General features: G+C 41.5%; 54 protein-coding genes and 6 tRNA genes (2 of these 60 cut by a window edge). 27 read left to right on the forward strand and 33 right to left on the reverse strand.

Features of this window, described 5'->3' with window-relative positions; genetic code table 11:
• Positions 1 to 368, forward strand: the 3' portion of a protein-coding gene (locus KVY11_RS11140; protein WP_218288972.1) for an ABC transporter permease. 721 nt of this gene lie to the left of the window's left edge; 368 of the gene's 1,089 nt are visible here — the last part of the coding sequence; its start codon lies beyond the left edge, outside the window; it ends in the stop codon at positions 366 to 368.
• Between the two features lie 33 nt (positions 369 to 401).
• Here KVY11_RS11140 and KVY11_RS11145 read toward each other — a convergent pair whose 3' ends face one another.
• The 6 genes from KVY11_RS11145 to KVY11_RS11170 all read right to left on the reverse strand — a co-directional run bounded on the left by KVY11_RS11145 (position 402) and on the right by KVY11_RS11170 (position 7,904).
• Positions 402 to 845 (reverse strand): DUF3887 domain-containing protein, encoded by a 444-nt coding sequence (locus KVY11_RS11145; RefSeq protein ID WP_218288973.1) that lies wholly within the window; start codon positions 843 to 845, stop codon positions 402 to 404.
• 73 nt (positions 846 to 918) lie between these two features.
• Positions 919 to 3,900, reverse strand: coding sequence for a DNA gyrase subunit A (gene gyrA, locus KVY11_RS11150; protein ID WP_218288974.1), 2,982 nt, complete (start codon positions 3,898 to 3,900; stop codon positions 919 to 921).
• 306 nt (positions 3,901 to 4,206) lie between these two features.
• Complete coding sequence (locus KVY11_RS11155) at positions 4,207 to 4,815, reverse strand: hypothetical protein (RefSeq protein ID WP_218288975.1); 609 nt, start codon at positions 4,813 to 4,815, stop codon at positions 4,207 to 4,209.
• Positions 4,816 to 5,111: 296 nt separating this feature from the next.
• Entirely contained in the window at positions 5,112 to 6,047 is a 936-nt protein-coding gene (locus tag KVY11_RS11160) for an FAD-binding protein (RefSeq protein ID WP_218288976.1), read from the reverse strand.
• Positions 6,048 to 6,064: 17 nt separating this feature from the next.
• Positions 6,065 to 6,817 (reverse strand): electron transfer flavoprotein subunit beta/FixA family protein, encoded by a 753-nt coding sequence (locus KVY11_RS11165; protein ID WP_005400499.1) that lies wholly within the window; start codon positions 6,815 to 6,817, stop codon positions 6,065 to 6,067.
• A 481-nt stretch (positions 6,818 to 7,298) separates the two neighbouring features.
• Positions 7,299 to 7,904, reverse strand: a complete 606-nt coding sequence (locus KVY11_RS11170) for a LysE family translocator (protein WP_078425376.1) — start codon at positions 7,902 to 7,904, stop codon at positions 7,299 to 7,301.
• 114 nt (positions 7,905 to 8,018) lie between these two features.
• Between KVY11_RS11170 and KVY11_RS11175 the strand changes: the two genes are divergently transcribed.
• The gene (locus KVY11_RS11175) at positions 8,019 to 8,513 is read left to right on the forward strand and encodes an Lrp/AsnC family transcriptional regulator (RefSeq protein ID WP_004695793.1); all 495 of its coding nucleotides are present in this window, start codon (positions 8,019 to 8,021) and stop codon (positions 8,511 to 8,513) included.
• A complete protein-coding gene (locus KVY11_RS11180; RefSeq protein WP_218288977.1) occupies positions 8,513 to 9,118 on the forward strand; it encodes a GNAT family N-acetyltransferase in 606 nt (201 codons plus the stop codon). The genes KVY11_RS11175 and KVY11_RS11180 overlap by 1 nt, the downstream gene beginning before the upstream one ends.
• On the opposite strand, the gene KVY11_RS11185 is transcribed toward KVY11_RS11180, so the two are convergent.
• From KVY11_RS11185 to KVY11_RS11210, 6 genes are all read right to left on the reverse strand, one after another.
• The gene (locus KVY11_RS11185; protein ID WP_218288978.1) at positions 9,045 to 9,443 is read right to left on the reverse strand and encodes a hypothetical protein; all 399 of its coding nucleotides are present in this window, start codon (positions 9,441 to 9,443) and stop codon (positions 9,045 to 9,047) included. The two genes, KVY11_RS11180 and KVY11_RS11185, sit on opposite strands and share 74 nt — an antisense overlap.
• Positions 9,444 to 9,776: 333 nt before the next feature.
• On the reverse strand, positions 9,777 to 10,688 hold the full coding sequence (locus KVY11_RS11190; RefSeq protein WP_218289027.1) for a tyrosine recombinase XerC: 912 nt from the start codon (positions 10,686 to 10,688) through the stop codon (positions 9,777 to 9,779).
• Between the two features lie 154 nt (positions 10,689 to 10,842).
• Entirely contained in the window at positions 10,843 to 11,688 is an 846-nt protein-coding gene (dapF, locus tag KVY11_RS11195) for a diaminopimelate epimerase (protein ID WP_218288979.1), read from the reverse strand.
• A 6-nt stretch (positions 11,689 to 11,694) separates the two neighbouring features.
• Entirely contained in the window at positions 11,695 to 12,945 is a 1,251-nt protein-coding gene (lysA, locus tag KVY11_RS11200) for a diaminopimelate decarboxylase (RefSeq protein WP_004982575.1), read from the reverse strand.
• Positions 12,946 to 12,977: 32 nt separating this feature from the next.
• The gene (locus tag KVY11_RS11205; protein WP_004982578.1) at positions 12,978 to 13,202 is read right to left on the reverse strand and encodes a hypothetical protein; all 225 of its coding nucleotides are present in this window, start codon (positions 13,200 to 13,202) and stop codon (positions 12,978 to 12,980) included.
• Positions 13,203 to 13,336: 134 nt separating this feature from the next.
• Positions 13,337 to 14,740 (reverse strand): amino acid permease, encoded by a 1,404-nt coding sequence (locus KVY11_RS11210; protein ID WP_004695775.1) that lies wholly within the window; start codon positions 14,738 to 14,740, stop codon positions 13,337 to 13,339.
• 332 nt (positions 14,741 to 15,072) lie between these two features.
• On the opposite strand from KVY11_RS11210, the gene KVY11_RS11215 reads away from it, so the two are divergent.
• The 3 genes from KVY11_RS11215 (at position 15,073) to KVY11_RS11225 (ending at position 19,050) form a co-directional block, all read left to right on the forward strand.
• The gene (locus KVY11_RS11215; RefSeq protein WP_005400491.1) at positions 15,073 to 16,434 is read left to right on the forward strand and encodes a sodium:alanine symporter family protein; all 1,362 of its coding nucleotides are present in this window, start codon (positions 15,073 to 15,075) and stop codon (positions 16,432 to 16,434) included.
• A gap of 143 nt (positions 16,435 to 16,577) precedes the next feature.
• Positions 16,578 to 17,969: a DNA repair protein RadA gene (gene radA / locus KVY11_RS11220; protein WP_218288980.1), complete on the forward strand. Its 1,392-nt coding sequence runs from the start codon at positions 16,578 to 16,580 to the stop codon at positions 17,967 to 17,969.
• A 118-nt stretch (positions 17,970 to 18,087) separates the two neighbouring features.
• Positions 18,088 to 19,050 (forward strand): Tim44 domain-containing protein, encoded by a 963-nt coding sequence (locus KVY11_RS11225; RefSeq protein WP_218288981.1) that lies wholly within the window; start codon positions 18,088 to 18,090, stop codon positions 19,048 to 19,050.
• Between the two features lie 499 nt (positions 19,051 to 19,549).
• Here the strand turns inward: KVY11_RS11225 and KVY11_RS11230 are convergent, their stop codons facing one another.
• Complete coding sequence (locus KVY11_RS11230; RefSeq protein WP_218288982.1) at positions 19,550 to 20,728, reverse strand: trypsin-like peptidase domain-containing protein; 1,179 nt, start codon at positions 20,726 to 20,728, stop codon at positions 19,550 to 19,552.
• A gap of 168 nt (positions 20,729 to 20,896) precedes the next feature.
• On the opposite strand from KVY11_RS11230, the gene KVY11_RS11235 reads away from it, so the two are divergent.
• The 8 genes from KVY11_RS11235 to KVY11_RS11270 all read left to right on the forward strand — a co-directional run bounded on the left by KVY11_RS11235 (position 20,897) and on the right by KVY11_RS11270 (position 24,913).
• The gene (locus tag KVY11_RS11235; RefSeq protein WP_218288983.1) at positions 20,897 to 21,655 is read left to right on the forward strand and encodes a Nif3-like dinuclear metal center hexameric protein; all 759 of its coding nucleotides are present in this window, start codon (positions 20,897 to 20,899) and stop codon (positions 21,653 to 21,655) included.
• Between the two features lie 345 nt (positions 21,656 to 22,000).
• On the forward strand, positions 22,001 to 22,621 hold the full coding sequence (locus KVY11_RS11240) for a superoxide dismutase (RefSeq protein WP_218288984.1): 621 nt from the start codon (positions 22,001 to 22,003) through the stop codon (positions 22,619 to 22,621).
• A gap of 209 nt (positions 22,622 to 22,830) precedes the next feature.
• The gene (locus tag KVY11_RS11245) at positions 22,831 to 23,457 is read left to right on the forward strand and encodes a superoxide dismutase (RefSeq protein WP_010327236.1); all 627 of its coding nucleotides are present in this window, start codon (positions 22,831 to 22,833) and stop codon (positions 23,455 to 23,457) included.
• Between the two features lie 144 nt (positions 23,458 to 23,601).
• Positions 23,602 to 23,677: transfer RNA gene (locus tag KVY11_RS11250), tRNA-Asn, on the forward strand.
• 4 nt (positions 23,678 to 23,681) lie between these two features.
• Positions 23,682 to 23,757 (forward strand) — tRNA-Asn (locus KVY11_RS11255).
• Positions 23,758 to 23,952: 195 nt separating this feature from the next.
• Positions 23,953 to 24,028, forward strand: a tRNA-Asn gene (locus KVY11_RS11260).
• Between the two features lie 288 nt (positions 24,029 to 24,316).
• Positions 24,317 to 24,392, forward strand: a tRNA-Asn gene (locus KVY11_RS11265).
• Positions 24,393 to 24,448: 56 nt separating this feature from the next.
• Positions 24,449 to 24,913, forward strand: a complete 465-nt coding sequence (locus tag KVY11_RS11270) for a DUF2726 domain-containing protein (RefSeq protein ID WP_171304215.1) — start codon at positions 24,449 to 24,451, stop codon at positions 24,911 to 24,913.
• Between the two features lies 1 nt (position 24,914).
• Here KVY11_RS11270 and KVY11_RS11275 read toward each other — a convergent pair whose 3' ends face one another.
• The 6 genes from KVY11_RS11275 to glnA form a co-directional block, all read right to left on the reverse strand.
• Positions 24,915 to 25,145, reverse strand: coding sequence for a hypothetical protein (locus tag KVY11_RS11275; protein ID WP_004982602.1), 231 nt, complete (start codon positions 25,143 to 25,145; stop codon positions 24,915 to 24,917).
• A gap of 99 nt (positions 25,146 to 25,244) precedes the next feature.
• Positions 25,245 to 26,693: a S9 family peptidase gene (locus KVY11_RS11280; RefSeq protein ID WP_218288985.1), complete on the reverse strand. Its 1,449-nt coding sequence runs from the start codon at positions 26,691 to 26,693 to the stop codon at positions 25,245 to 25,247.
• A gap of 107 nt (positions 26,694 to 26,800) precedes the next feature.
• Complete coding sequence (ubiA, locus tag KVY11_RS11285; RefSeq protein ID WP_168158104.1) at positions 26,801 to 27,682, reverse strand: 4-hydroxybenzoate octaprenyltransferase; 882 nt, start codon at positions 27,680 to 27,682, stop codon at positions 26,801 to 26,803.
• On the reverse strand, positions 27,679 to 28,164 hold the full coding sequence (locus KVY11_RS11290; RefSeq protein WP_168158105.1) for a chorismate lyase: 486 nt from the start codon (positions 28,162 to 28,164) through the stop codon (positions 27,679 to 27,681). The genes ubiA and KVY11_RS11290 overlap by 4 nt, the downstream gene beginning before the upstream one ends.
• An 82-nt stretch (positions 28,165 to 28,246) precedes the next feature.
• The gene (locus tag KVY11_RS11295; RefSeq protein WP_218288986.1) at positions 28,247 to 28,522 is read right to left on the reverse strand and encodes a hypothetical protein; all 276 of its coding nucleotides are present in this window, start codon (positions 28,520 to 28,522) and stop codon (positions 28,247 to 28,249) included.
• Positions 28,523 to 28,611: 89 nt separating this feature from the next.
• Positions 28,612 to 30,027, reverse strand: coding sequence for a type I glutamate--ammonia ligase (gene glnA / locus KVY11_RS11300; protein ID WP_005400480.1), 1,416 nt, complete (start codon positions 30,025 to 30,027; stop codon positions 28,612 to 28,614).
• An 842-nt stretch (positions 30,028 to 30,869) separates the two neighbouring features.
• Between glnA and KVY11_RS11305 the strand changes: the two genes are divergently transcribed.
• The 3 genes from KVY11_RS11305 to trpC are packed head-to-tail and all read left to right on the forward strand — an operon-like array spanning position 30,870 to position 33,340.
• The gene (locus KVY11_RS11305; protein ID WP_004695699.1) at positions 30,870 to 31,454 is read left to right on the forward strand and encodes an aminodeoxychorismate/anthranilate synthase component II; all 585 of its coding nucleotides are present in this window, start codon (positions 30,870 to 30,872) and stop codon (positions 31,452 to 31,454) included.
• 16 nt (positions 31,455 to 31,470) lie between these two features.
• The gene (trpD, locus tag KVY11_RS11310; RefSeq protein WP_005400478.1) at positions 31,471 to 32,517 is read left to right on the forward strand and encodes an anthranilate phosphoribosyltransferase; all 1,047 of its coding nucleotides are present in this window, start codon (positions 31,471 to 31,473) and stop codon (positions 32,515 to 32,517) included.
• A gap of 16 nt (positions 32,518 to 32,533) precedes the next feature.
• Positions 32,534 to 33,340: an indole-3-glycerol phosphate synthase TrpC gene (gene trpC, locus KVY11_RS11315; protein WP_218288987.1), complete on the forward strand. Its 807-nt coding sequence runs from the start codon at positions 32,534 to 32,536 to the stop codon at positions 33,338 to 33,340.
• Positions 33,341 to 33,456: 116 nt separating this feature from the next.
• On the opposite strand, the gene KVY11_RS16625 is transcribed toward trpC, so the two are convergent.
• A complete protein-coding gene (locus tag KVY11_RS16625; RefSeq protein ID WP_256350750.1) occupies positions 33,457 to 36,138 on the reverse strand; it encodes a LuxR C-terminal-related transcriptional regulator in 2,682 nt (893 codons plus the stop codon).
• A 347-nt stretch (positions 36,139 to 36,485) separates the two neighbouring features.
• Between KVY11_RS16625 and KVY11_RS11325 the strand changes: the two genes are divergently transcribed.
• The 6 genes from KVY11_RS11325 (at position 36,486) to KVY11_RS11350 (ending at position 41,593) form a co-directional block, all read left to right on the forward strand.
• On the forward strand, positions 36,486 to 36,980 hold the full coding sequence (locus KVY11_RS11325; protein WP_168158110.1) for a 2,4'-dihydroxyacetophenone dioxygenase family protein: 495 nt from the start codon (positions 36,486 to 36,488) through the stop codon (positions 36,978 to 36,980).
• Between the two features lie 76 nt (positions 36,981 to 37,056).
• Positions 37,057 to 38,700, forward strand: coding sequence for a long-chain fatty acid--CoA ligase (locus tag KVY11_RS11330; protein WP_218288988.1), 1,644 nt, complete (start codon positions 37,057 to 37,059; stop codon positions 38,698 to 38,700).
• A gap of 30 nt (positions 38,701 to 38,730) precedes the next feature.
• Complete coding sequence (locus KVY11_RS11335; protein ID WP_234964691.1) at positions 38,731 to 39,552, forward strand: SDR family NAD(P)-dependent oxidoreductase; 822 nt, start codon at positions 38,731 to 38,733, stop codon at positions 39,550 to 39,552.
• Positions 39,553 to 39,818: 266 nt separating this feature from the next.
• Positions 39,819 to 40,505: a Smr/MutS family protein gene (locus KVY11_RS11340; RefSeq protein ID WP_004695682.1), complete on the forward strand. Its 687-nt coding sequence runs from the start codon at positions 39,819 to 39,821 to the stop codon at positions 40,503 to 40,505.
• 93 nt (positions 40,506 to 40,598) lie between these two features.
• Entirely contained in the window at positions 40,599 to 41,147 is a 549-nt protein-coding gene (gene folE / locus KVY11_RS11345) for a GTP cyclohydrolase I FolE (RefSeq protein WP_171054237.1), read from the forward strand.
• 86 nt (positions 41,148 to 41,233) lie between these two features.
• Complete coding sequence (locus KVY11_RS11350) at positions 41,234 to 41,593, forward strand: cupin domain-containing protein (RefSeq protein WP_218288989.1); 360 nt, start codon at positions 41,234 to 41,236, stop codon at positions 41,591 to 41,593.
• A gap of 56 nt (positions 41,594 to 41,649) precedes the next feature.
• Here KVY11_RS11350 and KVY11_RS11355 read toward each other — a convergent pair whose 3' ends face one another.
• The 5 genes from KVY11_RS11355 to hemE form a co-directional block, all read right to left on the reverse strand.
• The gene (locus KVY11_RS11355) at positions 41,650 to 43,026 is read right to left on the reverse strand and encodes a diguanylate cyclase (protein ID WP_218288990.1); all 1,377 of its coding nucleotides are present in this window, start codon (positions 43,024 to 43,026) and stop codon (positions 41,650 to 41,652) included.
• A gap of 196 nt (positions 43,027 to 43,222) precedes the next feature.
• Entirely contained in the window at positions 43,223 to 45,109 is a 1,887-nt protein-coding gene (locus KVY11_RS11360) for a DUF4105 domain-containing protein (protein WP_218288991.1), read from the reverse strand.
• Between the two features lie 68 nt (positions 45,110 to 45,177).
• The gene (locus KVY11_RS11365; protein WP_218288992.1) at positions 45,178 to 45,648 is read right to left on the reverse strand and encodes a DUF3015 family protein; all 471 of its coding nucleotides are present in this window, start codon (positions 45,646 to 45,648) and stop codon (positions 45,178 to 45,180) included.
• Positions 45,649 to 45,794: 146 nt separating this feature from the next.
• Entirely contained in the window at positions 45,795 to 46,595 is an 801-nt protein-coding gene (locus tag KVY11_RS11370) for a DUF817 family protein (RefSeq protein ID WP_218289029.1), read from the reverse strand.
• Positions 46,596 to 46,631: 36 nt separating this feature from the next.
• The gene (hemE, locus tag KVY11_RS11375; protein WP_218288993.1) at positions 46,632 to 47,702 is read right to left on the reverse strand and encodes a uroporphyrinogen decarboxylase; all 1,071 of its coding nucleotides are present in this window, start codon (positions 47,700 to 47,702) and stop codon (positions 46,632 to 46,634) included.
• Positions 47,703 to 47,904: 202 nt separating this feature from the next.
• Between hemE and KVY11_RS11380 the strand changes: the two genes are divergently transcribed.
• The 3 genes from KVY11_RS11380 to KVY11_RS11390 all read left to right on the forward strand — a co-directional run bounded on the left by KVY11_RS11380 (position 47,905) and on the right by KVY11_RS11390 (position 51,107).
• Positions 47,905 to 49,146 (forward strand): L,D-transpeptidase, encoded by a 1,242-nt coding sequence (locus KVY11_RS11380; RefSeq protein ID WP_218288994.1) that lies wholly within the window; start codon positions 47,905 to 47,907, stop codon positions 49,144 to 49,146.
• 81 nt (positions 49,147 to 49,227) lie between these two features.
• Positions 49,228 to 50,289 (forward strand): hypothetical protein, encoded by a 1,062-nt coding sequence (locus tag KVY11_RS11385; protein ID WP_256350752.1) that lies wholly within the window; start codon positions 49,228 to 49,230, stop codon positions 50,287 to 50,289.
• Positions 50,290 to 50,411: 122 nt separating this feature from the next.
• Positions 50,412 to 51,107 (forward strand): pirin-like bicupin family protein, encoded by a 696-nt coding sequence (locus KVY11_RS11390; protein ID WP_218288996.1) that lies wholly within the window; start codon positions 50,412 to 50,414, stop codon positions 51,105 to 51,107.
• Between the two features lie 77 nt (positions 51,108 to 51,184).
• On the opposite strand, the gene KVY11_RS11395 is transcribed toward KVY11_RS11390, so the two are convergent.
• The 3 genes from KVY11_RS11395 to KVY11_RS11405 form a co-directional block, all read right to left on the reverse strand.
• On the reverse strand, positions 51,185 to 51,538 hold the full coding sequence (locus tag KVY11_RS11395; RefSeq protein WP_218288997.1) for a DUF1304 domain-containing protein: 354 nt from the start codon (positions 51,536 to 51,538) through the stop codon (positions 51,185 to 51,187).
• Between the two features lie 67 nt (positions 51,539 to 51,605).
• Positions 51,606 to 52,583, reverse strand: coding sequence for a zinc-binding dehydrogenase (locus tag KVY11_RS11400; RefSeq protein WP_218288998.1), 978 nt, complete (start codon positions 52,581 to 52,583; stop codon positions 51,606 to 51,608).
• Between the two features lie 3 nt (positions 52,584 to 52,586).
• Positions 52,587 to 53,219, reverse strand: coding sequence for a TetR/AcrR family transcriptional regulator (locus KVY11_RS11405; RefSeq protein ID WP_218288999.1), 633 nt, complete (start codon positions 53,217 to 53,219; stop codon positions 52,587 to 52,589).
• A gap of 171 nt (positions 53,220 to 53,390) precedes the next feature.
• Between KVY11_RS11405 and KVY11_RS11410 the strand changes: the two genes are divergently transcribed.
• Positions 53,391 to 54,539, forward strand: coding sequence for a DUF1624 domain-containing protein (locus KVY11_RS11410; RefSeq protein ID WP_218289000.1), 1,149 nt, complete (start codon positions 53,391 to 53,393; stop codon positions 54,537 to 54,539).
• Positions 54,540 to 54,661: 122 nt separating this feature from the next.
• On the opposite strand, the gene KVY11_RS11415 is transcribed toward KVY11_RS11410, so the two are convergent.
• The 5 genes from KVY11_RS11415 to greB all read right to left on the reverse strand — a co-directional run.
• A complete protein-coding gene (locus KVY11_RS11415) occupies positions 54,662 to 55,567 on the reverse strand; it encodes an EamA family transporter (protein WP_218289001.1) in 906 nt (301 codons plus the stop codon).
• Positions 55,564 to 56,142 (reverse strand): TetR/AcrR family transcriptional regulator, encoded by a 579-nt coding sequence (locus tag KVY11_RS11420; RefSeq protein WP_148825668.1) that lies wholly within the window; start codon positions 56,140 to 56,142, stop codon positions 55,564 to 55,566. The genes KVY11_RS11415 and KVY11_RS11420 overlap by 4 nt, the downstream gene beginning before the upstream one ends.
• 570 nt (positions 56,143 to 56,712) lie before the next feature.
• Positions 56,713 to 56,802, reverse strand: a tRNA-Ser gene (locus tag KVY11_RS11425).
• A 219-nt stretch (positions 56,803 to 57,021) separates the two neighbouring features.
• Positions 57,022 to 57,111 (reverse strand) — tRNA-Ser (locus tag KVY11_RS11430).
• Between the two features lie 89 nt (positions 57,112 to 57,200).
• A protein-coding gene (gene greB, locus KVY11_RS11435; protein WP_004695648.1) for a transcription elongation factor GreB crosses the window boundary here: on the reverse strand, positions 57,201 to 57,671 show its 3' portion. The gene runs 24 nt beyond the window's last position; only the last 471 of its 495 coding nucleotides appear in the window; the start codon falls outside the window, past its right edge; the stop codon is at positions 57,201 to 57,203.

The raw sequence follows: 57,671 nt of genomic DNA on the forward strand, positions 1-57,671 counted from the left end.
ATGACTACCCACATGGGGGAAATTTTAGTGGCATGTTACTGGCCGTGCCGATTTTTATAGGCTGTATCGTGGCTTTAGGCATGTTGATTTCAACATTTTTCGATATGCCTGAGCGTGCAGGACATGTCATTGTATTTACCTCAATTCCGCTATTTCTACTTTCAGGAACAGCATGGCCACACGCCGCAATGCCCGCTTGGATGCAATACTTGGGCAATGTTTTGCCATCGACCCAAGGAATTCAAATGTTTATTCAACTAAACCAAATGGGCGTACCAACTGTACTTATTCTGCCTAAACTACTCTATCTCTTTGTGTTTGGTATAGTTTGCGCAGCATTTGCTTATTGGCGTCTCAAGCATCGCTAAATTTTAGAACGTATTGATAGCAATCCTACCCATTTAATCCGTTGAAGCCCCATAAAGTTTGACATCAAAGCTGCGAATTTTTGTGCTTCCGCCGGCTTTGTCAAAACCAATATCGTATTGAACTAGGTTTTTATTGCTATAAGCATACTCATAGGTAACTGCATACAAACTTGGTTTTTCCGTCGATTTTTCAATGTGTTTCGATACAATTTTTTGAGTCGTTATGGCTTGTTTAGGAATCGATTTTGCAAATTTTCGCATGTCTTTTTCATGAGTTTTAAATTCACGCTGTAACTCTGGCTCAAAATAAGTATAGAGCTGTGGAAAATCCCCCTGAGTAAAGGCTTGATAAGCTTGCTGAGCCACTTTCTCTTGAGCAGGGCTCGGATTTGGGATCGAATCCAATGCCTGTTGTCCCAATTTATCACACGCTGTTAAAGCCAACGTACAACTCAAAACCAGTAATTTTGCTTTCATAAAATCTTATCCACCACTAGGTCATCGCCAATATGAAAAAGGACGCCGAAGCGCCCTTTTCTTTTTCATTCAGTTAGTCTTCGTTCGATGTATTGGTATCTGTTGTATTTTCAGATGCATCTACATTTACTTCGTCAACCACAGTTTCTTCAGTTGTTTCAATAGAAGCATCAAAAATATCATCTTCGACTTCAACGGCTTCAACAGCAACGACACCGACCAAGATTTCTTCATTACCTAAACGAATCAGACGTACACCTTGTGCATTACGACCCGTTCTAGCAACTTCAGAGGCACGAGTACGAACTAAAGTACCACCATCAGAAATCAACATCAGCTCTTTAGATTCATCAATGGCAACCGCACCGACCAACTCACCGTTACGTTCAGATGTTTTGATTGCAATGACGCCTTTACCACCACGTTTCTTGGTTGGGAAGTCATCCACTGGCGTACGTTTCCCATAACCATTTGCAGAAGCACACAGTACTTCGCCAGTTTCAGGTACAACAACTAATGAAACAATACGGCTCGCCACATTTAAATCAGAAGATTCTTCATCATCTGAATCTGTGTCAGTTTCAACATCATCTTCGGCCTGGGCTGCAGCTAAAGTTACACGCATACCACGCACCCCTTTTGCAGTACGTCCCATCACACGTGCATCAGTTTCAGAGAAGCGGATTGCTTTACCTTCATTTGAGAACAACATAATTTGCTGCTCGCCATCGGTGATTGCAACACCAATCAAGGTATCTTCTTCTTTCAGCTCAATTGCACGTAAACCATTTGAACGAACATTACTAAATTGCTCTAATTCAACACGCTTGACTGTACCAGACGCTGTTGCCATAAATACAAAGAAGTTCTTACGCATTTTCTCTGCAAGATCAGCAAATTCAACAACTGTTTCATTGTCCAAATCTGTTGTTGAAAGCTCAACACCCAACTCTTTCAATTGCTTACGTAATGCGTCAGAAAGTTCATCAGCATCTTCAGCCAACTCATCGAATGAAGCTTTTAATGCTTCATAATGCGCGTCGATAATACTATTTTCACGTAATGTCGCGACATTGCTACGCACAAAGTTTTTGAACTCAGCTAAGCGTTCTTTAAATTTCTTCGGCGCATCAATCACAGGAAGAATTGCTGTGATTGTCTCATCGGCATCCAGTGGCAATAAGTTCACCATTGGGCGACCTTTTGAACCACGCGATGCTTGAGGCACTTCAAACACTCTCAGGCGATAGACTTTACCGACATTGGTAAAGCACAACACTGTGGCATGGTTAGATGTCACAATCAGATGCTGGATGTAGTCATCTTCTTTCATCGAGGTTGCAGATTTACCACGTCCACCACGACGCTGCGCAGCATAGTCTGAAAGCGGTTGTGTTTTCGCATAACCTGTTTTTGAAACAGTCAGTACCACTTGCTCTTCAGGAATTAAATCTTCACGAGAGAAGTCAATACGAGACTCAACAATTGCGGTACGACGAGCATCACCATATTGTTGCAAAATTAAAGCTAACTCTTCTTTAATCACGCCCATCAATAAATTGAAGTCATTTAAAATCGCTGTGAGTTCAGTAATTTGACCTAAAATTTCAGTATATTCAGCTTGTAACTTGTCTTGTTCAAGACCCGTTAAACGGTGCAAACGAAGTTCAAGAATCGCACCGACTTGCGCAGGCGATAAACGATATATCTGACCATCTAGACCAAACGGACGGCTTGGATCTTCACCTTCAATTTCATCTGGACGTACAGAAACAGAACCTGCTTTTTCGAGCAGCGCAATTACATTGCCTGCTGCCCACTCACCTGCTTGTAAACGTTCACGCGCCTCAGCCGGGTTTGCAGAAGTTTTAATGGTTTCAATGATCGCATCAATATTTGCTAATGCTACCGTCAAACCTTCTAAAATATGGCCACGTTCACGTGCTTTACGCAACTCAAACATGGTACGACGCGTTACCACTTCTTGGCGGTGACGAATAAATGCCGCAACAATGTCTTTCAAGTTCATTAACTTTGGCTGGCCGTTGTCTAAGCACACCATATTAATGCTGAAAGAGTTTTCCAACTGCGTGTTTTGGAATAAGTTATTCACCACAACTTCAGCGTTTTCACCACGCTTTAAGTCAATGGCAATACGCATCCCATCTTTGTCAGATTCGTCACGTAGCTCAGAAATACCTTCCAATTTTTTCTCTTTCACCAACTCAGCGATACGTTCAATGGTTTTCGCTTTGTTGACTTGATATGGAATTTCTGTGAAAACGATCGTGGTACGACCTGTTTTTTGGTCTTCTTCAAAGTGGTATTTACCACGAATATGCAAACGACCTTTACCCGTACGGTAAGCATCAACAATGCCCGCTTTACCGTAAATAATACCACCTGTAGGGAAATCCGGACCCGAAATATATTCCATCAATCCTTCAATTGAAATATTTGGGTTTTCAGCATAGGCCAAACAAGCGTTCACGACTTCAGTCATGTTGTGCGGCGCCATATTGGTCGCCATACCCACAGCAATACCTGTAGTACCGTTAATCAGTAAGTTAGGAATACGCGTTGGCATCACTTGCGGAATACGTTCAGAACCGTCGTAGTTATCTTCCCAATCCACCGTATCTTTTTCAAGATCGGCAAGAATTTCATGAGTCAACTTACGCATACGAACTTCGGTATAACGCATTGCAGCTGCGCTATCGCCATCGACCGAACCAAAGTTTCCCTGACCATCAACCAATTGATAACGCAAGCTAAAGTCTTGAGCCATACGAACAATGGTTTCATAAACAGCAGAATCACCGTGTGGGTGATATTTACCGATCACATCACCAACCACGCGGGCAGACTTTTTATAAGCTTTGTTGTAGTCATTACCCAATTCGTGCATTGCATAAAGCACACGACGATGAACAGGTTTTAGACCATCTCGAACATCTGGCAAAGCACGAGAAACAATCACGCTCATTGCATAGTCAAGATACGAGTTCTTGAGTTCATCCTCAATCGCAATCGGTCTGATTTCCGATACGCTCATGCATACTCCTTATTCTACAAACGTAAAACCGCTTGCATTTATATGTCGTAAAACTTGCAAAATTATTAGTTCAAAATACTGAACTAAAAACTGAAATATAGCCGCAAATTATAGCATAAACACTCTGATTTTTGTGTCACGTCTCCACAGTTAATCTCGTTAATTTTCTTTAATTTAGGGGTTATTTTTTACACATGTATAGGATGTACATTTACAGCTCCATCACATTCCCTATCAGCGTTGCGTAAAATGCAAAAAAGCCCTCATTTTTGAGAGCTTTAAGCCATGTCTTGCCTATCTTTGGACTTACTGATCGATCTCTTGCTTATCGCGCCGCATAATATGAAATGCCACCATAAACAAGCCCAATATTAAAGGAAACTCATATAGCTCCTCCATAAGGTCTTTATATGCAATCTGATGTAAGAAAATTCCACCATAAATGCGACTGTGTTCAATGCCGTCAGAAATAATCAAACCCAACACCGTGAGCAGCATTGCCCAAGCAGGAATCGTCATACTCTTCATTTTTATCGCAATCTCATCGCGCAGTGGTTTAACCAATAACATAAATACGACTGAACCAATCAAAACCACCGAGATGCCACGAAAATATACTTTTGGGACTTCAGGGAAATAGTCTCTACCCCAACTGGTGCTACGCCCAAATAAAAGCAACCACCACAGTACAGCCCAGATCCAAAAATACTTTTTACTCTCAGGCAGACGCATTGGTTGCATGTAAAAATAGCTAAATACAGCAAATATCAATAAAAGTAACGCTTGAATATTTTCCACGCCGCGAACAACAGCACCACCTAAAAGTGGAAACTGTAGATCAGCTAAAAATGGAAAAATTAAACACAGAACAGCAAGGATCAGAACAGACCAAGATACGCGAGTATCAATCAGCAAGATTACAACTCCCAACTTAACAAAAAAAGTTTTATGTAAGTTAAGCTTAAAAATGGATGGCAAATAGTATCATAAATCTGAATATTCAGATGCACACTCAACTTAAGAAATGCTTAAATTTTTATTATTATTTGCAGAATACAAGGACTTAAAATAACAAAATAAATATCAAGTGATTTTGATTTTTTATAATATTGAGATTGATTTACGCACATAAAAAAACGCTCCTGCACATCACAGCTAAGCATTGCTTAAACTGCTTGCACAAAAGCGTTTTTTTGAAACGTTGTCAGGAATTAGATTTTAGCTACTAACTCTGGAACAACGGTATTCAAATCACCTACTAACCAGTAATCTGCTACTGCATTGATCGGTGCTTCTTCGTCTTTGTTGATCGCAACGATCACTTTAGAGTCTTTCATACCTGCTAAGTGCTGGATCGCACCAGAGATACCTACAGCGATATACAGATCAGGCGCAACAATTTTACCTGTTTGACCGACTTGCATGTCGTTTGGAACGAAACCAGCGTCAACCGCAGCACGTGATGCACCTTGAGCAGCGCCCAATTTATCAGCCAATGGATCAAGAACAGTATGATAGTTATCACCTGAACCCACACCACGACCACCTGAAACCACGATACGCGCAGCAGTTAATTCTGGGCGTTCAGATTTTACGATCTCTTCAGCAATAAACTTAGAGATACCAGCATCTTTTGCTTCGCTTACAGCTTCAACCGCAGCAGAACCACCTTCAGCAGCGACAGGGTCAAATGCTGTACCACGTACAGTACCAACAATGATTGCTTCATCAGACTGAACTGTTGCAATCGCGTTACCTGCATAGATTGGACGCTTGAACGTATTTGCAGATTCAACAGCAATGATGTCTGTAATCATGCTGACATCAAGAAGAGCAGCCACACGTGGAAGAATATTCTTACCCGTTGTAGTTGATGCAGCCAATACGTGTTTGAAACCACCTTTAGCAATATCTGCAACCAAAGCTGCAACGTTTTCAGCCAATTGGTTTGCATAAACTGCGTTGTCAGCAAGTAATACTTTGCTTACACCCGCAACTTTTGCAGCAGCATCAGCAACAGCTTGAGCGCCAGAACCAGCAACTAATACAGTGATATCACCACCGATTTTTTGAGCTGCAGCAACAACGTTTAAAGTTGCACCATTTAGTGCTTTGTTGTCGTGCTCAGCGATAACTAAAATACTCATGATTTTATCCTTCTGTATTAGATCACTTTCGCTTCATTTTTTAGTTTTTCTACAAGTTCGTCTACAGACTTCACTTGTACGCCAGCTTTACGTTCAGCAGGCGCTTCAACTTTAACTGTTTTAAGTTTAGTTGTTGTAGAAACACCAAAATCAGCAGGAGACTTCGTATCCAGCGGTTTTTTACGCGCTTTCATGATGTTTGGAAGAGCAGCATAACGTGGCTCGTTCAAACGTAAGTCAGTGGTGATGATCGCTGGAAGTGCAAGTTCAACAGTTTGTAAACCACCGTCGATTTCACGAGTTACTTGTACTTTGTCGCCATCAACTTTAACTTCAGAAGCAAAAGTACCTTGACCTGCACCTAGAAGCGCACCAAGCATTTGGCCAACTTGGTTAGAGTCATCATCAATTGCTTGCTTACCAAGTAGAATCAACTGAGGTTGTTCAGCGTCAACAACGCCTTTCAACACTTTCGCAATTTCTAAAGCACCCAGTTGGCTGTCATCAGCTTCAACCAAGATACCGCGGTCAGCACCAAGCGCCATTGCAGAACGGATTTGCTCTTGCGCTTCTTTAGGACCAATAGAAACAACGATGATTTCTGAAACAGTTCCTTTTTCTTTTAAGCGAACCGCTTCTTCCACTGCGATTTCACAGAATGGGTTAATTGACATTTTAACGTTGGTTAAGTCAACACCACTGTTGTCCGGCTTAACGCGAACTTTAACGTTGGCATCAACCACACGTTTTACAGCAACAAGAGCCTTCATGTAATCCTCGGCTGTTTTAGCAAATGTAAATGTTGAGAAAAGTTAGTTTAACTCTTCACTTAAATTTTTTTAGGTGCCCTATCTTGCAATGTGTACGGCATTTCGGTCAAGTCACAATTCACCAAAGAGCTGTAAAAATGCGTAAATTTAGCTGAACGACGCGTTCATACTTTTTTGTACGCACTATATTTGCACAAAATCGCACTCAGATTAAGTTATGATTTTTATTATATTTTTATCTGATTTACATTATTCAAAGATTTGATTTCTTTTCTCTAATATTCACCATGAAATAGATGATTGACTGTCTGTTCACATCTTTATCAGGCTTCACAAATCTGTCATTTAAGATAGATCACGCAGCCTTAGATTCAAATACTCATTATTCTAGACATACGATGACACAATATTGCTGCTTTATTAGGCGATCTGAAAAACTTCCTCAAAAAAAAGCATGTCATTCTGACATGCTTCTCTCAGTTTAATTCGCAATCAGCCATGTCGCGGCCAATGCCAGCAGACCACCTGAAGTACCATCAATCCATTTTTGCTTACGTTCATCTATTGGGGACTTCTGTGTCAGTTTTGCAAAAACCAGACTCAAACTACAGTAGACCACAAAAATCATCGCGATAAAGAGTAAAGATAAAATCAAACCTTGACTGACAGTGTTGGCAGATTTATCGATAAATTGCGGCAAGATTGCAAAATAGATAAGCATACCTTTAGGATTTAATAGTGCGGTAAAAAAGCCTTTTTTGATCGGGTTATTTTCCGTTTTTCGGTCTAGTTGCAATTTTTTAGTGCTAAAAACCGACTTTAATAAACCAAAGGCCAAATACAACAAATAGGCAATACCCAGCCAGCGGATGGTTTCAAACAAAAGCGGGAAAGACACAATAATGGCAGCAATACCCAAAGCCACTAAAATTGAATGTAGTAAATAGCCTGTACATACGCCGATAGTCGCCATCATGCCTGCTTTTGCATCTTTGCCCATAACTTGAGACAGAATAAATAACATATCTGGCCCAGGTGTAAAAATTAGTGGCAGCACGGTCAGTGCAAAGAGTACATATACAGACATTTCCTTTCCCCTTTCATCCATTAGAAAGTGAAAATTAGTATGTGCGAAATAATACAAAATTGGCTTTCAATTTATTCTATAATAAAACGTATTTTTCAAATTATATTCTAAGATATGAAACAATCACCAAAGTCTGTGCGCATAAAACTTGACCGTATTGATAAAAATATCATTCGCCACTTACAAGACAATGGCCGCATTCAAAATAATGACTTAGCACGAGAAATCGGTCTATCACCGTCTTCATGCCTAAGACGCGTCAAACTATTAGAAGAAGCGGGTGTTATTCAAAATTATACTACAGTGGTCGATCCACAAAAAATTGGCCTTCAACTGATTCTGTTCTCGCGTATTTGGCTAGTCGGTCAAGATGCCGAAACCATCGACACCTTTATTGAAGCCATGAAAGAGCTCCCTCAAGTCATGGAATGCTACATTATTTTAGGGGAATGCGATGCAATGCTGAAAGTTGTAGTACCTGATTTAGAAAGTTATCGCGAGTTCCAATCCACACATTTGACCAAAAAGAATGGCATTACCAGTGTCAAAACAGACTTGCCAAGTCAAATCATTAAACAAAGTTTCCAACTCCCGCTTGATGAAATCTAATGTCAGCGCATTTAAATTTTGCGATAGAAACGGCGCGTTTACGTCTAAGAGCTTGGCGCGCAGATGACTTTCCTGCATTTGCGCAGTTAAATGCCGATGCTCAAGTGATGCGTTATTTTCCTAGTCCACTCACGCAAACACAAAGCGATGCCCTTGTGCAAACGTTTCAGCAATTCATCAATCAAAATGGTTGGGGCTTTTGGGCAGTCCAACTGAAGCATAGTCAGGAGTTCATTGGATTTACAGGCTTACATGCTCAACCTGAGTGCTTTGATTTTTCACCCTGTGTCGAAATTGGTTGGCGATTGGACTCGAAGTTTTGGCATCAGGGTTATGCCACAGAAGCTGCACAGGCTTGCCTATATTTTGCTTTTTCGGTTTTAAAACTGGATGAAGTTGTTGCTTTTACCGCAGTTCAAAATAGGGATTCTGAAGCGGTAATGAAACGTCTCGGCATGCAACATCGTGGCTATTTTAATCATCCTAAACTCGATCAAAATAGCCCACTGCTTCGACATACACTCTATGCCATTAAGCCAACTGACTTTCTAAAAAATCACGATGAATATGACTTAAATCAATCAATTCATATTGTCCAAGATTAAAAATTTTCCAGACTTCAAGAAAGTCGTCTTTTAAATCAATGCTATTTGAGGGCTGTACAGTCGCTTGCCACTGTAAATCGGAAATCCATAAATAGTATTGCCCAGTCTCTGCATTAAAAGCCTGAACTTTACCTGCTGCATTGACGCCTTGAACAAATGCATTTTCAGGCAGTACAGGCTCAATATTGGCTAAACTAATTTCAACAAAGTGTTTGACCTGACGCAAACCATAGCCCGCAAAAATATCTTTTTGCGCGGAGCTGAGTTGATCATACTTTGCTTGTATATCTGAAATCATATACTGACCTATTTTCACATTTGTCATCTTCAATATAAGCTTAAATCTACCGTTTCATTAAACTGGAACATTAAGCCCATCCTCTTTTAAGTTTATACTCTATTTTTTGCCGATTTATTATTCTACAAAAGTTCATAATCACACTTTTTCTAACAAAAGTGAGCGATCATTGCCACTTATTGATCAAGTTGATTCAAGCAAGAATAATGCCGAATCTCACAGACCGCCCTAGTGCGTACATGCGTACAATAGTTATCTACGAATGTGTTTACGGCATTTCTTCTGACCTTTGGCATTTAACCTAAAACACAGCGCTATAGTGCATGCATTATGTGACACTATTTTTAAAGTATGAATGAACTAAGTTTTCACCTTTTGCTGTGCTCGTGGATGCGTCTGATCATACACTTGAGCCAGTCTGTCAAAATCGACATGGGTATAAATTTGGGTGGTACTTAAGTTACTGTGGCCTAACATTTCCTGCACTGCACGCAAGTCACCACTGTTTGACAGCATGTGACTAGCAAAACAATGACGGAGTAAGTGCGGATGCAGATCGATATTTACGCCTGCACGCTGTGCCTGAAACTTGACCCGATTTTCAATCTGGCGCATCCCCAAAGGATTGCCCTTTTGAGTAATAAAAACTTGTGCATCGGGCACAAAATCACCATTCCACAGCGGATAAATTGTCAGCCATTTCATTACTGCATCTTTGGCTTTAGAACCAAAAGGCACAACCCGAGTTTTATTCCCCTTACCTGTAATACGCAGTAACTGTCGGTTAAAGTCGATATCTTTAATTCTTAAGCCTTGCACTTCCGCTAAACGTAATCCACTGGCATAAAGCAACTCTAGCAAAGCTTTGTCTCGATACCACATTTGCTGTTCGACGTCTTTCTCAGGCAAGGCCTGATCCAAAATTTGATTGATGGTTTCAATATCCACTAACCCTGGTAAAGGGCGAGGTTTACGTTTGAGTTGAAAGTCATCGGCAGGATTAAATGCCAAATGTTGCCCCTGCTCAGCCCATTTCATAAACTGACGAATAGAGGACAACATCCGCTGTAAACTACTAGAGCTCAACTGTTGATATTCAACTTTTTGCGCAATAAATTCGCGTAAATCAGTGGCTTCAACATCGCCCAACTCAAGTTTTTTCTGTTTGCAAAATAGCAGAAAATCAGACACATCTCGTTCATAGGCCTGCAAAGTATGGGCAGACTGATTTTGTATTTCTCGTTGTTTTAACCACATCGCGAGCAGTTGCATGGGCTCAAAAGTCACAAGTCAGCCTCTATAGTTCTATTCGGTGAAAGGTTGATTAGCTTTTGCATAGTAGCACTGTCTCAGCTCTTTATATGCCTATGTTCATTTTTCATAAAAAAAGCACTGATGAATCAGTGCTTTTTTTATGACGCTAAACTTAGTTTTGATAGTAACTCAGATCGATACGTCCTTCGTAGACATTTGAGGTTGGACCCGTCATCCAAACCACATCACCTTCACGCCATTCGATATGTAACTTACCACCTGCGAGCTCAATCTCAACAGATGAATCGAGTAAACCACGGCGCATACCTGAAATCGCAGCCGCACAAGCTCCTGTTCCACAGGCCAAGGTTTCACCTACTCCACGTTCAAACACTCGTAAGCGCGCATGCTTTTCATCAATGATTTGCATAAACCCTGCATTCACACGCTGCGGAAAACGCTCATGCGATTCAACCTGAGGCCCTAGACGTGCAACATCAGCTGTGATCACGTCGGGAACGATGGTAACTGCATGAGGGTTACCCATATTCACCACATCAATGGTCAAGTGCTCATTGTTCGCCAAAGCAATGTCATACAATGCTTCAGGAGCATCCGCAATAAATGGAATTTCCTGCGGCAAGAATTTTGGATAACCCATATTCACGCGTACCCAGCCATTTTGACCAAGTTCGGGTTCTACAATTCCAGCCTTGGTTTGTACTTTAATCTTGGTCTTTGTAGTGAGCTGACGCTCATGTACAAAACGCGCAAAGCAGCGCACGCCATTACCACATTGTTCAACTTCAGAACCATCGGCATTGAAAATTCGGTATTTGAAATCGACATTAGGTAAATCAGGTGGCTCAACTATCAACAACTGATCAAAACCAATGCCGAAATGGCGATCCGCCAATCGCTGAATCGTGACAGTATCAAGGAATGCTCTTTGGCTGATTAAATCAACCACCATAAAGTCATTGCCTAGACCATGCATTTTGGTAAATTCTAATAACATCTTGAATTATCCTTCAGGCAATAAACGTTCTTTGTCCCAAAGCGACTCAATGGTTTCACGCTCACGAATCAAATGTGCGTTTTCACCATCCACCATTACTTCAGCGGCACGACCGCGACTATTGTAATTTGAACTCATGACAAAACCATAAGCGCCAGCACCCAATACCGCCAGTACGTCATTTTCTTTGAGTGCAAGCACACGCTCTTTACCCAAGAAATCACCTGTTTCACAAATCGCACCAACCACATCCCACTCTTTTGCCTCGACATCTGAACGCGGGGTAACGGGCTGAATATCCATCCATGCTTCATACAGTGCAGGACGAATCAAGTCGTTCATGGCTGCATCAATAATCGCAAAGTTACGGTGAATGGTCGGTTTGAGTAAATCAACTTTGGTCAGGAGGACCCCTGCATTTGCCGAAATACTACGTCCTGGTTCCATATACACTTTCAAACCCAATTTTTCTAAAGCGGGCTTCATTGCATTGGCATATTCAAAAACGGTAGGCGGTACTTCATCTTTATAGGTCACGCCTAAACCACCACCAATGTCGATGTGTTTCAACTGAATACCCATGGTTTTCAGCTGATCGATCATCACAATCACACGATCTAGCGCATCCACAAAAGGCTGTGTTTCGGTCAACTGGGAACCAATATGGCAGTCAATACCAATAATATCTAAATTCGGCAGCGTTGCAGCATATTGATAGGTTTCAAACACCGTATCTGAAGGAATACCAAATTTATTTTCTTTTAAGCCTGTTGAAATATAAGGATGCGTTTTCGCATCTACATCTGGATTGACTCGCAGTGAAATGGGTGCTTTTTTACCGAGCTTCGCCGCAACTTTTTGAATCCGATCTAGCTCTGCATGGGACTCGACATTGAAGCATGCAATACCCACTTCTAATGCTTTTTGAACATCGATCTCAGTTTTACCCAAACCCGAAAAGACAATTTTAGAAGCATCACCACCCGCTTTTAGTACACGAGCCAATTCTCCGCCGGTCACAATATCAAAACCTGCACCGAGCTTCGCAAGGACATTCAATACCGCAATGTTTGAGTTTGACTTAACCGCAAAGCAAATTTGATGATCGATAAAGTCAAAAGCACGATCCATCTCTGTAAAGTGTTTTTCAAAAGTCGCTTTTGAATAAACATACAGTGGTGTACCAAATTGCTGCGCAAGCTGTTGCAGCGAGCATTGCTCAGCGTGCAAAACCCCATGATTGCGGGTAAAACTCATGAATGTATCCTTTCTATGAAGCGTTTAAGGTATTAAGGCTGATTGGTTTCAACTGAAGGTGCAGCAAATTCTTGCTTCACGGGCGCTGTATCTTCCTTTTGTGCAGACGGCTTAGATGCTGCGTCTTTATAAAGCAAATATTTCGCTCGCTTGTCGTAGTTTGGATCATTTGGCATATGTAATGTACCAGACTGACCACAACCGACGAATGCAGTACTCATCACCAAGACACTGATGCAGCAAATGACAGAACGCATCTGATCACCTATTTGATATTTTGAAGAAGTATAACCTGATCAACATACATGACCAAACCACTAAGCGCTAAAGATTATAGTGAGTTAAAAAAAAACGCCAGTTAAAGACTGGCGTTTTTTTTAAATGGTATCGATTATTTATGTTTCGGTTTGTAGAAACCAAAATAACCAATAATCAAAATGATGAACCAAATTGGACTCACCATTAAAGCTTTCATGGTATCGGCTTCTAGTGATAACACATAGATCACGCCAATGAAGAAAACGATCACAAACCAACAGGTAAACAGACCACCTGGTAGTTTAAAAGTCGATTTTGCATGTAACTCTGGACGTGTTTTGTAATACACAATGTAGCTCCAGATAATCATGATCCAGACGCAGATAAACAAAATCGTCGACAGTGTAGTTGCCAAAGTAAAGGCTTCAACAGTATTTGGTACAAAGTACTGTAGTGCAGCACCTAACAATAAACAAATTGCTGAAAAGTACAATGCATTTGCAGGAACAGCACGCTTGTTTAAGTGGCCAAATGCTTTTGGCCCTTGATCTTCACGTGACAAACCAAACAACATACGCGACGTTGAAAACACACCACTGTTCATTGATGACATCACAGAAGATAACACCACCAAGTTCATGATGATTGCTGCTGCTGCAATACCCGCTTGACTAAACAAGTTCACAAAAGGCGAAACCGCAGGATCAATCACGTTCCATGGTGTCACAGACATTACAATCACTAAAGACAGCACATAGAAAACAATGATACGAATTGGAATCGAGTTCACCGCTTTAGGCAAATTCTTTTCAGGGTCTTTGGTTTCAGCAGCCGTGGTACCGACCAGCTCTACACCTACAAAGGCAAAGATCGCAATTTGGAAACCAGCAAGGAAGCCTGTCACGCCTGTTGGGAACATTCCTCCATGTGACCAAAGATGACTAAATGATGCAATTTCACCAGTCGTTGAAGTGAAACCTGTAAAGATCATCCATAAACCAACGGCAATCAACACCACAATGGCAATAATCTTAATCAGTGCAAACCAGAACTCTAGCTCACCAAACAGTTTCACCGTGACCAAGTTCAAGCCCATGATGAACACAATGGCCGCAACACTGATCATCACCCCTTCCCCAGGTGTGAACGGCATCCCTCCATTAAAGAACTGAAGGTAATAAATAATGGCTGATAAGTCCGCGATACCAATCGTGATCCAACATAACCAATAGGTCCAACCAACGAAATAGCCTGCCCACGGCCCAATCAAATCGGTAGAGAAATCGATAAACGATTTGTACTTCAAGTTAGACAGCAGTAATTCGCCAAGCGCGCGCATGACCAAAAACACCATAAAACCAATAATCATGTAAATGATTAAAATAGATGGCCCAGCGAGACTAATCGTCTTCCCCGACCCCATAAATAAACCCGTACCAATCGCACCGCCAATCGCAATGAGTTGTAAATGGCGGTTGGATAAACTCCGTTTTAAATCACCTTGTTCAGAGGTCGATTCTGTATTTTCTAAACTCATTCTTGATGTCATCTTTTATTTCCAGTCGCCAAAATTACCCGAAAAGAACAAAAAAATAAAAATAAAATTGTATTAATCTATATTTTCAACATCTTTTGAAAAGTTAATTAATTTTTCTTATATTTAACACGACAACGGACACGTAAAAGTTCCTGTTGAAAAAATCAGCAAAACACTTGTCAAAAATAAATTTCCGTGTAACAAATACAACAAGACTAAAAATCAATAAAAAATCGTGCAGGAAGCATGACTGTGGCATATCAATTGCTTAATAAAACTCAAAATTTTTCTAGAAATTTCAAGTTTTAAAACATAGAGGACTAAAAGAAAAAATGAATACACAAAGTTTACAAACTTTTATGGAAACCATCAGTGGTTGGGTCTGGGGACCCTATATGTTGGTCCTCATTGTCGGAACAGGGATATTCCTCACATTACGCTTGTTCTTCTGGCAAATCCGCATGTTACCTCTGGCCTTTAAACAGGTATTTGGCAAACATGACCAAGCACATTCTCATACTGGAGATATTTCCCACTTTGCATCCCTCATGACAGCACTCTCTGCCACCATTGGTACGGGTAATATCGCTGGTGTTGCAACCGCTTGTGTCCTTGGTGGCCCAGGTGCGGTGTTTTGGATGTGGATGACAGCCCTGTTCGGTATGGCAACCAAATATGGTGAAGGCGTACTGGCAGTTAAATACCGAATCAAAAATGAAAAAGGTGAAATGTCTGGCGGTCCAATGTACTACATTGAACGCGGCCTAAAATGGAAATGGTTAGCACTGATTTTTGCGCTATTTGGCACCTTGGCGTCTTTTGGGATTGGCAGTTCAGTACAATCCAACACAGTTGCGCTCGCTGTTGAAAACAGTACGGGAGTTGCAACATGGATCACAGGTATCGTCATTACGGTATTTTCTGCTTTAGTTATTTTAGGCGGGATTAAATCTATTTCTAAAGCCGCTTCTTTCATCGTTCCGATTATGGCGATTGGCTATGTCCTCGGTGGCCTCATTATTATCTTCAACCATCTTGAACTCGTCATGCCTGCACTTGAACTGATCTTCCGTGATGCCTTTACGGGTGAAGCTGTAGCAGGTGGCGCAATTGGTGCTGTCATTCGTTACGGTGTCGCTCGTGGCGTCTTCTCAAATGAAGCAGGGATGGGTTCGGCGCCGATCGCCGCAGCTGCTGCAAAAACCGACCACCCTGCACGTCAAGGCTTAGTCTCAATGACAGGTACGTTTATCGATACCATTATCGTCTGTAGTATTACAGGGATCGTTTTGGTTATGGGCTTTATTATGGCGGGCAATAGTTTTGGTGGCGAAACAGGCGCGGTATTAACCACTCATACTTTTAACCAATTACTGCCGGGTGTCGGAGGCTGGATCGTGACTTTTGGTATTGTGTTCTTCGCTTACTCCACCATTTTAGGTTGGTGCTATTACGGCGAAAAATGCTGTACTTATTTACTCGGTGAAAAGTATGTGCTGTTGTACCGTCTCATTTACATCGCATCAGTCTTTATTGGTTGCGTGGCATCTCTTGATTTAGTCTGGCTATTTGCCGATACCTTTAATGGTTTAATGGCGGTTCCAAACTTAATTGCCTTGTTATTGCTGTCGACGGTGATTGTGAAAGAGTCACGTGATTTTGTCGAAAAGCGTAAATCAGGTGAGTTGTACTAAGGTTATTTTCAAAGCAAATTTTTAAAATCTTCAATAGTTAAGCCACCTTCGGGTGGCTTTTTGATTCAGAGCATTCATTTCAAATCCAATCCTCTGTATGCTGTTGAACCATCGAATACTCCAAATAGTGCATCAAATAAAGCATGGCAAAAGCAAAAAGTGTTTACCGCTGTGAACAATGTGGCGCTGACCATTCAAAATGGGCGGGCCAATGTTCTGAATGTGGAGAATGGAATAGTCTAGTTGAAGTCAATATTGCACCAGCAGTCACACATCGTGCACAGCCCAAAATGGGTGGCGGCTATGCAGGTCAAGCTGCTGCTATTAGCACCTTAAATCAAATTTCAGTTTCACATGAGACTCGATTGGCTACAGGAATTGGTGAGTTTGATCGTGTGCTTGGCGGTGGTCTCGTCACGGGCTCTGTAGTACTGATTGGTGGTGATCCAGGTATCGGGAAATCGACCATTTTATTGCAAACGGCAACGCATATGGCCGCGGCCAACAGTGCGGCATTGTATGTCACAGGTGAAGAGTCACTCTCTCAAGTGGCCTTACGTGCAAATCGTCTTGATCTGCCCACAGATAAACTCAAAGTCATGGCAGAAACCTGTGTTGAGCGGATATGTGAAATGCTTGCCCATGAGCGTCCAGCCGTGGCAATTTTAGATTCCATTCAAACCCTATATACCGAAACACTACAGTCAGCGCCGGGCGGTGTTTCTCAAATTCGTGAGTCCGCAGCTTTACTGACACGTTTTGCTAAGAATAGTGGTACAGCCTTGTTCATTGTCGGACACGTCACCAAAGAAGGTGCACTGGCTGGCCCGCGTGTGCTTGAACATATGGTGGACTGTGTTCTGTATTTTGAAGGTCAGTCCGACTCACGTTATCGGATGATTCGTGCCGTTAAAAATCGTTTTGGTGCAGTCAATGAACTCGGGGTTTTTGGCATGACCGATAAAGGATTAAGAGAAGTGGCGAATCCTTCAGCCATTTTCCTAAGTCGTTATGATGAAGCCATTGCAGGCTCAATCGTGATGATCAGCCGTGAAGGCACACGTCCTCTGTTGGTTGAGGTTCAAGCTTTGGTTGATGATGCACATGGTCAACCGCGCCGAGTGGCCTTAGGTTTAGAACAAAACCGTTTAAATATGCTCTTGGCAGTGATGCATCGCCATGGTGGCGTGCAAACATCTGCACAAGATGTCTATGTCAACGTTGTCGGTGGTTTAAAAATCACGGAAACAGGCTCTGACTTGGCTGTCTTATTGGCCTGTGCCTCGAGTCTGCGGGGTAAAGCACTACCACAACAATTGGCTGTTTTTGGCGAGGTAGGACTCTCTGGAGAAATTCGCCCAGTCCCCAATGGACAGGAACGCTTAAAAGAAGCTATTAAACATGGTTTTAAATACATTATTCTACCGCGTGGCAACGCACCGCAAAAAGACATTGCAGGGGTGAAGGTAATTGCCGTGGCGCGCTTACATGAGGCACTCACTGAAGCCATGAGCTTAAGCGATGAACTCAACTAAGCTAAATTCCATTCGTTTGGATTTCTCATAAAATAAACACGTTTTTTATTGAAATTTAGGCTGAAAGACTGCATAAAGGTAGAGTTAAAATTTATTTTTTATAGAGTAGGAAAATTTGATGGAAGTTCGACAGCGTGGTTTGATTGCTGGTTTTTTAACAGCGGCTCTTTTAGTTGCACCCTTAGCCGCAGAAGCTAAACGTGCAGGTGGTGGTAAAAGCCACGGCATGAGCCGTCAAGCTGCACCAACTCAGCCTTATCAACAACCTCGTCAAGCAACTCCAGCTCAACAACCTACCGCGCCCGCTACAGCTCCAGCTAAATCTGGTCCAGGCGTCGGTGGTATGGTTGCGGCTGGTGTAGCGGGTGCTGCAATTGGTGCTGTAGCTGCAAATGCATTGGCAGATGATAACTCTGCTTCTCAAGCGCAAGCACAGGAAGAAAAAGGTGGTATTCCGAGCTGGATTTGGATTCTTCTTGCCGCTGCTGTTGCCTTCTTCATTTTCCGTAAAATGGGCGCAAAAAAAAAAGTAGCACCTAATCCATACGCACCAAACAATGGTTCAAATCAAGCACCGTTTGGTCAACAAGCTGCACCACGTACATCAAATGACAACAGCAATATTTTTGGTCAGTCTGTAGGTGGTTCAGCTGCTACACCACAAAACAATACACCTTTTGGCGCTGCCTATACCAATAGTGGTAGTCAGCTGCCAGACGGTACAGAACCCGCTGCTTTCTTACGTATTGCTCGTCAACGTTTCAATCATATTCAGTCGATGAACACAGCAAGTAACATTTCTGAAATTCAGCGTTACTTAACACCTGATCTTTACCAGTCTATGTATCAAGACATTATGGCGAATCAAGATCAAGATGTAGCTGAGTTTTCAAACCTTAATGCGATGGTTGCGGACTCTGCGACAGAAAATGGCCAATACGTGGTTAGCGTACGTTTTACTGGTACAGTAAGTGAAGACCTCAACAGCTTACCGCAACCTTTTGCTGAAGTTTGGCACTTTGTAAAACCTGCGGGTTCTACCCAAGACTGGCTCGTTGCAGGTATCCAACAAGAAGCGTAATTTCCAGATATATAAAAACAGCGACTTCGGTTGCTGTTTTTTTGTGCCCTATAAATCCTCCTGTAGATTCAACCGAGTCATCAGCGCCTCGCTTAAACAAAAACAGCATTCAAAACGATAACAGCAATGGTTTTCCTAAAAGTTAGGCTCAACATTTCCAAATAAGTAAAACCTATCATCTATGTTAAATAAAAAGCGTAATGAGAGGCTGTACAATGCATCCTCAATCACACGCCTTCTTTTAACTTCGACCTATACCTCCACACGAATAAGTTCATCGCGTTATGAATGCTTGATGCCATTGGGCAATATCTAAAAATAAGTGAGCTTTGATTTTCGACTAAAACTGAGATCATCATTTACCAATCTGAGGCATTTAAAATGCACAGGGTTTTTATTGATCATGCTCTGCATTTAATATTCACACTGTAAATCATCTACTCATAAAAAATGCCTCTATAAAGAGGCATTTTTTATTTACGTTTTTTAGTCTTATTTCTTATTCAGGTAATGGAATAAATTGAGAGTCCTGATTTTGCTCTTTTCTTTCCCCAACAACCACAGCAACATCTAAAGGTTTACCTTCGCGCTCAAGTGAAATCTGAATGGTGCTATTTGGCGGTTGTAAAGCCACAAAATTAATCAAATGTGAGGTTGAAGTAATCACTTCATCATTCACTTTCACAATCTTGTCGCCTTTCATTAAACCAGCTTTTGCAGCAGGCCCAGTTTTTAACACGTCTGCAACAACCACACCTGGCCCTTTAGGCTCTAAGATATTGACTTGTTCAACAGGCAATAAACTGATACCTAGCCAACCACGTACCACACGACCATCTTTAAGAATGGAGTTCAGTACTTGCTGACAAATTCTTGCAGGAATGGCAAAACCAATACCTAAAGACCCACCTGACTGAGAGAAAATCGCCGTATTCACTCCAATCAAATTCCCCGCGACATCAATCAAAGCACCGCCAGAATTGCCGGGATTAATCGCAGCATCGGTTTGAATGAAGTCTTCATAAGTGTTAATGCCCAGGTCAGAGCGTCCTGTAGCAGAGATAATACCCTGCGTAACGGTTTGACCTACGCCAAATGGGTTGCCAATGGCCAAGACCACATCACCCACTTCGTTGCCACTTAGCTTAAAGGGTAAAACAGGCAGATTTGCCAGCTCAATTTTAATCACAGCCAAATCGGTATCGGGGTCGGTACCAATCACTTTAGCCACTGCACGACGACCATCTTGCAATGCCACAACAATTTGATCGGCTTGAGCAATCACATGGTTGTTTGTCAAAATATAACCATCAGGACGAACAATCACACCCGAACCCAAGCTGTTTTCATTTTTATTTTGGCTAAACTGATCTGGAATTTGATTGCCAAAAAATTCACGGAACGCAGGATCATTGAGTAACGGATGGTCAAGCTGTTTGACTTTTTGCGTGGTAAAAATATTTACTACTGCTGGTGCAGCCACTTTCACTGCAGCGCTATAAGAAACTACACCACCGGTACGCGTGGTGTTAATTAAAGGCTCCACCTTTTCAGCAGGCATCTTAATCCCATCGGACGCCACAGGCGCTTTTGGCTTTTGATACTGCTGCCAAGCAAAAAATCCAGCAATGACTAAAATGAGTAATACCCAAGGTAACCAGGAAAAGGTCCTGCGCACGATTTCACCCTCTAAAATGTTTTAATTCATTGATGACTAAGTAATTTATGCCTATTGTAAAGCGAAATTCAAGCCGAAGCACAAAAATAAGCAAGAGTTTTGTCATGCTTTAGTTACAATAAACAATAGGTTCCGATGTAATCAATTTAAAAGAGTTTTTAAGTCGATATGGCAAAATTACAAGACATTATTCAGTGGTGTGATCAAACCCTCAAATCACCTGAGTTTAAGGACTATGCACCGAATGGCCTTCAAATTGAAGGAAAGACCGAAGTGCATAAAATTTTAGCTGCTGTGACAGCATCGCAAGATGCCATAGATGCCGCGATCCGAGAAAATGCGGATCTTTTACTGGTGCATCATGGTTATTTTTGGAAAGGTGAAGCCTATCCCATCACAGGTATGCGCGGTAAACGGATCAAGAGTCTGATTCAACATGACATTTCTTTGTTGGCATATCACCTCCCCCTCGACAGCCATCCGAGTCTTGGAAATAATGCAGCGATTGCAGATTTGCTCGAACTGGAACGTATTGAAGCGCTTGACCCATCTGAGCGTCATCCTATTGGCAATATTGGTTATTTAAACCAGCCTATGCCTGTGGAAGAGTTTAAAAAGTTTGTATCTGAGAAATTAAAGTTTGATGTTACCCATCTTCCTGCAGACAAGACCATGATTGAAAAAGTCGGTTTTTGTACCGGTGGTGCACAAGATTTTATTGTAAAAGCCGCTGAACAAGGCTGTGATGCCTATATTTCAGGCGAAGTCAGTGAACGTACCTTCTATGAAGCCAAAGAAATAGGCGTACATTATTTTGCTTGCGGACATCATGCGACTGAACGCTATGGTGTGCAGCGATTAGGTCAAGCAATTTCAGAACAATTTGATATTGAATATGTTTATTTCGAGTTAAACAACCCAATCTAAGCAATCGCTGGGATGAAATTCCTTTCATCCCAGTCCTATCAATGCTTTACATCGCATGGCATCCAACATCACTTCCATTACAGCAAATGATTAATTTTTAAAATATTATTCCTAGCCTTTCATCTTTTTAAATCAAAACATAGCATCAGTTCAAAAACGCTTTGCATTTGATCTTTGTTATACCTGCTGAACGTTCAACCCAATACGAACAATATAAATTGCTACGCTGCACTCCAATATCGCAAATAATAAACATATTGATTCTCATTAACTTTTAGGTAGATAATAAAACTGCTTTAAAAACTCCCAATTAAACAAACTTTGATGATTAAAGGAATCAAACACATGGCTTATTCTTTACCCGCTCTTCCTTATGCCTATGATGCACTCGAACCCAATATTGATGCGAAAACGATGGAAATTCACCACAGTAAACACCATCAAACCTACATCAATAACATTAATGGCGCGATTGCAGGCACAGAATGGGAGAAACTGTCTGTGGAAGATTTGGTTGCCAAAGTCAATGAAGTCCCTACTGATCTTAAAAATATGGTGATCAATAATGCAGGTGGTCATGCCAACCACTCACTGTTTTGGACAGTCATGAGTCCACAAGGTGGTGGGCAACCGACTGGAGCTGTGGCAAAAGCTATTGATGAGCAACTCGGTGGTTTTGATGCTTTTAAAGAGGCATTTACCAAAGCCGCGATTAGCCGTTTTGGCAGTGGTTGGGCATGGCTGAGCGTAACACCTGAACGCAACCTGATTGTTGAAAGTAGTGCAAATCAGGATTCCCCACTGATGCACGGTCATACCCCTATTCTCGGTTTAGATGTATGGGAACATGCGTATTATCTAAAATACCAAAACCGCCGTCCTGAATATATCAATGCCTTTTATAATGTGGTCGATTGGAATGAAGTAAATCGCCGTTACCATGCTGCTTTGCAGGCTAAAAATTAATCACCCACCTCAATCCATCTAGAGCTTAGAGTCTTTTAAAATGAATATATTCTGCACGAAAGACTCTAACGATATCTTGTGTATCGTATATGTCTCCATGCGAAGTTTTTTGCATATTTTGTGTATTAAAAGACTGCCCTATTGTCCATAGAATCATTTACAATAAATGCACTTAAAGTAAAACCCAGCAAATCTGCAAGGAATGAAACATGACAACCATTACTTTACCTGCACTTCCATATGGCTACGAAGATCTTGCTCCGCACATCAGCAAAGAAACTTTAGAATTCCACCACGACAAACACCACAATACTTATGTTGTTAACCTAAACAACCTAATCAAGGGTACTGACCTTGAAGGTAAAACTTTAGAAGAAATCATCACAGCTTCTGCTGGTGATGCATCTAAAGCAGGTATCTTCAATAACGCAGCACAAGTTTGGAACCACACCTTCTACTGGAACTGTATGGCTAAAAACGGTGGTGGTAAAGCAACAGGTGCTTTAGCTGCTAAAATTGATGAAGCTTTCGGTTCTTACGAAAAATTCGCTGAAGAGTTTGCTGCTGCTGCAACAACTCAATTCGGTTCAGGTTGGGCTTGGTTAGTTGCTGACGAAGTAAATGGCAACCTTTCTATCCTTAAAACTTCAAATGCAGACACTCCACTTGCACACGGTAAAGTTGCAGTGTTAACCATTGACGTTTGGGAACATGCTTACTACATCGACTTCCGCAATGCGCGTCCTGTTTACATCAAAACTTTCCTTGAAAGCCTTGTAAACTGGGATTATGCAAACGCGAAATATGCAGGCCAAGCTGCTGGCGTTGAAAAATAAGATTCGTCTTGTTTAAAAAACCGCTCTTTTTGAGCGGTTTTTTTGTTTTTGCTGTCTAAACGCATATTTATAAAGCAAACAATTCATTTCTCAATATTTTTTGCTTGACCCATTTTCCTTTCCTCCCTAAAATGCGCATCAGATTCTCCAATAGCTCAGTCGGTAGAGCGACGGACTGTTAATCCGCAGGTCCCTGGTTCGAGCCCAGGTTGGAGAGCCACTATTCTTCCATAGCTCAGTCGGTAGAGCGACGGACTGTTAATCCGCAGGTCCCTGGTTCGAGCCCAGGTGGAAGAGCCAAGATTCTAAAAAGCCCAAGCATCGTGACTTGGGCTTTTTTTATCACTCATTGTTTTGATTCACACCCTATACCCTTCTGGTATACAGCTATGACATATCAAATTGTTTATAAAAAAAACATTTAATCTAAAATTCGATTTTTTTTAGCATTGTAACTTGACCGATGTGTAATTTTCTCTATACTGCATTTCAGATTCTCCAATAGCTCAGTCGGTAGAGCGACGGACTGTTAATCCGCAGGTCCCTGGTTCGAGCCCAGGTTGGAGAGCCAAATTTTAAAAAGCCCAAGCATTATGACTTGGGCTTTTTTCTGTCTATAAAAATGACATTCACCCATACGTAAAACCAATCTCTCAAAATCACTCCAAAGCAGCTTTCCATACAGGCCCTTCTCAGCTTGAATCTCCCAAATTTCTCCATCGAAAACCAAAAAGACTGAATCAAATTACATCAATAAAAGCTAAACCGTTTATTTTTAAATCATTTAAAGCAAATTATATAAAAATAGCAGGCCAAAGACTTGACCCTTTGAGCATTGCCACATAGAATGCGTGCAGATTCTCCAATAGCTCAGTCGGTAGAGCGACGGACTGTTAATCCGCAGGTCCCTGGTTCGAGCCCAGGTTGGAGAGCCAAAATTCTAAAAACCCACTCCATTCGAGTGGGTTTTTTCTTTGCGCTAGAAAATATTGTGTTCGATCTGAGTCAAATCATCTTTTTTATCATCGGCTGCTTTGCCACTATTACTTTAGTGATGATGGTCTATCCTGACCTGTTTCGCCGTAAACAAAAGTTTTATGCCAAACACGTCATTACGCCGTTTGAACGTAAAATGTTTATTCGCTTAAAAGAAGCCTTTCCACGCCATCATGTTCTAGCTCAAGTTTCATTTAGCTCACTGATTACCAGTGACCACTATAAAATACGGGCCAAATTTAACCGTAAAGTCACCGATTTTGTTTTATTAGATGAACAATTAGCGGTTGTGGTAATTATTGAACTCGATGATCCTTCCCACATCGGCAAAGAACAAGAAGATGCAGAACGTGACGCCATGCTCAATGAAGCAGGTTACATCGTTCTGCGTTTTACAGAAATTCCAAGCATTCGCCAACTGCACAAACACATTGGTGTCACACCTGCAATGCGTGCTTGAATTATTTTGAGACCGCGCTGCTCGCTTCCTGCAGTGTTAATTGCTTTTCGGCAGCCAACTTTTCTTGAATACGCTGCTGTTGTTCTTCCTTAATACGCTGATATTCCGCTTGGTTTTTTGCATCGCTTTTTACCGCTAAAAAAGCAATCCCTAAAATAAGCAATGGAATCACAATACCAAGACTCGCTAAAAACATCACTTTTGGCGTTAGTTTTTGAGTTGATTTCGTCATAGCCAGCCTATTTCCAATATCTAGATTTTGATGGGCAAATACTATAACAAAAAAAGAGCCTCAATCATGAGGCTCTATCTTCAGTTTAAATGGTTAATTTTATGTCGGCGCTATACCTGTACAATTTTCATTGGTGCTAGCATCTTTTTGTGCATCAGTTAGTACAATACCCGTACCCGCAGACATATAGGTCTGAATAAAATCTACAGCCTCCTTATTTTGACATACGATTGCCTGCGTATGCGTCGCCTTCGGTACAATAGTTAGTTTATAACCATCAGCATATCCATTTTGCGGGAAGTATGTGGTCGCTTTTGCTTTCATATTTGCATATAACGCTTGCGTTACTACAGGTAGTACTGCTTGATCATTCGCACCTTGAATAATAAATACAGGAGTTTTAATCACCTTCGCAGCAGTGGCATTGGTTGCTGGTTGATTATCCGCCAAGAATTTCTGAACCACTGGATCTGTTTTAATTTTATTTAAATCAACACCGTACTGTGAAGTCCAGTGTGTTGGATCTGCCAAGAACTCTACAACGCCCGCTTTAAATTGTTCTTGTAAGCCATTTGCGCTATTCGGTGCTGGATAACCTAAACATGCACCATCATCGCCAGTACGTCCATAAGCACTTTCTGCAATTTCAGCAGCGCCAGGTGTAAAGATATTCTTTAAATCATAATCAGGCTGATATGCTTTAATACCCGAGCTTGTGAGTGCCGCATAAGCCAAGAGCTCAGCATAACCATCTGCTATTTGATCAATCAGTGCTTGGCCTTGCTCTGGCGGAATCAGTCCCCCTGCAACGGCACCACGGACTTGTTGCAATTGCTCATCTAATCGATTGAGTCCTTTAGGCTGATTATTCGCATCAAGATTCATCTGCGGATCGAGATAAATTTGAATAATTTGTCCTAAACTTGATGCAGGTGCACCAGCCACAGCTCCTTTATAAGTCGTATCTGTATTAGCAAACTCTGCTGTACCCAATGATGCATGTCCACCTTGTGATTGGCCAATCGACATCCATGCTCCATTTAACTGGGTACCATAATGCTCTTTTGCGGCTTTGACGGCTGCAATGGCAGAATTAGCTTGGCTCGACAAATTCAAATAAGGATGTACACCTGATGTACCTAGGCCTTCATAATCTGGAGCAACAATGACATAGCCTGCAGCCAATAATGTATTCGCTAAAATTTTAAAGCGTGGATGAATCACATTTTTACTTGGTGCACAATCATCTCCGCCTCCAACCGTTCCATGCTCCCATACCACAACACGATAACCATCTTTAGGTTGAGCTACCTGTGGAAATAAAACCATTGCCGTTGCGGTTGCTGTCTTCCCTTGCACATTCGTCATGTTATAAGTCATGACTTTAATTGATGAACTATTCTCGACTGTATCTAAAGAATAATTCCCTTCCGATAGATAAGTGGGCTGTTGGTTTGAAGCGGGCGAATCATCATCGTCATTACAAGCAGTTAAAGACAGCATTGAAACGGCAACTGTAAGGGCTAATGCTATTTTCGAGCGTTTCATAAAATATCCTTTTATTCGTTGTTTTTTTAAGCATGAAACTACATGCCGTTTTATTAAGACATAAAAAAAGCGCCCTGTATAGGACGCTTTTCAACCAAAAAATCACTTTAAATAATTAATTCCAAAAAGATTCCAGTAAAAATAATGAATCCCACCCAACGATTGTGACGGAATGCCCAAAAACAATACTGTGGATCTCTGTCTTTGGTTTTTGACCATTGATAAATAAAATCAGCCACAACTACCAGCAATGCGATTAAACCCAATGGCATCAATAAATTTTCAAGGTAAAGTGCCGCACCGATCAAAACCACGCTCATCGCCTGTAAAAGTGAAATAATTTGAATATCAAAACGACCAAACAAAATGGCTGTCGACTTCACCCCAATTTTTAAATCATATTCACGGTCGGTAATCGCATATTGAGTATCGTATGCCACAGTCCAAGCTAGATTACCAAAATACAGCAACCAACAGGTTAAATCTAATGGCTTACCCATGGCCGTAAATGACATCGGAATTCCCCACGAAAAAGCCATGCCTAAAACAACCTGAGGCAAATGGGTATAGCGCTTCATGAAAGGATAAATAAATGCGAGAAAAAGCCCACCTAAAGCACAATAGAATGTTTCAATCGGTAGAAACAACAACATACAAGCACTAGCAAAGACTAGAGCTAGAAACACATAAATGGCTTCTTTAGCCGTGATAATCCCTGTTGCTAAAGGCCGCGTTTTAGTGCGCTCTACATGCGCATCGACTTTACGATCAGCAAAATCATTAATTGCACACCCAGCCGCACGCATAAATATCGTGCCAAGTACCATCGGAATCAAAATACCAATGGGCGGTATGCCCTCTGCTGCAATCCATAGTGCCCACATGGTAGGCCAAAACACCAATTCTGTGCCAACAGGCTTATCAAAACGACATAAATAATAATAGGCTTCTAAACGTTCACGCCAAGTAATTTGATGCGCAGTTGTCATAACTGTCCTTCAGATGCTGAATTCTGCTTTTGCAAAAATTGCTCAAAACTCGCTAAAAAAGTTTCCTGAACAATAAACTTGCAGCCGTGCCAAGTATAACAGCTCTGTCTAGTCCAGCCATCTTCTAGCCAAATCACGCGGCGTTCACATGCTGGATTGGTGCGCTGAAACAAGAACCAACCAATCGGTTTTTTACCAATATGTTTAAAAAGCCGTGCGCGGCCTTGCAAACTTAAGATCGGGAAAATGCTTTTGGCTTTGACCCAAGGCTCTACATCACTGCCATATAAAAAACTTTCTCGTACCCATGACGTATGCTGAAACGGCATGCCCATCCATTTTGCATCGATAAACTGAAGACGCTGAAAATGTTCTTTGGTCGGTTGAACCCTAAACACTCCATCAGCCAAATCCGTCAGTTGCTGAGTAAGTGAACCTGAAGCATATAACCATGTTTTCAGTTCAGCTGGAATCTGCTGCATAAGCCTACCTGTACCATTGATTTACTGTGCGCTTAAACGCTTTTTGAGTTATGAAGAATGTATTTGATTGTAAGATCAATCTTTAGCAATTATCTGTTTTTGCAATGGTTTCAAATTTACCTTGCGGAGTTTTCACCAAAATAAAACCTTCAGCACTCAAATAAAAACTTTGAGGATAATCATAATCCAGTGCCAACTCTGGGCTTTTCAATGCAACAAATTCTGCCTGCTTGTAACCTTCAGGGGTGCGACCAACTTCAATATAAGTCACCATCGAAAAATTTAGCTTAAATCCTTTGTCTTGATCTTTAGGGTCAATCCAAGGATAAAAACTGGTGTGCTTCTTACGCTGTGCCATTGCTCTCATCAATTTTTTTCAAGTTAAACAGATGATACAAAAAAACCCGCGACTAGCGCGGGTTTTTTACAGTGAAATTCAGTTCAGAATTACAAGCTGTAGTACATATCAAATTCAACTGGGTGAGTTGTCGTGTTCAAACGACGCACTTCTTCAGTTTTAAGTTCGATATATGCATCAAGCATTTCTTTAGTGAATACACCACCTTTAAGAAGGAACTCATGATCCGCTTGAAGCGCTTCAAGAGCCATATCTAGGCTGTGCGCAACTGTAGGGATTTTCGCTTCTTCTTCAGGAGGAAGGTCGTATAAGTTTTTGTCAGCTGCTTCACCTGGGTGAATCTTATTTTGGATACCATCAAGACCCGCCATTAACAATGCAGCAAAACCTAAGTACGGGTTCATCATTGGATCTGGGAAGCGAGCTTCGATACGTTTGCCTTTCGGGCTAGAAACGTAAGGAATACGGATAGAAGCAGAACGGTTACGTGCTGAGTAAGCCAACATAATCGGTGCTTCGAAGTGCGGAACTAAACGCTTGTACGAGTTTGTAGAAGGGTTCGTAATTGCGTTCAATGCACGAGCGTGTTTAATTACACCACCGATGAAGTAAAGCGCCATTTCTGAAAGACCAGCGTATTCATCACCAGCAAACAAGTTCTTGCCATCTTTAGAGATTGACATGTGAACGTGCATACCAGAACCATTATCACCAACCATTGGCTTAGGCATGAAAGTCGCAGTTTTAGCATATTGGTGCGCAACGTTCCAAACAGCATATTTGAACTGTTGTACTTCGTCTGCTTTACGAACCATTGTGTTGAAACTTACACCAATTTCTAATTGGCAAGATGCAACTTCGTGGTGGTGTACTTCTACACGACCTGGGCCCATGATGTCTTCAATACGCGCACACATATCAGCACGCATGTCATGTGAAGAGTCAACTGGAGGAACTGGGAAGTAACCACCTTTAACACGTGGACGGTGACCAGAGTTTCCGCCTTCGTAGTCTTTGTTTGTTGACCAAGCAGCTTCTTCAGCAATCAATGTATGGCGCGCGCCAGACATATCAATTTCCCATTTTACTTCGTCAAATACGAAGAATTCTGGTTCTGGACCAAAGAATGCAGTATCACCAATACCTGTCGATTTTAGGTATTCTTCAGCACGGCGAGCAATCGAACGCGGGTCACGGTCGTAACCTTGACCTGTTGATGGCTCAATAACGTCACAAGTAACAACTACTGTAGGCTCAGCGAAGAACGGGTCGATAAAACCAGTTGCAGCATCTGGGCGTAAGATCATGTCAGATGCTTCAATGCCTTTCCAACCAGCAATAGAAGAACCATCAAACATTTTACCGTCTTCAAAAGTATCTTCGTCGATAGTATCTGCTGGGTAAGTTACGTGTTGTTCTTTACCCTTAGTATCCGTAAAACGGAAATCGACCCATTTTGCGCCACTTTCTTGGATGAGTTGTAGGACCTTGTTCGCCATGCTCATTTTGCTCCGATGAATTTTTGTTGCACTCTTTAGTGCGTGTTAGTAGTTGGTTGTTCTAAAGCAATTACCGTACCAACTTTAAAAAGCTTAGCTAAAATATTGAATTCATTATCAGAATAACAGTTTTAAGCTGTTTGCTTTGGCTCTATTATACTGAGCTAAAAACTAAATGCACCATATTCAAGCATGCTTCTTCACATTTAATCTAAAAGATTTTGAGTGTGGATCATAATGGTGCATTTTTAAATTTCACTGTGCAATTTCCACCCGTTTTTTATAAATTAGAGCGCTATTTAAGCTGTTTTTTTCGCCTTGATTTGACTTCAACACCTCATATCACGGCGGGCGATATACCTAAAGTCAAATATAAAGAACATAATTAATTGTTTTTATTTAACTTTATGAAAAGTTAAAACCTCGTCATTCAACCCTATATAAAGCCGAAATCTCAGATGTGACTAAGTAAATAAAGATGCTCTGTTTTGGTGATATTTTGGGAGTTTTTGGCTCACAACATCAGAAGATATTCTTTTTATATTCATTGAATATGCATGCTTCATGACATTTACACATAGTCCACGAGGCTTCTCGTTAGGATTTTAATCTGAGATATTCATAAACTCTATATCAGTTAGTAACAAAACCCATTGTAATTTTTAGGCCCGAAAAAAAATGTCGCGCCCTAGCTGTGTATTTTTTGCTATGATAATTTCGGTTTTGTGCCTCCATTCAAGTCATTGAATGAGAAAAATAATTTACTTATAGCTTTATAATGTAATCGCACGAATACTACGGGACTCTTCAAGCACATTTATGTGCATAAATTTCAATAGGTTAAGCTCATGCTTTTAATGATCGACAACTATGACTCTTTTACATACAACATCGTCCAGTATTTTGGCGAGTTAAATCAAGAAGTAAAAGTAGTACGTAATGATGCCGTGACATTGGAGGATATTGAGCGATGGCAACCTAAGTATCTTGTGATTGGCCCTGGCCCATGCTCACCTTCGGAAGCAGGAATTTCCATTCCAGCCATTCAGCATTTTGCTGGAAAAATTCCATTATTAGGGGTGTGCTTAGGACATCAGGCCATTGGTCAGGCTTTTGGCGGCGAAATCATTCGTGCCAAAAAAGTGATGCATGGGCGTTTGTCTGACATGCACCATTCGAATAAAGGCATTTTTAGCGACCTCCCTTCTCCGTTTTCAGCAACGCGTTATCACTCACTGGTGATTGATCAAGAAAGCTTGCCTGAATGCTTAGAAGTGACTTGCTGGACCAATGAAGCAGATGGCTCAATTGAAGAAATCATGGGTGTAAAGCATAAGACGCTTGCCGTTGAAGGCGTGCAATTTCACCCAGAATCAATCTTGAGTCAGCATGGCCATCAAATCTTTAAGAACTTTTTAGAAATTTACGCATAAATGAGTGCAGTGAAAAATGAATATGCAACAAGCTTTAAATAACATCACTAAAAACATTGAGTTGACGCAGCCGCAAATGGAAGACGTCATGCGCACCATCATGAATGGTGAAGCAACAGATGCCCAAATTGGTGCACTGATGATGGGTCTTCGCTTAAAAGGTGAAAGTATTGATGAAATTACCGCAGCGGCTCGTGTCATGCGCGAGTTTGCCATCAAAATTGATGTCAGTGATGTGCCTTATTTAGTCGACATCGTCGGTACAGGTGGTGATGGTCAGAACTTATTTAACGTCTCGACTGCATCTGCTTTTGTTATTGCAGCGGCAGGTGCAACCATTGCTAAACATGGTAACCGTGGTGTTTCAACCAAATCGGGTTCCTCGGACTTGTTAGAGCAAGCAGGCATCCAACTTGACTTAAACATGCAACAAACTGAACGTTGTATTCGTGAAATGGGTGTCGGTTTCTTGTTTGCCCCGAATCATCACAAAGCGATGAAGTATGCGGTAGGCCCGCGTCGTGAATTAGGCATTCGCAGTATTTTCAATTTACTTGGCCCGCTTACGAATCCGGCTGGAGTAAAACGTCTAGTGATTGGGGTGTTTTCGACTGAATTATGTCGTCCTATTGCAGAAGTGATGAAACAACTGGGCGCAGAACATGTCATGGTCGTTCATTCGAAAGATGGTTTAGATGAAATTAGCCTTGCATCAAGCACCTATGTGGCTGAACTCAAAAATGGCGAAGTCACCGAATGGGAGATTCAACCTGAAGATGTTGGGATCGAATCGCAAACTTTAACGGGTTTAATCATTCAAGATTCTGCTGAAAGTTTAAGCCTAATTAAAGATGCCTTAGGTAAAAACAAATCTGATAAAGGCGAAAAAGCAGCCAATATGATTGCTTTAAATGCAGGTGCTGGTCTGTATGTCTCTGGACTTTGTACCAGTTATAAACAAGGCGTGGCTTTAGCACATGACATCATCTACGGCGGACAAGCTTTAGAAAAGATGAGCATCCTTGCTGAATTCAGCAAAACCCTTAAACAATACGACGCTTGATAGACAGGATTTTGTCATGGTAGATATCGCAAATACGATTTTAGGCAAAATTGTGGATCGCAAGCAGGAAGAGTTTGCTGCACGCCTCAAACAACGTAGCTATAAAGATGTGGAAGAATGGGCACTTGAGGCAACTCCTGTACGTGGTTTTGCAAAGTCTTTACTGAGCAAACAACCGGGTGTGATCGCTGAAATTAAGAAAGCATCACCATCTAAAGGCATCATTCGTGAAAACTTTGATCCTGCTGAAATCGCTCAGCAATACGAAGCTGCAGGTGCAGCATGTTTATCGGTTTTAACCGATGTCGATTTTTTCCAAGGTGCCGATGAGAATATTCAAATTGCACGTTCTCACTGTGCCCTGCCTGCATTACGCAAAGACTTTCTGATTGACCCTTATGGGGTGATTGAAGCACGTGCTTTACATGCCGACTGTATTCTTCTGATTGTGGCATGCTTGTCAGATCAACAACTCGAAGAAATGTCTAAAACGGCTTTTGAGCAAAATTTAGATGTCTTAGTTGAAGTACATGACGAAGCAGAACTTGAACGTGCTTTGCGTCTATCTGAGCGTTGCGTATTGGGTGTCAATAACCGCAATTTAAAAACCTTTGATGTGGATTTAAACACCTCGATTCGTCTGAAAAAACTGCTTGAACCATCTCGTCTACTGGTGACTGAAAGTGGGATTGCGACCCCAGCGGATGTGGCAATGATGCAAGAGCATGAAATTCATGCTTTCTTGGTCGGTGAAAGTTTTATGAAGCAGCCGCGTCCAGACCACGCCTTTACTGAGCTGTTTGGAACACCTAAATCACTTTAATGGCATATTCAGGGTAAGGCATGCCCTTGCCCTGAATACTGTGCGATATATCCTTTCAAAAAAGCTGTTGAAGATCTCGTTAAACAGCAACACATAAAAAATTATTCAATCTTAAATTACTCAATTAAACCCTGTTTCTTGGCTTCATTCACCGCTTCCATTCGAGAACGAACTTGCAACTTGTTATAAATTTTACGTAGATGCCATTTCACCGTATTGATGGACAAAAAGATTGACTCAGATATTTCAGCATCGGTACAACCGCGGCTTAATTTTTCTAAAATTTGTATTTCACGTTTTGATAAGGCCTCAATGCCAGAACTACCGATCAAAACGTCATCGCTGTCTTCAACTTGATTAAGCTTTTGAAGTTGTTGAATATAATCCAATAATACAACTGTATGCTTTTGCTTCTGTCGACTTAAATGTTGACTTAAATGACTTAACATATCCCAAATTAAAGGGTCTTCATCTAGAACTATCCGCACTGCCTGAGTCGGCATCAAAGCAACCAAAGCCTTTTGCAAATAATCTAATCCCAGTTGCTGTTGATCAAAATGATAAAATGCTAAAGCTTGTAAAAGCTGAATACGAATTTGGCGTAAAGGATAGACTTTGCATTGCTGAGCTTCTTGTTTCAACCCATGCAAGGCCTGCTCTATTTTTCCACATAAAATCAGTTCTCGGTAAATAAGTAAGTCATCACCAATGAGCAGATTAGTGATATTTTTTACTGGTGCTGAGTCTAGAATATCTGCAGCACAATCCAAATCATGCTCAGTGCCCGGAGATATCTGATCTAACAAGATTTGATGCTCATAAACCTGTTGCACGGTCTGAGCCAATCGTGGAATTGACCAGTCGGTAGTCTTAATTTGTGACTGAGTGAGGCAAGATTGTTTTGCGGTAATATCACCACGTAAATGTGCCAATTTAAACTGTAAAACATAGCCAATAATCACCATGTCTGGAATGACCAGTTGTGCGCCACCATTAAAGCTTTCTAGAGCCTGTTCAGCCAAATCGATTTTGTTCATTTCATAATACAAATCAGCTTTCAAACTGCTGGTAATCGCATCAACAGCAATTTGGTTATCTTGATCTATTTTAAGCTTTTGATAATCAGGCCCTTTACCAATTTGATTAAACTTTTCTTCGGCTAAACTTAAATTACCCATTAAACGTTCGCAGGTAGCATCTATGCAGTCAGTAAAAATTAAGCCGTATGCGTTATAACCTTGTACATATGTTGCTCGGGTTTGAATCAACAGTTTTCTTGCTTCAGCAATGTGCCCTAAACAAATGTGGTACAACACTCCAATACCAATCAAAGGACCTCGGGTAAAATATGCTGTTTCAGGTAGTTTCAGTAAGTTTTTCTGTGCTAGCGTATAGGCTTTAGGTAATTCATCTTCGAGCAATGCAAGCATTGGAGCAAGCCCGTGCTGATCATCATGTAATCTCAAGTTATCACTCGATTTAACTGTATCCCACAGCTGAATATAATGATTCGCAAGCTCAGTTTGATGGGTCAATAAGCAGACCCAAATCGTATCGTACAGTAAGTGAAAATGCTCTCCAAGGTCATCTTCAGGTATCTGCTTCACCAGCTCAAGTAAAGTATAGACACGACCATCTAAAACCAATTCTCGGCTCACATCTTCGAGTAACCTTAGTACCATAACTTGATCATGTGCTTGCTGCGCATGATAGATAGCTTCCATTAGGAAACCTTGTGTTTGATACCAAAGCGCGGCTCTGTGGTGTGCTTGCTCATACTGTTTTATGTCAGTCGCTTTAAATCGGTTTTCCAAGAACTCACGAAACAAATGATGTACACGGTACCAATAATGTTGCTCGTCGATGGCTAAAATAAATAAACCACGTTGTTGAATCTCGCCCAAAAAGCTCTGTGCGTGTGGGTGCTCTGTCACTGCTTGCACCAAGGGCAAATTGACTTTTTTCAGCACGCTCATGTGTAATAAAAATATTTGGACACTTGGTGGAAGCTGCGCAAAGACTTGTTCACTCAGATAGTCGACTATCTGCGTATGCACACCACTTAAACTTTGAATAACGGATGCAGCATCATGGTAATTCTTCAAATATAAGTTGGTGAGTTGAATTCCTGTAAGCCAACCTTCAGTTTTATCAATCAGTTGTTCAGCTAATTCTGTTGTTAGGGTAATGTCATCAAAGTTTTGCTGATGCAAAAAATGAATGAGCTCCCTACTTTCTTGTGGCTTAATACTGAGATGAGCTTCAGTCACCCACTTTAAACGACCTGATAAATATTCTTTAGTAAAACTCCAATTGGGTTTGATCCGTGAAGAAATCACCAAATGACAGTTACTAGGTAAATACTGATATAACCACCAAATAATATCTAAACACTCTTGGTTTTCCAACGCATCTAATTCATCAATAAATAAAACGATGTAGGCTTCAATTTCTGCTACTTTCTGAGTTAATTCAATAATGTTTTGCTTATAAATCTGCCCATGTGCAACCGCATACAATGCATTTGATCCCAAAAGTGCCAAACGTAAATACTGATATAGTCGAATGGGATCGTTGTCATCACTATCTATAGTTAACCAGCTTACTTGTTTAGTTTGAGCTAAGAGTGCTTCACTTAGTTGATACATCAACGTGGTTTTTCCATAACCCGCTGCAGCATGAATAAATACTAGAGAAGACTGACAATGCTCTACCATCTGACTTAACAACAAAGGACGTTGCATTGCCCTATCATTCATCATGCTCGGACGACTAAGTTTAGTCTTCAACACTTGCATTTTTACTCATCCAATCTTTTTTATTCAACTACATTCGCAAACTTCACTTCCCTGAAATTTGCATTACTCACAAAATCATGTTCAACCATAATCTTATGCTTATTCAATGCTCCAAGCGCCTATAAATTAGTAGAGGGCTGGCTATGACACAATGTGATATTGAATCAAAATCATGATTTCAAATATATATTTTAAACTATTCATTCGCACAATTCTCAAACAATTCTAAATCCATTCTTTCGAGTGGTTTGTATTCATTCAAACATTGTTATGCTCGAAGACATGGAAACATTAGATACCCATACATGGTATCGCATTCTGAAATAACGACATACAAGGAGTTTGTCATGAGTATTGCACAATCTATTAAACATCAAGATCGTTTATTAACTATCAACATCAAAGAAGGTGAAATTCAAAATGCTTTGCCAGGCGTGCATGTTACACCATGCTTTTTAGATCCTGACAATGGTAAATGGATTATCTACGCTCGTTTTGATGCTGGCGTTGTAATGCCACGCCACTTCCACACAGGTGTTGTACATTTCTACACAACTGCTGGTTCATGGCATTATGTTGAATATCCTGAAGATGTTCAAACTGCCGGTAGCTATTTATTCGAACCAGCTGGCTCTATCCATACCTTATCAACCCCTGAAGGTGCTGAAGGCTTCATCATTGTTGAAGGGGCCAACGTGAATCTAAATGACGATGATTCACTCATGTTCATTATGGATGCAGGCTGGATTGAGCGTACATTAATTGCTGTATCGCAACAAACTGGTCAAAAATTGCCAAGCTATATTAAGCCAGGTGCAGAAGTCGCATTTAACGACAAATAAGCTCAGACCTTGAGGACTTTTAGTAAACCCTAAGAGTCCTTATATATTAAAAAAACGGCTTCCAAGGATGAATGAAATGTTTGGCAAAATGATGCATCAATCTTTGTTGATTAGCAATTTAATCGAGCATGCAGCAAAGTACCACTCTGATACCTCAATTATTTCACGTGAAGTGAATGGTCAAATTACAACGACTAATTGGCTACAAGTTCAGCAAAATTCTAAACGCTTAGCAAATGCTTTCACCTCTTTTAATCTACAGCAAGGTGATCGTCTAGCGACTATTGCATGGAACAACCATCGACATTTAGAGACATGGTATGCTGTTTCAGGTAGTGGTTATGTTTGCCATACAATTAACCCTCGACTGTTTCCTGAGCAACTCATCTTTATCATTAATGATGCTCAAGATAAAGCCATTTTCTTTGATTCAACCTTCTTACCATTAATCCAAGCGATTCAAGGTAAAGTCCCAACCGTTGAGAAATTTATCTGTTATGGCACACGTGACGAAAAAGTTGCAGCTGCTCTACCCGATGTAATTTTCTATGATGAATTAATTCAAGATCAATCTCATAAATTTGAGTGGCCACAGTTTAACGAAGAAACACCTAGTTCTTTATGCTACACCTCAGGCACAACAGGTAACCCGAAAGGCGTACTTTATAGTCACCGCTCAACACTATTACACAGCCTGGCAACGTGTTTCCCAGACTCACTCAACTTGTCTGCATCAGATATCGTGATGCCTGTCGTACCAATGTTTCATGTGAATGCATGGGGCGTTCCTTACTCAGCAGCAATGGTAGGTTGTACTATTGTCCTTCCGGGGCCAAATCTGGATGGTGATAGCTTAGCCAGCTTAATTGATGACCATAAAGTAACCATCGCTTTAGGTGTACCAACCATCTGGCAAGGTTTACTTGCAGCTGCAAAAAAACGCGGCACAACCTTAGACAGTATGAACCGCAATGTTGTAGGTGGTGCTGCGTGCCCACCGTCGATTATTCGTGATTTCAAAGATAACTACGCTTGTGACACCATTCATGCATGGGGTATGTCTGAAACCAGCCCGCTTGGCACCATCAACCAACCTAAAGCAAAACATTCAGCTTTAAGCACTGAAGACTTTGAAAAACTACGCTTAACCCAAGGTCGCCCACCTTTTGGTGTTGAACTTCGCATTGTGGATGGCGATAGCCTAAAGCCTTTACCAAACGATGGTCATACTCAAGGTAATCTTCAAATCCGCGGGCCTTGGATTGTTGATCATTACTTCAACCAAGAAAAAAGTGCCACCACAGCAGATGGTTGGTTCGATACAGGCGATATTGCAACATTAAATGCAGACGGCTATATGACCATTTGTGACCGTGCTAAAGATTTGATCAAATCAGGCGGTGAATGGATTTCTTCGGTTGAAATTGAAAATATTGCAGTTGGACATCCTGAAATTCGCATGGCTGCCGCAATTGCAGCACGTCATCCAAAGTGGGACGAGCGTCCAATCTTAATTGCAGTAAAACAGGAAAATTCAACACTCACTGAAGATGAAGCCCGAGCTTATTTTGAAAATAAAATTGCACGCTGGCAGATTCCGGACGTAGTCATTTTTGTAGATGCACTGCCAGTCAATGGCACAGGAAAAATTGTGAAAGCAGAACTCCGCACACAATTTGGTGATGTACTTATCAACAATAAAACGGTTGAATCCGTTTAACTAACTCGAAACACTCATAAGGATATTGAGATGAAAAAGAATATGAAAACAGCATGGATCACAGGTGGTAGTAGCGGTATCGGGCTTGAACTAACCAAGCGATTACTTAAAGATAACTACCAAGTGTGTATTTTCGCCCATGCTGGTATTGAACAAGCGATTGGTGACTTACAAAAACGTTCTCCAGCGGTTTGCGGTTTTGAAGTCGATGTGCAAAACGAAAGCACCCTAGATGCAAAATTCGCAGAAGCAGTAGCTACATTTGGTACGCCCGACTTGTTGATTAATTCTGCTGGTATTAGTATTGCGAAATCTTTTGAAGACATGAGTTCTGAAGAATTTTTACGCCAAATTAATATTAACCTTGTCGGTAGCCGTAACGTTGCACATGCTGCTTTACCTTATTTAAAACAAACTGTTCAGCAAGGTAAAACACCTAAAATCGTGTTTATTGCTTCAGCTGCAGGCTTGGTTGGTTGCTATGGTTATACGGGTTACTGCGCATCTAAATTTGGTGTGATTGGTTTGGCTGAAGTACTCCGCATGGAACTGCGTAGTGAGAAAATTGACGTTGCCGTGGTTTGCCCACCAGAAGTAGACACGCCGCTGGTGACTGAAGAACGTAAAAATGGCTCACCTGTAACAGCTGCATTAAAACAGTTGGGTGGTAGTATGCCTGTTGAAAAAGCTTGTCAAGAAATTTACAGCGGTATTTTCTCTTCTCAGTTTATGATCATTCCAGGCGCACAACTGCGAATTTTGACTAAGATTTCACGTGTCATACCAGATGTATACCGCGGTCAAATTGACAAAAAACTAGATAAAATTCTCAGTAATTTACGTGCAAGTTAAGTGAGTCCTCACTTAAGGACATAATAATTATGTCCCGTCCAAACCCAAGTAAATCATTTGTCTGTTCTAGATAGTATGTTTACTTGGGTTTTTCTGTTTTACGCGCATCTGTAACAATAATTCTTTTACACACCATTCAACATATTAGATGCCATATTGTGTTCAGGCTTTTACTCTTCCCTAATGAGAGTAATTCAGTTCAAATCAAAACAAAACCAGATTATAATTGTCACCTAATTCCTTATTTCGCGTATTTCTCTGACCTTATGAGCAAACATGATTCCTCGCTTTCTAAAGAGCAGTTTAATTTACTGAAAGACTTTAAAAAGCAAATCACTAACCCGCATTCGACTGCCATCAAACAGTCTGAGGCCCAAGCTCAAGTTGCTCCGCCCGAGCCAGAAGATGATTTCGCGTTGTTCCAAAAACAAATGCAAGGTGTCCAAAAGATGGAGACCGCGAACATTGCCAAAATAGAAAAAAATCCAAAGAAAAAAATCGATGCGCAAACTTTAGCAAAACGTGCAGCGGCTGAAGGCCCAATGCATACCGATGCAACTGAGCTGTCCGATACTCAAGCAATGCTCAACCCTGTAGCGAGCCAAGCTGCACTCAGTTATCGCATTGCTACATTACAACACAAAGTATTTGAAGATTTAAAAGCGGGTAACATTCGTTGGTTTGAAGCAGTCGACTTGCATGGTTGCACCGTTGAAGAAGCCCGTGTCGCAGTTTTACAAGTCATTCAAATGGCCAAAGATGAAAATCAAAATGTCATTAAAATTGTACACGGCAAAGGCCCAGAAGCCATTTTAAAAACCTATGTGAATGGTTGGCTGCGTCAACACCGCGATGTATTGGCTTTTGTCAGTGCGCCGGAGAAGCAAGGTGGCACAGGTGCAGTTTTAGTGTTGCTAAAACGTGCTGAAAAGAACCCAAAGTTTAAACAGTAATCGGATTTTTGTCCAAAATAAGGCATTGGAATAGTTTTCTGCTACAATGCCGTCCTTGTTCAATATCAGTGTAAGTGAACACGTCTTATGTCTATGCAGCAATCCTACGCTAACATCTTAACTGCCGTTGGTGAAGACCTAACCCGTCCAGGTCTCCTCGATACGCCTATGCGTGCTGCTAAAGCTTTTTCGTATTTAACGTCTGGTTATAGCAAAAGCTTAGAAGAAGTGACCAATAATGCGGTGTTCCCATCGGACAACCGTGAAATGGTACTGGTTAAAAATATTGAATTTTACTCACTCTGTGAACACCATTTATTGCCTTTCTATGGTCGCGTACATATTGCGTATTTACCTGAAGGCAACGTCCTTGGACTCTCTAAATTTGCACGCATTACCGAAATGTTTGCGCGTCGTCTACAGATTCAAGAAAATCTGACGCAGCAGATTGCAGAAGCGGTTGCAGAAGTGACGGGTGCACGTGGTGTAGCGGTCATGATTGATTCGGCACATATGTGCATGATGATGCGCGGCGTCGGCAAGCAAGAATCAACTACTCGCACGGTTTCTTTTATTGGTGACTTTAAAACCAATAAAGAAGAGCGTCGTGAGTTTTTAAGTGCAGTCCCTGAAAGCTATTAATTGAAACATAAAGCCTCAACCACTGTTGGGGCTTTTTTTATGCATATATCATTGAACGATTCATTTTTTGTTTAGAGGAATACGCAATGTCAGCAATTTGGTTAGCAGGTCATGGTTTGACCCAAGGCGAACAGAGTATTGATTTTCCACGTCCAGACCGTTTGGTCCAAGGCAACCCACAGCGCCAGACCTATAGTCTATATGAACACCCACACATGGGCTGCGGGATTTGGCACTGTGAAGTTGGCTCATGGAATATTCAATTTTCCGACAACAAACAAGAATTCTTTCAAGTGATGGAAGGCTGCATCCGTATTCATGATGCCCACACTCAAAACTTCATTGAAGTCAAAGCAGGTCAGGCAGGAATTATTCCACCGAGTTTTATCGGCACATTTGAAGTGATTGAAGCTGTAAAAAAATACTATGTGATTGTTGAGGTATAAGCACCTCAACAACCGATTTGAAGCGTCTTAGAACAGTTCGTGTTTAAGTCTGAGATTTAAACACTCAGGACTTTTTCAGTCACATGAATACAGTTACGCCCTTTATTTTTGGCTGCATAGAGTGCCGAATCGGCAGTGTCTAAAAAGCGTTGATAGTCAGGATGACCATTATAAACCGTACAGCCAATACTGACGGTAAAACTAAAACTTTGCCCATGAGCGGTACGAATTGGGGTTTCTTGTATCCGCATGCGAATCGTTTCAGCGATTTGTAAAGCACGCGTGAGATCACTGTCGACCAACAGCAATAAGAACTCTTCGCCCCCGACACGGAAGGCATAGTCACTGCCCTTCGCTACATCTAACAAGACTTCAGCAATAAAACGCAGTGCCAAGTCCCCTGCTGTATGCCCATACTTATCATTAATACGTTTAAAATAATCCGCGTCGATTGCCAATAGGCTGAGTGTCGCATCATTTTTACGAGCAAAATTAATTTCACGCGACACAATCGTACTTAAATAACGACGGTTTAAAAGTTGAGTCAGCGAGTCATTGCCTGAGTCTATATATTCGGTCACTTGAAACAGTTGATCGACCAAATGCTGAATCTGTCGATTCACATCACGAATTTCTTGAATGCGTTCTACCTTCCGAGTTTGATCCTGACAGTCGAGCACGTCAAAATTGAGGGTATCGACCTGTTGAATCAGCCTGATAATGGTCTCCACCTGCTCTGCACCCGTAAAGGCATACGCTGCTTTATGCACAAACCATAGACCAAATTCCGACTTAGACAAAGCAATATGTTGCAACTGCGGATGCTCGGAGAAGACTTTGAACATCAGCTCATTTTCCCAGTCAAGCAAAATACTGCGCTGCTTATCTTTTTGTACCGCGACATCTTGCATTGCAGAAAATAAGCGATAGCTATGCTTAACTTCATGGCTTCGCTCAGTATTGGCTTCATAGGATCTGCACATAATTTCTGTCGCAAAACCCATAATTTGCAGCATATAACTTAGCATGTGGTGGTTGTTTTCTAGCGGAAGTCCAGCCAAGAGTTCCAAGATCTTGTTTTCAATCTCACGAATACCGCGCATGATCAACCAAGAAGGAATGCCCACCCGCGCATGTACCTGCCCAACTTTTTGTTGTTTTTCAACTGCTGCATAATAAGCTTCATTCACAGCCACGTCGAAACTTTCAATGAGCCATTGGTTTAAACTGTTTTTTAAACGTTGTTGAATGATGTCATCTTTAAAAAAATCTGCAGCCTCAGGCTCCAAGACAATATTGCTATAAAATTCATTAACCAATACAGACGAATGCTGCTGAATAAAATTTTGCGCTTTAACGTGATCATTCACTGAATAATGTTGGCAAATTTTCCCCCATTGCTCGGCCAACTTAGCCATGCATTCATCATTCATAAAACTTACCTATTTATATATTTTTGAGACTTACTAGACATTTATGTGATTAATATAACAAATTTCAATACTTATTTTCACCATCAGCTTTCATTTTCAACGCTTTATAAAAAGTAAAGCTCACGTTTGGTTGTTTTAACAGCAATGACTTTCATAAAAAAAGCCCCATAAAAGGGGCTTTGAAAAGAGAATCAGATTAAAAGAAATGGATATAACTCAAACCCGTCTGATCCCAATCCTTGCCTTTTTGCTGTTGATACTGCCAATGAAGCCTCAACGCATTTTGCTGATTGAATAAATATTGCAACTGAGTATTCAGTCTGACTTGCCATTGATGACTATCTTCCCAATATGGCAGCTCGACCTGTACCAAACTATTGATATGTTCGCTCCAGATGTTCTGGCAGCCTACCGTTGGCCCAAGTCCCACGCGCCAACCTCGGTCTAAAGCTTTGCCTGCTTGAACATGATTTTGCAATTGTGCATAGCATAAATGTTGACGCTCTTGATCTGCCACACTATAGCCAAACTGACTGGATAGATTGAATACACCGTGTTGATCCTGTTCACTAAATGCACCATCTCGATTTAGTGCCTCTTGTTGCCAACCCATGTTAAAACCCCAGCTTAATGGTGTTTTAAAGGCAGTCAGTGGACTGTAGGCATTGACCTCCAGCACATTTAGTTCTTGCAGTTTTAGTCGATCATCACGGTATTCGAGGCTGCCGTCTAGAAACTTAAGCTGTGTACCCAAACGGAAACCGCCTGGCGGGTCTATCAAGTCATGATAGGCCTGACGATGGCTCAGTCGGAAAAAAGTGTCACCTTGTACTTCACCCGCTTCAAGCTGAACGGTTCGCGCATGATGACCTTTTACCGGATCTACTTTTGGCGCTTCGACCACTTGACGTTGCTTTTCCAAGTCAATCTGACTCCGCAAACCCAGCAGTTGTCGAATACGCGGTTGGGCGTCTTCTGCCGCAATCTTTTGTGCAATTAACTGTAAATACACATGGTCATAGGCCATTTCCAAAATACGTGCCTGATCCACCAACGCATAGCGATTCAAATAATCTTGCATTTGAGCAGGTTCAAGTTGCGCAACCTGATGCGCAGCCGCTGCCAAAGCTTGACCATGTTGTTTGGCTTGTGCCAACAATTGAGTTTCTAAAGCTGGACGGTAAACACTTTCTGCAATTAGATGGTTTTCATCGACCGCCTTAATAGTCTCAACAGGAATCGCAGCGGTTTTAAATTGTTTCTGTAGGTTGACCTCTGGCCGTACCAAATCAATTAAACCCAGTAAACGATAGGCACAGTTATCACTGATAAAATAGTAAGGAAATTGCACATGCTTGAGTTCCCAAATATGCTCAACCATGGTTTTGGTTTCTTCTGGCGTCAGGGCTAACTCGTACTCCCACAAATCGCGGCTTTCCAAATCACCATATTCTTTCACTTTTCGATAGTACGGCATGAGTGAGTACTCACCCGGGTACTGCCCGGTTAAGCCCTTCCATGCAAAAGAAAAGCTGTCGCTATTGGCCACTGTCGCTGCGTAATTCACGGCATAAGAGACTAAGTTCAGCTGTTTTTGGTCTTTAGGATCGAGCCTTAACAGGGTATGCCCAAACATCGAACTGGGGTTACCCATAAAGTCCGTGGCGTAAATTAAAGTCGCCTTATACGGCTTAATTTGCCCAAGCCACTCATCCAGCTCAGGACATGAGGCTTTAGGCAGTTGGTTTGATGCAATATTCAGTTGTCCTATGAGCCATTTTGACCGGGCTGGAAAGCGACATTGAATCGATTGATTGGATTCGGCTGGAGTAAAGAGTGCTGCAATATTGGCATCAAGCTCTTGTTTGAGCTGAGTTTGTCCGTTCGCACTATAAAAGAACGGACGGTAAGTGACTTCACTTTGTCCTGATGAAGTATTGGCATACATCAAACGTTGCCAAGTTACATTTGAGGCAAGCCTCAGCTGCTGTGCTTTTTCAATATAAAACTCTGCTGAGCTAGGTGCTTGAGCAAAGATGGTGGTGCTGAATAGCACGCTTGAGAGGAGGACAACAGATTTCATGCAGTGCTAGCTATTCTTCTTTTTTAGATATGAAAAACCCTGCCGAATGGCAGGGTTTTATGGTGCAATTAAACGTATGCTTTCAATACGTCATCAGTTGCCATTACAGCTTGTAATGATGCTAAAACTTGAAGCGCATCTTGGTTTTCAGCTGAATAGATTTTTGCGAAGTTTTGTTTAGAAAGTTCAAAGAAACGTGCTTTATCACCAGATTGAATGTTGAGTAATTCAGCAAGGACATTCAGACTTTCACCCTCACCGACTGCCATGTCACGCGCCAAGGCTTCAGCATTTTCGTTTGTAAATGTTACAGCCTGAGCAGTCACAGTACCTGTACCACTACACCCTAAAGTACCAAAAGTGATACCAAAAAGTTGGTTAGCAAAAATACCGTTTGTTGTACCCGCTAAGATTTTAGCGACTTTACCTGACTGACCAGCCCAAATTTCTGAACCAATACCACAACCGACATCATTATCTGCAAATGTAGCGGTCGAACCAACTGCCAAAACCGCAGCCAATGCTATTTTTTTCAACATATGTATTCTCCAGACTCGATTATGTCCGAGTATTTTTTATTGTTCCGTGTCGTGTATATTTTAATCTACACTCCTGTAAGATAACGGTAACAGCCGCATAACGCAAAACAATTTATACTAAAGTGAAGAGGTATATATAAAAAAATTTATGAGCGATATAAGGACCAATTACCGCGTAGGTCTCGTTTGCCTAAAATTTTTAACACCAACACCAAACTTAAGAGTAGCAATAAATACCATGATCCAAGTTTACCCCAACCGACCATATGCCATGCATCGACTTGACTTGGGTATAACCAAATTTGGTAAAAAGTACTGATATTTTCCGCAATCCAAATAATAAAAGCCAACAATAAAAGTACGGGTAACATCGGCAGTTGAAAACGATGCTGTTGTAATTCAAAGCCAATCTTGGTTTTCCAAAACAGCACGACACTCCACGTAAATAAAAAATAACGAATATCGGGAACAAAAAATTTGGACATAAAGTTGATATAAGACAACACCGCCAAGGTTAGCATGGAGGAGAAACGGGGCAAGTGCTCAAAAGAAACCTGATAAAGACGCAATGAGCGCGCAAAAAAACTGCCCACAGCCGAATACATAAAACCTGCAAACAACGGCACGGTGAGAATTTTAAACGCGGCGGGATGCGGATATTGCCAAGACGCAATTTGCGGATGGGTCAAAAAGATTTCCATCACCATTGCCATCATGTGAAATAGCGCAATCACTTTGGCTTCTGCCCAAGACTCGAGTTTTAAGTACAGCAGACAAACTTGAATCAGCACGGCATAAAACAATAGATAGTCATAACGGAAAAAACCGAAATATTCCTGACTTCCCATACTGGCTGTGAAGGCAAAAGCCAATAACAGTAATATCCCAAATAAGGCAGCCGAAGCTGCCTTAGATGAGAACTCAAAACATGATTTTAAAATCGTGATCACGCATGAACCCTAATTGAATTGAAGCTGTGAAACTTAGAGATATTTGGCACTGTATTCATGCACAGTATCAATAAAGGCTTTCGGGTTTTCAGGATCAACCCACTGAGTAATACCGTGCCCTAAGTTTGCAACATAACCCGTTTTCTCACCGCCTGCATAAGCGTCATCTAGCATGGCTTTGGTGGCTTTCACAATGGCCTCATGCGAACCATATAATGTTGCAGGGTCTAAGTTACCTTGCAGTGCCACACGGCCAGCCACCGTTTGGCGAGCCACATTTAATGGCGTCGTCCAATCTAGGCCAAAAGCATCTGCCCCTGTTGCCACCATTGGCTCTAACCACTGACCGCCACCTTTGGTGAATAAAATCACAGGAACTTTACGTCCTTCATTTTCACGTTTTAAACCTGCAACAATTTTTTGCATGTATTTTAAAGAAAATTCTAAATATTCACGGTGTGCTAGCGCCCCGCCCCAACTGTCAAAAATCTGTACGGCTTGAGCACCTGCATCAATTTGCGCATTTAGATAGTCAATTACCGCATCAGCCAAACGATCGAGCAGCGCATGTAAAACTTCAGGTTGCGCATACATCATTTGTTTGGTGAAACGGAAGTCTTTGCTCGAACCACCTTCAACCATATAAGTTGCCAGCGTCCAAGGACTGCCTGAAAAACCAATTAATGGCACTTGGCCGCCAAGCGCTGAACGGATCGTCTTGACCGCATTCATCACATAGTCGAGATCAGACGCGGCATTAAACTGAGGTAAATTCGCCACATCTTGTTCAGTACGAACCGTTTTATGAAATTTAGGCCCTTCCCCAGCTTCAAAATAAAGCCCTAAACCCAAAGCATCGGGTACAGTTAAAATATCTGAAAATAAAATGGCAGCGTCGAGCTCATAACGACGTAAAGGCTGTAAAGTTACTTCACACGCAAATTCGTTATTTTTACACAGCGAAAGGAAATCACCCGCTTGAGCACGGGTTGCACGATATTCAGGTAAATAACGCCCTGCTTGACGCATCATCCAGACGGGTGTGGTATCTACAGGTTCACGTAATAAAGCACGTAGAAAACGATCATTTTTAAGCGTCGTCATTTACTTTCCCATCTCAATTAAATTTGCCCACCATCATAACAAAAAGGTCGAATTTTTAATAACTTCTCATAACACTAAAATTCGATCAGGACAAAGATGCAAACGAATATTTACACAAAACAAATACTGCATCTCCATCTTTTTTCTGTAATACTTCACTAGTTTTTACTTTGTAAATGAATAATTCTTAAGGTTGAATTACATGTTCGTTCGCACAATACTCGCGATGAGTTTAAGTTGCATTCTTGCTGGTACAGCGTTTGCTGCATCTACTACTGAACAACCCTTGACGCCAAAAAAGATCATTGATACTTCAGTTCAAGATCCTATTGATCCTTTAGCAACAGATGTCGCTTCAGCTTCTACTGCGGTTGCAAACAACCAAATTACAGCAAAAGAACAAGCAGACTTAAACCAAGCTTCGCAAACTTTAGATCAACTTGAACAATCTGAAGATAAAACAGCTGACGTTGGTGCTGCACCAAGCACAACCACTACTGCACCGACCACCACGACGACCAATCCTGCTGCAGCAAAAGCATCGTGGACATTAAATGGTTTAAACAGTGCAGAATGGTTTGACAATATTGGTAAAGGCCAATTCCCTGTCTATGCACGTGCTCACGTGATGTTGAATAATGCGCATGCGTCTCCGGGTGCAATTGATGGCATGAGCGGTAAAAATACCCTCAAAGCCATTGCCTCTTTCCAGCAAATGAGCGGCTTAAAAGCAACAGGTACCTTAACCAAAGAAACTTGGGATGCTCTAATGGCAAGCCAAGGTTCTAAACCTGCATTTATTGAATACACCATTACCGAAGCAGACCTAAAAGGTCCTTATGCTGCATCAATTCCACGCGATTATGCACTACAAGCCAAAATGAAAGGTTTGTACTACACTCGTGTGACTGAAATGCTAGGTGAAAAGTTCCATATGGATGAAGACTTCTTGCAGAAGTTAAATCCAAAAGCAACCTTCAAAAAAGCGGGCGAAAAAATTATTGTGGCCAATATCCGCAATGAAGTGCCAGAAGACATTCACTTGATTGTTGCGCACAAAGGTGCAAAACAGCTGTATTTATTTAACAGCCGCAACCAAATGATTGGTTCTTTCCCTGCAACCATTGGTAGCTCAGACACTCCGTCTCCAACGGGTACTTATAAAGTTACGGGTGTTGCGCCAAATCCATGGTATAGCTACTCACCAAGTAACTTTGTACAGGGCAAAAACTTAAAACCACTTTCTCTACCACCGGGTCCAAACGGTCCTGTAGGGAATATCTGGATTGGTTTAAGCAAAAAATCATTTGGTATTCACGGTACACCAAACCCTTCAGCTATTTCTAAAACAGCATCACACGGTTGTATCCGTTTGACCAACTGGGATGCCAATGATCTTGGCAAAAAAGTGAAGTCAGGTGTTACGGTTAAATTCTTAGAATAATTGGCTTTCTAAGGTATTTACGCTATAAAAGGTGTTCTCTTGAGAGCACCTTTTTTCAATTACAACAATATAAAAATGACGATGAACGCCTTAAAAATAATACTGCCCGTGGCCTGCTTACTATCTTTCTCAACTTATAGCTTTGCCGAATTAGATGAAGAAATCGTGACCAGCGTGGATGCTTCTGCTTATGCGGTGGAATCTGACCATCCATTTGACAGTCTGGATGATCATGAAAAAACCCGCCATCCCCAATACATTCCAGAGGAAGACAGTCTCAGAGAGCCTCTTTTGAATGCACGCTATTACGTCATCGCAGGTAAATCTCCGATTCACTATTACGCGATTCGAACAGGAGCAAAGCCTAAACTACTTTATTTAAACCAGCCCCACTCTGCGGTTTTTTCAATAGGCGAGGCATATGCTGAAAATCGAGAAAAAATAACCCTACAGCCTCAACTCGACAATACAGTCAAAGATCATGAGCTGTTTTCGATTATGCCCGTCGCGAAGCATCTCGCACTGATTTTTCGTACTCACTATGCCTATACTCCTACAGAGTTAAAAGCCAATGCGGCCATGAACGCCATCTATGCCAACAATCGCTACCGATACAGCTATGAAATTATTGAAATCGACACGAATGGCAAACAGCTCCACCGCGTGCAATTTGTGGCTCCAATCATTGAAGATGGAATGAGTTTTGGCCCCAAATGGGATGAAGACTTATCAGATTATAATAATGCAATACTTGAATACAGTACCAAGTCCCCGGGCGACTACCAAACCGTGCATCCTTATAACCTTGAAACCCGTTATGAATACAAACAAGGTCAATTGAAGCACTTTGAACAAAAAATTCTGCTCACCGCCAGTGACAAAGTGTTCTTAAAGAATTCACCGAACTCTATTAATTATGAAAATTATCTCGATGATCAAGATGTACCACTCTCCGTTGAAAGCAGTACTTGCCTTGATGACTATTTTGTTTTTAAAGACAAAGCGGCTCCGCTCGGTGTGAAATGGGGCAATGACTGGATGCAACAGCAGCCGAAGCTACATCAACAATTTTTAGCTGAATATGCGCAAGGCAAAAACTACGTCTGGAAAGATTTCCGCGTACGGTATTGTGATTTAAACTAAGGCTGCAATGTTGCGTTCAATCATTTCAATATTGAAACGCAACATTGCAAATTCACTATTTTAGCGATAAATATAAAACGCTAAAATTACTCCATAGATTAAAAATAAGATTGGAGTTGAAAATGGATGCATTTATTCATCGCAGTCAAGACCGTGGTCATGTCAATATCGGCTGGCTAGAGTCTAAACACAGCTTTTCTTTTGGCAGTTGGTATAACCCTCAATATATGGGCGTAAGTGCATTACGTGTGATCAATGATGACTTGGTCGCGGGTCATCAAGGTTTTGGGCAACATCCACATGACAATATGGAAATCTTGACCTGTGTGCTCAAAGGTACCATCACCCATAAAGATAGCATGGGTAACCACGGCGGTATTTCGGCAGGTGAATGGCAACTGATGAGTGCAGGTACAGGTGTACAGCACAGTGAAATGAATCAGGGTGATGAGCCAGTACATTTGCTACAAATTTGGATTACCCCAAATCAAAGAGATGCTGCACCAACCTATCAACAGATTCGTCTTGATCCGCATGAGCAGCCAAATCAATGGCATGCGATTTGTGGGCCAAATGACAATGCTGCAATGCATATTCGTCAAGATGCCGAAGTCAAAACGGCTGTGATTGAAAAAGAGCAAATACTAGAAGTTAAAGCTACACAGCATATTAACTACGTGCATGTGATTTCAGGTTCAATCCAAGTTGCAGAACATACTCTTCATGCAGGTGACGCAATTGCGTTCTTAGAAGCAAGTGCCGTTAAAGCCTTGGAAGATGCACAAGTGATTTGGTTTGATTTGCCTGAAGTCAAATAAGTCATCACCCACAATAAAAGCTAACGTCTAGACGTTGGCTTTTTTAATGCAGAGCTCAAGCAGCTTTTTCACTTGGCTTAGAGAAAATTCACCGCAAGTAATGCCACAGCAGCAGGTAAAGCTTGAATGTAGATAATTTTCTTACTGGCGGTCAGACCACCATAAATGCCAGCAACCAAAACGCAGCCTAAAAAGAAATTGGCCAGTGGCAGTGCGTAAGTTTCAGGTGCACATAACGCCCAAAATAGACCTGCAGCCAAGAAACCATTATATAAACCCTGATTTTGCGCCATGACTTTGGTCAGCTGTGCTTTTTCAGTCGTATTGCCAAAGGCTTTTAAGCCATAGGGCTTATCCCATAAAAACATCTCTAAAACTAAAATATACACATGCAACAGTGCAATTAAAGCAATCAAAATTTGTCCCATCATATGCTTTATCCTTATTTTTAATGAATGATGCTAGATCAGCTTCACAGCTGATCTAAGTCGAAACCGCTTAAGGTTTCAAAAGTACTTTACCCTGACGTGCGCCTTGCGTCGCTTTCAGTGCTGCATCTTTAATTTGTGCGAAGCTGAAGATGCCTTCAACAGGCAGCAGTAATTTTTTCTGTGCAGCAAGCGTCAATAACTCCACAATTAACGCTTTTTTGCGTTCAGCACATAATTGCTTATTCACCACACTCGCCCAAAAACCTTTGACTGTAGCTTGTTTAAAAATCAGATCTCCCGAAGAAATCTGCATGGTCTCGCCCGTCATGCTGCCAAATGAAGCCAATAGACTATTTTTGCTCAGTAAAGCCAACATTTCACCACTGGCCTGACCACCAATGGAATCTACACCCGCAATCAGTGGCTGATCTGCATGAATCGCTTTGACTTGTTCTTTCCAATCAGCTTGGTCTGTTGCTACCACATTTTGAATGCCTAAGGCCTGCATTTCAGCTACAGCCTCAGTACGGCGAACCAAATGAATTACCTTTTGACCACGCGCTTTTGCAATCATTGCCACGGTTTTACCCACCGCACCATTGGCAGTGTTCTGAATCAACCACGAATCTGCTGGTAAATCGATAAAATCTAAAAGCATCAGTGCACTGATCGGCATCCCAATCAACTGCGCTGCCGTTTCATCATCAATCGCGTCAGTTAAAGGCACGACGCCATGCGCTGGCGCAATAAAATACTCGGCCCAACTGCCATGAACTGCAGCAACTGCTACGCGCTGCCCTACCGATACGCCTTGTACACCCTCACCAAGCGCATCAATCACACCCACAGCTTCGCTACCACCAATTGCAGGCAGTGTTGGTTTATAACCATAACCACCACGCACTGTCCACACATCGTGGTTATGCATTGGCGATAGAATCATTTTAATACGTACTTCACCCGCTTTCGGTTCAGGTTGCGGCATATCTGCAGCTTCCAAGACGTCAACAGGTTCACCAAACTGGTGATGAATAATACTTTGCATTTGCTATTCCTTTATCGGCTGTAATAGTTGCTGGGTAGTTTCCAAAGCGAGGTAAAGGGGCTGCTTATCTCGGGCCAGTCTTGCCAATAAAGCTGCTCCCAACCACAATTGATACATGGTTTGTGCCATTCTTTCAGCGTCAATATGCGCTGGAATTGAACCATCTTGCTGCCCGGCTTGGATTAGACCCGAAATACGTTCTGTTAACTTACGCACCCCGAAGTTCAAAATCTGACGCATATCTTCAGATAAATCTGAGACTTCTGCTGCCAATTTGACGATTAAACAATTCTCCGCCCATCCCCCATCGCTATGATGTTCAACATCACTTTCAATATGTGATGAGTTATCAATCCATGCTTGCCAAAGTGCCATCAGGCTTGCATAGGCGCTTCGCTGTTCTTGCTGTATCAGCTGATCGATTTTGACCTTATAGTCGGCCAGATACTGCTGGAGTAGCGCACAGCCGAAAGCCTCTTTCGAAGCAAAGTAGTAATAGAATGAACCTTTCGGCACATCACAATTCTTTAGAATTTCCTGTAAGCCCACTCCGACAAAACCTTTATGTAATACCAGTTGAAAACTGCTATTTAAAATGTGTAGTCGTGTTGCTTCGCTTTTGTCTGATCGTTTCATATCCACACTATAAATCAATAATAGACCAGTCGTCTATAAAATAATGCATCTACCTTTGATACTTCATCTCGAATCATTGGATTACATATAAATTTTGCTGATTAAATTTTAGATATAAATGATTGAAATAAATGTTACATTATACCATAACACTAATTTTCAATTCATCTTATGTCTACACCTTCACAACGTTTACAAGCGATTGACGCCCTCAGAGGATTGGTTATTCTGATTATGATGGTCGACCATGTCAGAGAAACTTTTTATCTGCACCAGCAAGTCCCCGACCCCATGCTGATTCCAGGAACCGAAGAATCCCTTTTCTTTAGCCGAATCTTGGCTCACTTATGTGCCCCTGTTTTTGTGGTATTAACAGGCTTATCGGCTTATCTTTACCAAGCAAAAAACAACAGTGTTCAAATGACCCGTGAATTTTTACTCAAGCGCGGTCTATTTCTAATTTTTCTCGAACTGATCATTATCAACTTCGCTTGGACTGGACAGTTCCCGCCTGATGTCATCTATTTACAAGTGATTTGGGCCATTGGTCTCAGTATGGTAGTTTTAGCAGGCTTGATTGGGCTATCGCAAAAATGGCTCTGGGTGATCAGTCTCGGTATTATTTTTGGACATAATGCGCTGGATCAAGTGTCATTTTCGCAGATGCCGACCCTGCAAAATCTGTGGTTTATTTTACATGAACGTGGTTGGATCGAATTTGGAGATCTGATTCGTTTTAGAACCTCTTACCCAGTACTGCCTTGGATTGGGGTAATTACCCTCGGCTATTGCATCGGTCATACCGTATTTAACAGCACACATGATGTCGCAAAAAGAAATCAAATCTTGTTAGGCTTCGGGCTTGCCAGTATCAGCTTATTTATCATTTTAAGAATGATCAATCTCTATGGCGACCAAGCATGGTCAATCATGTCGACCAGCACTGAAACCGTTATGAGTTTTTTGAACTTGACCAAGTATCCGCCATCGCTGCTGTTTATTTTGTGGAATGTCGGACTAGGCTTAATCCTGTTAGTGTTACTTCAAAAGGTTGAAAGTAAACCTTGGATCAAGCCCTTGATTGTCTTTGGTTCCGTGCCGATGTTTTTCTATATCGTACACTTATATATGTTGAAAGCCCTCTATCTCATTGCGGTCGCATTGTTTGGCACGACCCATGGTGAATACTTCGGCGTCGATCATGTCTCCACTCTCTGGCTCATTTCGATTATTTTAACTGTGGCTCTCTATCCGTTGATGTTAAAATTCTCAGCCTTTAAACATAAAAACAAACACATTCGCATTCTTAAATACCTCTAAGGATTTAAGGTGTATAACCCATTTCACTGAAATAAGATTGATGCTTAGTCCAACTAGGCATCAGATTTCCCGACACCCGGCAAATATGCTTTATGCACCAACGAATGTCTGAAGCAAAAAATTTACTTTGCTTTAGTCTGCAATGCTAAGCAGATTGAAATTAAAACCATCCCAATCCAACCGATTGGTGCAAGTTGTTCCCCCACCAACAGGATTGCAAAAACAGCAGCAACTAAAGGTTCAAACAAGGTCAAGGTAATGGCTTTACTGGCAGGCACGGTTTTTAAGCCATATCCAAATAAAACATAGCCCAAAAACATTGGGATCAACATCATATAACCCACGACATAAAGGTTGATGTTTTCTTCAAACAAGTTTGAACCTGTTATCCATAAAGTCGGAAGTAATAATAAAGAACCAAGTCCGAAGATGAGCCCCATAGACGCTTTTGCATCCATTCCTTGGTCAATCATTCGTTTTGCCGCCCAAGAATATAAAGCATAGGTCAATCCCGCAACCGCCCCTAAAGCAATACCCAACATTTGTCGATTTTGGGACAAATGCTCCGTGGTTGCTACAGCATGTGATTCCCCGAGAGAAAGTAGCGCAACGCCCGTCACTCCCAATACGAAACTCATCAGCCATGTCATCGAAAGTGCTTTTCGGTCAAACACCCTTTCTAAAAGTGCAGTAAATAAAGGCGCCGTACCAATCGACACGACCGTACCAATGGTGATGCCTGCATAGTGCATCGATGAATAAAAGGCTAAAGGATAAATAAAAACCGCAATTACGCCTACACCGAGCATCACCGCATTGGCTTTGATATGTGCCAGATGGTAGATGATACTTTTTCGCGCCAAAAGTGCCTGCAACAGTCCACCACCGCCCATCGCCGCAGCGCCAACAGCCAAAGGACTCAAATTAGGTGCAAAAGATGCGACTGTGCCCGTCGTTCCCCATAGAAAAGCAGCGAACAGCACCGCGATGAAACCATAATTCGGTACCGCAGAAACAGACTGATTCACGTACTGATTTCCTGTGCTAAAAGTGTTTTCACCATCGCTGTTGCAGCTTGTACTTTTTCACTCGAGCTTTCCAAGCCTGCTCGCGCAATCGATCCCTCTAAAATAAAAGACAATAACAAAGCCATTTGTTTGACCTTGTATGCGTCCGAAATGATATTGGCAAGCTGTGTAGAGATAATGTTTTCAATTTCATCCTTATGCCGTTTTACAGCCAAGCGCTCGGCGCTGTGCGCTGGGAACTCAGCAGCAGCATTCAACAAACCGCAGCCCCGAAAACCTTTTTCATAGGCAAACTCAGCATGATCTTGATAGGCTTCAAAAACCGCAACAATTTTATCAATAGGGGTATTTGCCTGTTGGTTTCGAAGCGCATACAAATCTAACCACTCTTGATGCCGTGCTTCTATATAAGAAGTGATCAAGTCAGCCTTCGTCGGGAAATTATTATATAAGGACATTTTGGCAACTTTGGCCTTATCGGTAATGCTGTTAATCCCTGTACTGGTGATGCCATCGTTATAAAACAGAATTGCAGCTGCATCTAAAATTTTCTGTTTCGCAGTTTTCGTATTCATCACACTCAACTAAGTAGACCGATCTACCTAATTTATAGAATCTGTAAAAATATGCAAGTCACCTTGCTTATTTAATGAAGGAAATATCAGATGAATCAAATACAGGAGAATACCCTTCAATCACCCCATTACAATGACGGTTGATAGAAAGCGAAACGGAACAATCGCTCTATACTTTTACAAAGCATATGTAGTTCCAACTTAGAGGTAATGAGTTGCTAGATAAACCAAACGAAGGATGCTAAAAAAACCCATCTGAGAAATTGAGAAACTTTCGAAAAACTGATCTACAGAAATGACTGCTACGCATTACAACTGCATAGTCTCTATAACTGTTTGCCTAAAACGAATAGTGAATCTAAAAAGGGATCGAGTTGGACAGCTCAATAGTTATAAAAGAAGGTTAAATACCTTAAATAAAAAAAGCAGTAAGAGAAGGTCTGACTGCTTTTTTTAGAATTTGATCACTGCCGATCTATGTGGTGTTCCCCACACTACTTGACGTAATGGCCCAACTTAAACTTGGGTTATCGATTAATGATTCGTTTTAATTTGTATTTAAAAATAATTTGGCGGAAGCGGTGAGATTCGAACTCACGGAGGACTCACACCCTCGTCGGTTTTCAAGACCGGTGCATTAAACCGCTCTGCCACGCTTCCATGGGCGCTATCATATAAATAAAAATATTTTTTGGCAAATATTTTTCATCTCACGGCCTTCAAAAAGCCACTATTCAGCTAAAAAATATTCAATCTCAATAAGATATTAACTTTACAGCCTACATATGCCAGAAAATTGAGCGATAACTCTGGCATCTTTTAGAAATTAATTTAAAAAAGGCATAAAAAAACCCTGACTCAGTCAGGGTTTTTTGAATTTGGCGGAAGCGGTGAGATTCGAACTCACGGAGGACTCACACCCTCGTCGGTTTTCAAGACCGGTGCATTAAACCGCTCTGCCACGCTTCCATGGGCGACATCATATAAACATTCAATCTACTTGGCAAATACTTTTCTTCAAAAATCACACCAAGTGGCTAAAATTAAAACAAAATCTTTTAGTTCTCTGAACTTTCAGGTCTGTCATAACGAATTGAATTGACATACCAGTGTTTTTTTCCAGTTGGCGTCAACACTTCAATTTCATCATCGACTTGTTTGGACAGTAAAGCACGTGCCATCGGTGAGTCGATGGAGATGTGCTGCGGGTGATGATCGTAAATTTCATCCACCCCGACGATGCGTAAGGTTTTTTGCTCCCCTGCGTCATTTTCAATCTCGACCCAAGCGCCAAAATAAATCTTGCCAGCCTGCTCTTCAGAAAAGTCGATAATACGAAGTTCTTCGAGGCGTTTTCCCAAGTAGCGAACCCGTCGATCAATCTTACGTAAGATCTGTTTGTTGTACTGATAATCCGCGTTTTCACTACGGTCACCAAGGCTCGCCGCCCAGTTTACTTTCTTGGTAATTTCAGGGCGTTCTTCATGCCAAAGCTGCTTTAATTCCGCCACCAATTTGTCGTGACCTGC

It is taken from the genome of Acinetobacter sp. CWB-G5, from assembly GCF_019209785.1.
Classification (GTDB): Bacteria; Pseudomonadota; Gammaproteobacteria; order Pseudomonadales; family Moraxellaceae; genus Acinetobacter; species Acinetobacter johnsonii.

Excerpts from the sequence above, each read along its gene's own strand:
- KVY11_RS11145 (WP_218288973.1), bottom strand. The coding sequence starts at position 845 with ATGAAAGCAAAATTACTGGTTTTGAGTTGTACGTTGGCTTTAACAGCG.
- gyrA (WP_218288974.1), bottom strand. The coding sequence starts at position 3,900 with ATGAGCGTATCGGAAATCAGACCGATTGCGATTGAGGATGAACTCAAG.
- KVY11_RS11160 (WP_218288976.1), bottom strand. The coding sequence starts at position 6,047 with ATGAGTATTTTAGTTATCGCTGAGCACGACAACAAAGCACTAAATGGT.
- KVY11_RS11165 (WP_005400499.1), bottom strand. The coding sequence starts at position 6,817 with ATGAAGGCTCTTGTTGCTGTAAAACGTGTGGTTGATGCCAACGTTAAA.
- KVY11_RS11170 (WP_078425376.1), bottom strand. The coding sequence starts at position 7,904 with ATGTCTGTATATGTACTCTTTGCACTGACCGTGCTGCCACTAATTTTT.
- KVY11_RS11175 (WP_004695793.1), top strand. The coding sequence starts at position 8,019 with ATGAAACAATCACCAAAGTCTGTGCGCATAAAACTTGACCGTATTGAT.
- KVY11_RS11180 (WP_218288977.1), top strand. The coding sequence starts at position 8,513 with ATGTCAGCGCATTTAAATTTTGCGATAGAAACGGCGCGTTTACGTCTA.
- KVY11_RS11185 (WP_218288978.1), bottom strand. The coding sequence starts at position 9,443 with ATGACAAATGTGAAAATAGGTCAGTATATGATTTCAGATATACAAGCA.
- KVY11_RS11190 (WP_218289027.1), bottom strand. The coding sequence starts at position 10,688 with ATGCAACTGCTCGCGATGTGGTTAAAACAACGAGAAATACAAAATCAG.
- dapF (WP_218288979.1), bottom strand. The coding sequence starts at position 11,688 with ATGTTATTAGAATTTACCAAAATGCATGGTCTAGGCAATGACTTTATG.
- lysA (WP_004982575.1), bottom strand. The coding sequence starts at position 12,945 with ATGAGTTTTACCCGCAATCATGGGGTTTTGCACGCTGAGCAATGCTCG.
- KVY11_RS11205 (WP_004982578.1), bottom strand. The coding sequence starts at position 13,202 with ATGCGTTCTGTCATTTGCTGCATCAGTGTCTTGGTGATGAGTACTGCA.
- KVY11_RS11210 (WP_004695775.1), bottom strand. The coding sequence starts at position 14,740 with ATGAGTTTAGAAAATACAGAATCGACCTCTGAACAAGGTGATTTAAAA.
- KVY11_RS11215 (WP_005400491.1), top strand. The coding sequence starts at position 15,073 with ATGAATACACAAAGTTTACAAACTTTTATGGAAACCATCAGTGGTTGG.
- radA (WP_218288980.1), top strand. The coding sequence starts at position 16,578 with ATGGCAAAAGCAAAAAGTGTTTACCGCTGTGAACAATGTGGCGCTGAC.
- KVY11_RS11225 (WP_218288981.1), top strand. The coding sequence starts at position 18,088 with ATGGAAGTTCGACAGCGTGGTTTGATTGCTGGTTTTTTAACAGCGGCT.
- KVY11_RS11235 (WP_218288983.1), top strand. The coding sequence starts at position 20,897 with ATGGCAAAATTACAAGACATTATTCAGTGGTGTGATCAAACCCTCAAA.
- KVY11_RS11240 (WP_218288984.1), top strand. The coding sequence starts at position 22,001 with ATGGCTTATTCTTTACCCGCTCTTCCTTATGCCTATGATGCACTCGAA.
- KVY11_RS11245 (WP_010327236.1), top strand. The coding sequence starts at position 22,831 with ATGACAACCATTACTTTACCTGCACTTCCATATGGCTACGAAGATCTT.
- KVY11_RS11275 (WP_004982602.1), bottom strand. The coding sequence starts at position 25,145 with ATGACGAAATCAACTCAAAAACTAACGCCAAAAGTGATGTTTTTAGCG.
- KVY11_RS11280 (WP_218288985.1), bottom strand. The coding sequence starts at position 26,693 with ATGAAACGCTCGAAAATAGCATTAGCCCTTACAGTTGCCGTTTCAATG.
- ubiA (WP_168158104.1), bottom strand. The coding sequence starts at position 27,682 with ATGACAACTGCGCATCAAATTACTTGGCGTGAACGTTTAGAAGCCTAT.
- KVY11_RS11290 (WP_168158105.1), bottom strand. The coding sequence starts at position 28,164 with ATGCAGCAGATTCCAGCTGAACTGAAAACATGGTTATATGCTTCAGGT.
- KVY11_RS11295 (WP_218288986.1), bottom strand. The coding sequence starts at position 28,522 with ATGGCACAGCGTAAGAAGCACACCAGTTTTTATCCTTGGATTGACCCT.
- glnA (WP_005400480.1), bottom strand. The coding sequence starts at position 30,027 with ATGAGCATGGCGAACAAGGTCCTACAACTCATCCAAGAAAGTGGCGCA.
- KVY11_RS11305 (WP_004695699.1), top strand. The coding sequence starts at position 30,870 with ATGCTTTTAATGATCGACAACTATGACTCTTTTACATACAACATCGTC.
- trpD (WP_005400478.1), top strand. The coding sequence starts at position 31,471 with ATGAATATGCAACAAGCTTTAAATAACATCACTAAAAACATTGAGTTG.
- trpC (WP_218288987.1), top strand. The coding sequence starts at position 32,534 with ATGGTAGATATCGCAAATACGATTTTAGGCAAAATTGTGGATCGCAAG.
- KVY11_RS16625 (WP_256350750.1), bottom strand. The coding sequence starts at position 36,138 with ATGCAAGTGTTGAAGACTAAACTTAGTCGTCCGAGCATGATGAATGAT.
- KVY11_RS11325 (WP_168158110.1), top strand. The coding sequence starts at position 36,486 with ATGAGTATTGCACAATCTATTAAACATCAAGATCGTTTATTAACTATC.
- KVY11_RS11330 (WP_218288988.1), top strand. The coding sequence starts at position 37,057 with ATGTTTGGCAAAATGATGCATCAATCTTTGTTGATTAGCAATTTAATC.
- KVY11_RS11335 (WP_234964691.1), top strand. The coding sequence starts at position 38,731 with ATGAAAAAGAATATGAAAACAGCATGGATCACAGGTGGTAGTAGCGGT.
- KVY11_RS11340 (WP_004695682.1), top strand. The coding sequence starts at position 39,819 with ATGAGCAAACATGATTCCTCGCTTTCTAAAGAGCAGTTTAATTTACTG.
- folE (WP_171054237.1), top strand. The coding sequence starts at position 40,599 with ATGCAGCAATCCTACGCTAACATCTTAACTGCCGTTGGTGAAGACCTA.
- KVY11_RS11350 (WP_218288989.1), top strand. The coding sequence starts at position 41,234 with ATGTCAGCAATTTGGTTAGCAGGTCATGGTTTGACCCAAGGCGAACAG.
- KVY11_RS11355 (WP_218288990.1), bottom strand. The coding sequence starts at position 43,026 with ATGAATGATGAATGCATGGCTAAGTTGGCCGAGCAATGGGGGAAAATT.
- KVY11_RS11360 (WP_218288991.1), bottom strand. The coding sequence starts at position 45,109 with ATGAAATCTGTTGTCCTCCTCTCAAGCGTGCTATTCAGCACCACCATC.
- KVY11_RS11365 (WP_218288992.1), bottom strand. The coding sequence starts at position 45,648 with ATGTTGAAAAAAATAGCATTGGCTGCGGTTTTGGCAGTTGGTTCGACC.
- hemE (WP_218288993.1), bottom strand. The coding sequence starts at position 47,702 with ATGACGACGCTTAAAAATGATCGTTTTCTACGTGCTTTATTACGTGAA.
- KVY11_RS11380 (WP_218288994.1), top strand. The coding sequence starts at position 47,905 with ATGTTCGTTCGCACAATACTCGCGATGAGTTTAAGTTGCATTCTTGCT.
- KVY11_RS11385 (WP_256350752.1), top strand. The coding sequence starts at position 49,228 with ATGAACGCCTTAAAAATAATACTGCCCGTGGCCTGCTTACTATCTTTC.
- KVY11_RS11390 (WP_218288996.1), top strand. The coding sequence starts at position 50,412 with ATGGATGCATTTATTCATCGCAGTCAAGACCGTGGTCATGTCAATATC.
- KVY11_RS11395 (WP_218288997.1), bottom strand. The coding sequence starts at position 51,538 with ATGATGGGACAAATTTTGATTGCTTTAATTGCACTGTTGCATGTGTAT.
- KVY11_RS11400 (WP_218288998.1), bottom strand. The coding sequence starts at position 52,583 with ATGCAAAGTATTATTCATCACCAGTTTGGTGAACCTGTTGACGTCTTG.
- KVY11_RS11405 (WP_218288999.1), bottom strand. The coding sequence starts at position 53,219 with ATGAAACGATCAGACAAAAGCGAAGCAACACGACTACACATTTTAAAT.
- KVY11_RS11410 (WP_218289000.1), top strand. The coding sequence starts at position 53,391 with ATGTCTACACCTTCACAACGTTTACAAGCGATTGACGCCCTCAGAGGA.
- KVY11_RS11420 (WP_148825668.1), bottom strand. The coding sequence starts at position 56,142 with ATGAATACGAAAACTGCGAAACAGAAAATTTTAGATGCAGCTGCAATT.